At 74.3% G+C, this 54,765-nt stretch carries 53 protein-coding genes, 1 tRNA gene and 1 riboswitch (1 of these 55 cut by a window edge); of the genes, 17 read left to right on the top strand and 37 right to left on the bottom strand.

Features of this window, described 5'->3' with window-relative positions; translation table 11 throughout:
• Nucleotides 1-115: 115 nt before the first annotated feature.
• Nucleotides 116-658 (top strand): DUF4240 domain-containing protein, encoded by a 543-nt coding sequence (locus ACZ7JZ_RS12955; protein ID WP_470937178.1) that lies wholly within the window; start codon nt 116-118, stop codon nt 656-658.
• Between the two features lie 43 nt (nt 659-701).
• On the opposite strand, the gene ACZ7JZ_RS12960 is transcribed toward ACZ7JZ_RS12955, so the two are convergent.
• From ACZ7JZ_RS12960 to ACZ7JZ_RS12980, 5 genes are all read right to left on the bottom strand, one after another.
• Nucleotides 702-1,460 (bottom strand): DUF1775 domain-containing protein, encoded by a 759-nt coding sequence (locus ACZ7JZ_RS12960; RefSeq protein ID WP_470937181.1) that lies wholly within the window; start codon nt 1,458-1,460, stop codon nt 702-704.
• A 221-nt stretch (nt 1,461-1,681) separates the two neighbouring features.
• Entirely contained in the window at nt 1,682-2,086 is a 405-nt protein-coding gene (locus ACZ7JZ_RS12965; RefSeq protein WP_470937184.1) for a TOBE domain-containing protein, read from the bottom strand.
• Nucleotides 2,087-2,176: 90 nt separating this feature from the next.
• Nucleotides 2,177-2,740 carry a DJ-1/PfpI family protein gene (locus tag ACZ7JZ_RS12970; protein WP_470937187.1) on the bottom strand — a complete coding sequence of 188 codons (564 nt, stop codon included), beginning with the start codon at nt 2,738-2,740 and terminating at the stop codon, nt 2,177-2,179.
• 263 nt (nt 2,741-3,003) lie between these two features.
• Nucleotides 3,004-4,449: a glyceraldehyde-3-phosphate dehydrogenase gene (locus ACZ7JZ_RS12975; RefSeq protein WP_470937190.1), complete on the bottom strand. Its 1,446-nt coding sequence runs from the start codon at nt 4,447-4,449 to the stop codon at nt 3,004-3,006.
• Between the two features lie 176 nt (nt 4,450-4,625).
• Nucleotides 4,626-4,699: transfer RNA gene (locus ACZ7JZ_RS12980), tRNA-Pro, on the bottom strand.
• Nucleotides 4,700-4,825: 126 nt separating this feature from the next.
• Here ACZ7JZ_RS12980 and ACZ7JZ_RS12985 point away from each other — a divergent pair.
• A complete protein-coding gene (locus tag ACZ7JZ_RS12985; protein WP_470937193.1) occupies nt 4,826-5,521 on the top strand; it encodes a DUF6434 domain-containing protein in 696 nt (231 codons plus the stop codon).
• Here the strand turns inward: ACZ7JZ_RS12985 and ACZ7JZ_RS12990 are convergent.
• On the bottom strand, nt 5,518-5,883 hold the full coding sequence (locus tag ACZ7JZ_RS12990; protein WP_470937196.1) for an MmcQ/YjbR family DNA-binding protein: 366 nt from the start codon (nt 5,881-5,883) through the stop codon (nt 5,518-5,520). The genes ACZ7JZ_RS12985 and ACZ7JZ_RS12990 overlap by 4 nt on opposite strands.
• A 458-nt stretch (nt 5,884-6,341) precedes the next feature.
• On the opposite strand from ACZ7JZ_RS12990, the gene ACZ7JZ_RS12995 reads away from it, so the two are divergent.
• The 6 genes from ACZ7JZ_RS12995 (at nt 6,342) to ACZ7JZ_RS13020 (ending at nt 11,849) form a co-directional block, all read left to right on the top strand.
• A complete protein-coding gene (locus ACZ7JZ_RS12995) occupies nt 6,342-7,526 on the top strand; it encodes an ATP-binding protein (RefSeq protein ID WP_470937199.1) in 1,185 nt (394 codons plus the stop codon).
• Nucleotides 7,523-7,924 carry a roadblock/LC7 domain-containing protein gene (locus ACZ7JZ_RS13000; RefSeq protein WP_470937202.1) on the top strand — a complete coding sequence of 134 codons (402 nt, stop codon included), beginning with the start codon at nt 7,523-7,525 and terminating at the stop codon, nt 7,922-7,924. Before ACZ7JZ_RS12995 ends, ACZ7JZ_RS13000 begins: the two co-directional genes overlap by 4 nt.
• Entirely contained in the window at nt 7,921-8,298 is a 378-nt protein-coding gene (locus ACZ7JZ_RS13005; RefSeq protein ID WP_470937205.1) for a DUF742 domain-containing protein, read from the top strand. The genes ACZ7JZ_RS13000 and ACZ7JZ_RS13005 overlap by 4 nt, the downstream gene beginning before the upstream one ends.
• Nucleotides 8,273-8,875, top strand: a complete 603-nt coding sequence (locus tag ACZ7JZ_RS13010) for a GTP-binding protein (RefSeq protein ID WP_470937208.1) — start codon at nt 8,273-8,275, stop codon at nt 8,873-8,875. Before ACZ7JZ_RS13005 ends, ACZ7JZ_RS13010 begins: the two co-directional genes overlap by 26 nt.
• 5 nt (nt 8,876-8,880) lie before the next feature.
• Complete coding sequence (locus tag ACZ7JZ_RS13015) at nt 8,881-10,236, top strand: cytochrome P450 (protein WP_470937211.1); 1,356 nt, start codon at nt 8,881-8,883, stop codon at nt 10,234-10,236.
• A gap of 143 nt (nt 10,237-10,379) precedes the next feature.
• On the top strand, nt 10,380-11,849 hold the full coding sequence (locus ACZ7JZ_RS13020; RefSeq protein ID WP_470937214.1) for a tryptophan dimethylallyltransferase family protein: 1,470 nt from the start codon (nt 10,380-10,382) through the stop codon (nt 11,847-11,849).
• 64 nt (nt 11,850-11,913) lie between these two features.
• On the opposite strand, the gene ACZ7JZ_RS13025 is transcribed toward ACZ7JZ_RS13020, so the two are convergent.
• Entirely contained in the window at nt 11,914-13,215 is a 1,302-nt protein-coding gene (locus tag ACZ7JZ_RS13025) for a flavin-containing monooxygenase (protein ID WP_470937463.1), read from the bottom strand.
• A 224-nt stretch (nt 13,216-13,439) separates the two neighbouring features.
• Here ACZ7JZ_RS13025 and ACZ7JZ_RS13030 point away from each other — a divergent pair, with 224 nt between their 5' ends.
• Complete coding sequence (locus ACZ7JZ_RS13030) at nt 13,440-15,131, top strand: alpha/beta hydrolase (protein WP_470937217.1); 1,692 nt, start codon at nt 13,440-13,442, stop codon at nt 15,129-15,131.
• 41 nt (nt 15,132-15,172) lie between these two features.
• On the opposite strand, the gene ACZ7JZ_RS13035 is transcribed toward ACZ7JZ_RS13030, so the two are convergent.
• Nucleotides 15,173-15,562: an STAS domain-containing protein gene (locus ACZ7JZ_RS13035; protein ID WP_470937220.1), complete on the bottom strand. Its 390-nt coding sequence runs from the start codon at nt 15,560-15,562 to the stop codon at nt 15,173-15,175.
• Nucleotides 15,563-15,638: 76 nt separating this feature from the next.
• Here ACZ7JZ_RS13035 and ACZ7JZ_RS13040 point away from each other — a divergent pair, with 76 nt between their 5' ends.
• The gene (locus ACZ7JZ_RS13040; protein ID WP_470937223.1) at nt 15,639-16,550 is read left to right on the top strand and encodes an oxygenase MpaB family protein; all 912 of its coding nucleotides are present in this window, start codon (nt 15,639-15,641) and stop codon (nt 16,548-16,550) included.
• A gap of 28 nt (nt 16,551-16,578) precedes the next feature.
• On the opposite strand, the gene ACZ7JZ_RS13045 is transcribed toward ACZ7JZ_RS13040, so the two are convergent.
• From ACZ7JZ_RS13045 to ACZ7JZ_RS13070, 6 genes are all read right to left on the bottom strand, one after another.
• Nucleotides 16,579-16,989, bottom strand: coding sequence for a hypothetical protein (locus ACZ7JZ_RS13045; RefSeq protein ID WP_470937226.1), 411 nt, complete (start codon nt 16,987-16,989; stop codon nt 16,579-16,581).
• A complete protein-coding gene (locus ACZ7JZ_RS13050; protein WP_470937229.1) occupies nt 16,986-17,513 on the bottom strand; it encodes an ATP-binding protein in 528 nt (175 codons plus the stop codon). Before ACZ7JZ_RS13050 ends, ACZ7JZ_RS13045 begins: the two co-directional genes overlap by 4 nt.
• A gap of 118 nt (nt 17,514-17,631) precedes the next feature.
• Nucleotides 17,632-18,687 (bottom strand): NAD-dependent epimerase/dehydratase family protein, encoded by a 1,056-nt coding sequence (locus ACZ7JZ_RS13055; RefSeq protein WP_470937232.1) that lies wholly within the window; start codon nt 18,685-18,687, stop codon nt 17,632-17,634.
• 141 nt (nt 18,688-18,828) lie between these two features.
• Nucleotides 18,829-19,284: a hypothetical protein gene (locus tag ACZ7JZ_RS13060; protein ID WP_470937235.1), complete on the bottom strand. Its 456-nt coding sequence runs from the start codon at nt 19,282-19,284 to the stop codon at nt 18,829-18,831.
• A gap of 144 nt (nt 19,285-19,428) precedes the next feature.
• Entirely contained in the window at nt 19,429-20,094 is a 666-nt protein-coding gene (locus ACZ7JZ_RS13065) for a response regulator (protein WP_470937238.1), read from the bottom strand.
• Nucleotides 20,094-21,137, bottom strand: a complete 1,044-nt coding sequence (locus ACZ7JZ_RS13070) for a HAMP domain-containing sensor histidine kinase (RefSeq protein ID WP_470937466.1) — start codon at nt 21,135-21,137, stop codon at nt 20,094-20,096. Before ACZ7JZ_RS13070 ends, ACZ7JZ_RS13065 begins: the two co-directional genes overlap by 1 nt.
• Before the next feature lie 351 nt (nt 21,138-21,488).
• On the opposite strand from ACZ7JZ_RS13070, the gene ACZ7JZ_RS13075 reads away from it, so the two are divergent.
• Both ACZ7JZ_RS13075 and ACZ7JZ_RS13080 read left to right on the top strand, forming a co-directional pair.
• Nucleotides 21,489-21,959: a cation:proton antiporter regulatory subunit gene (locus tag ACZ7JZ_RS13075; protein ID WP_470937241.1), complete on the top strand. Its 471-nt coding sequence runs from the start codon at nt 21,489-21,491 to the stop codon at nt 21,957-21,959.
• A gap of 5 nt (nt 21,960-21,964) precedes the next feature.
• Complete coding sequence (locus ACZ7JZ_RS13080; RefSeq protein ID WP_470937469.1) at nt 21,965-23,254, top strand: cation:proton antiporter; 1,290 nt, start codon at nt 21,965-21,967, stop codon at nt 23,252-23,254.
• 114 nt (nt 23,255-23,368) lie between these two features.
• Here ACZ7JZ_RS13080 and ACZ7JZ_RS13085 read toward each other — a convergent pair whose 3' ends face one another.
• Nucleotides 23,369-24,352: a LuxR family transcriptional regulator gene (locus ACZ7JZ_RS13085; RefSeq protein ID WP_470937244.1), complete on the bottom strand. Its 984-nt coding sequence runs from the start codon at nt 24,350-24,352 to the stop codon at nt 23,369-23,371.
• 161 nt (nt 24,353-24,513) lie between these two features.
• Here ACZ7JZ_RS13085 and ACZ7JZ_RS13090 point away from each other — a divergent pair, with 161 nt between their 5' ends.
• The gene (locus ACZ7JZ_RS13090) at nt 24,514-25,926 is read left to right on the top strand and encodes an aminopeptidase P family protein (RefSeq protein WP_470937247.1); all 1,413 of its coding nucleotides are present in this window, start codon (nt 24,514-24,516) and stop codon (nt 25,924-25,926) included.
• Nucleotides 25,927-25,995: 69 nt separating this feature from the next.
• On the opposite strand, the gene ACZ7JZ_RS13095 is transcribed toward ACZ7JZ_RS13090, so the two are convergent.
• The 3 genes from ACZ7JZ_RS13095 to ACZ7JZ_RS13105 form a co-directional block, all read right to left on the bottom strand.
• Nucleotides 25,996-27,201 (bottom strand): MBL fold metallo-hydrolase, encoded by a 1,206-nt coding sequence (locus ACZ7JZ_RS13095; protein ID WP_470937250.1) that lies wholly within the window; start codon nt 27,199-27,201, stop codon nt 25,996-25,998.
• A gap of 258 nt (nt 27,202-27,459) precedes the next feature.
• Nucleotides 27,460-28,263 carry an SGNH/GDSL hydrolase family protein gene (locus tag ACZ7JZ_RS13100; RefSeq protein ID WP_470937253.1) on the bottom strand — a complete coding sequence of 268 codons (804 nt, stop codon included), beginning with the start codon at nt 28,261-28,263 and terminating at the stop codon, nt 27,460-27,462.
• 214 nt (nt 28,264-28,477) lie between these two features.
• Nucleotides 28,478-29,437: a LysM peptidoglycan-binding domain-containing M23 family metallopeptidase gene (locus ACZ7JZ_RS13105; RefSeq protein ID WP_470937256.1), complete on the bottom strand. Its 960-nt coding sequence runs from the start codon at nt 29,435-29,437 to the stop codon at nt 28,478-28,480.
• A 4-nt stretch (nt 29,438-29,441) separates the two neighbouring features.
• Nucleotides 29,442-29,618, bottom strand: a riboswitch (cyclic di-AMP (ydaO/yuaA leader).
• Nucleotides 29,619-29,933: 315 nt separating this feature from the next.
• Between ACZ7JZ_RS13105 and ACZ7JZ_RS13110 the strand changes: the two genes are divergently transcribed.
• Complete coding sequence (locus tag ACZ7JZ_RS13110) at nt 29,934-30,740, top strand: tyrosine-protein phosphatase (protein WP_470937259.1); 807 nt, start codon at nt 29,934-29,936, stop codon at nt 30,738-30,740.
• A gap of 75 nt (nt 30,741-30,815) precedes the next feature.
• Here ACZ7JZ_RS13110 and ACZ7JZ_RS13115 read toward each other — a convergent pair whose 3' ends face one another.
• The 16 genes from ACZ7JZ_RS13115 to ACZ7JZ_RS13190 all read right to left on the bottom strand — a co-directional run bounded on the left by ACZ7JZ_RS13115 (nt 30,816) and on the right by ACZ7JZ_RS13190 (nt 49,947).
• Complete coding sequence (locus ACZ7JZ_RS13115) at nt 30,816-32,243, bottom strand: aspartate aminotransferase family protein (RefSeq protein WP_470937262.1); 1,428 nt, start codon at nt 32,241-32,243, stop codon at nt 30,816-30,818.
• The gene (locus ACZ7JZ_RS13120) at nt 32,240-34,039 is read right to left on the bottom strand and encodes a 1-deoxy-D-xylulose-5-phosphate synthase (RefSeq protein WP_470937265.1); all 1,800 of its coding nucleotides are present in this window, start codon (nt 34,037-34,039) and stop codon (nt 32,240-32,242) included. The genes ACZ7JZ_RS13115 and ACZ7JZ_RS13120 overlap by 4 nt, the downstream gene beginning before the upstream one ends.
• Before the next feature lie 46 nt (nt 34,040-34,085).
• A complete protein-coding gene (gene hpnH, locus ACZ7JZ_RS13125; RefSeq protein ID WP_470937268.1) occupies nt 34,086-35,108 on the bottom strand; it encodes an adenosyl-hopene transferase HpnH in 1,023 nt (340 codons plus the stop codon).
• 5 nt (nt 35,109-35,113) lie between these two features.
• Nucleotides 35,114-35,818, bottom strand: a complete 705-nt coding sequence (locus tag ACZ7JZ_RS13130) for a phosphorylase family protein (RefSeq protein ID WP_470937271.1) — start codon at nt 35,816-35,818, stop codon at nt 35,114-35,116.
• Nucleotides 35,815-37,839, bottom strand: coding sequence for a squalene--hopene cyclase (gene shc / locus ACZ7JZ_RS13135; protein ID WP_470937274.1), 2,025 nt, complete (start codon nt 37,837-37,839; stop codon nt 35,815-35,817). The genes ACZ7JZ_RS13130 and shc overlap by 4 nt, the downstream gene beginning before the upstream one ends.
• A gap of 110 nt (nt 37,840-37,949) precedes the next feature.
• A complete protein-coding gene (locus ACZ7JZ_RS13140) occupies nt 37,950-39,044 on the bottom strand; it encodes a polyprenyl synthetase family protein (RefSeq protein ID WP_470937277.1) in 1,095 nt (364 codons plus the stop codon).
• Between the two features lie 89 nt (nt 39,045-39,133).
• Nucleotides 39,134-40,546: a hydroxysqualene dehydroxylase HpnE gene (hpnE, locus tag ACZ7JZ_RS13145; protein WP_470937280.1), complete on the bottom strand. Its 1,413-nt coding sequence runs from the start codon at nt 40,544-40,546 to the stop codon at nt 39,134-39,136.
• Between the two features lie 141 nt (nt 40,547-40,687).
• The gene (gene hpnD, locus ACZ7JZ_RS13150) at nt 40,688-41,638 is read right to left on the bottom strand and encodes a presqualene diphosphate synthase HpnD (protein WP_470937283.1); all 951 of its coding nucleotides are present in this window, start codon (nt 41,636-41,638) and stop codon (nt 40,688-40,690) included.
• A gap of 7 nt (nt 41,639-41,645) precedes the next feature.
• The gene (gene hpnC, locus ACZ7JZ_RS13155) at nt 41,646-42,557 is read right to left on the bottom strand and encodes a squalene synthase HpnC (RefSeq protein ID WP_470937286.1); all 912 of its coding nucleotides are present in this window, start codon (nt 42,555-42,557) and stop codon (nt 41,646-41,648) included.
• A 327-nt stretch (nt 42,558-42,884) separates the two neighbouring features.
• Complete coding sequence (locus tag ACZ7JZ_RS13160) at nt 42,885-43,682, bottom strand: ABC transporter ATP-binding protein (protein WP_470937289.1); 798 nt, start codon at nt 43,680-43,682, stop codon at nt 42,885-42,887.
• On the bottom strand, nt 43,675-44,604 hold the full coding sequence (locus ACZ7JZ_RS13165; RefSeq protein ID WP_470937292.1) for an ABC transporter permease: 930 nt from the start codon (nt 44,602-44,604) through the stop codon (nt 43,675-43,677). Before ACZ7JZ_RS13165 ends, ACZ7JZ_RS13160 begins: the two co-directional genes overlap by 8 nt.
• A gap of 107 nt (nt 44,605-44,711) precedes the next feature.
• The gene (locus tag ACZ7JZ_RS13170; RefSeq protein WP_470937472.1) at nt 44,712-45,584 is read right to left on the bottom strand and encodes a glycosyltransferase family 2 protein; all 873 of its coding nucleotides are present in this window, start codon (nt 45,582-45,584) and stop codon (nt 44,712-44,714) included.
• Between the two features lie 8 nt (nt 45,585-45,592).
• Complete coding sequence (locus ACZ7JZ_RS13175) at nt 45,593-46,372, bottom strand: CDP-alcohol phosphatidyltransferase family protein (protein ID WP_470937295.1); 780 nt, start codon at nt 46,370-46,372, stop codon at nt 45,593-45,595.
• Complete coding sequence (locus tag ACZ7JZ_RS13180) at nt 46,350-47,411, bottom strand: iron-containing alcohol dehydrogenase family protein (protein WP_470937298.1); 1,062 nt, start codon at nt 47,409-47,411, stop codon at nt 46,350-46,352. Before ACZ7JZ_RS13180 ends, ACZ7JZ_RS13175 begins: the two co-directional genes overlap by 23 nt.
• Nucleotides 47,399-48,151 carry a phosphocholine cytidylyltransferase family protein gene (locus ACZ7JZ_RS13185; RefSeq protein ID WP_470937301.1) on the bottom strand — a complete coding sequence of 251 codons (753 nt, stop codon included), beginning with the start codon at nt 48,149-48,151 and terminating at the stop codon, nt 47,399-47,401. The genes ACZ7JZ_RS13180 and ACZ7JZ_RS13185 overlap by 13 nt, the downstream gene beginning before the upstream one ends.
• Nucleotides 48,148-49,947, bottom strand: coding sequence for a DUF5941 domain-containing protein (locus tag ACZ7JZ_RS13190; RefSeq protein WP_470937475.1), 1,800 nt, complete (start codon nt 49,945-49,947; stop codon nt 48,148-48,150). Before ACZ7JZ_RS13190 ends, ACZ7JZ_RS13185 begins: the two co-directional genes overlap by 4 nt.
• A 561-nt stretch (nt 49,948-50,508) precedes the next feature.
• Between ACZ7JZ_RS13190 and ACZ7JZ_RS13195 the strand changes: the two genes are divergently transcribed.
• A complete protein-coding gene (locus ACZ7JZ_RS13195) occupies nt 50,509-51,726 on the top strand; it encodes a GNAT family N-acetyltransferase (RefSeq protein ID WP_470937478.1) in 1,218 nt (405 codons plus the stop codon).
• 151 nt (nt 51,727-51,877) lie between these two features.
• Complete coding sequence (idi, locus tag ACZ7JZ_RS13200) at nt 51,878-52,474, top strand: isopentenyl-diphosphate Delta-isomerase (protein WP_470937304.1); 597 nt, start codon at nt 51,878-51,880, stop codon at nt 52,472-52,474.
• 11 nt (nt 52,475-52,485) lie between these two features.
• On the opposite strand, the gene ACZ7JZ_RS13205 is transcribed toward idi, so the two are convergent.
• Together ACZ7JZ_RS13205 and ACZ7JZ_RS13210 are read right to left on the bottom strand one after the other, a co-directional pair.
• Complete coding sequence (locus ACZ7JZ_RS13205) at nt 52,486-52,947, bottom strand: ATP-binding protein (protein ID WP_470937481.1); 462 nt, start codon at nt 52,945-52,947, stop codon at nt 52,486-52,488.
• Nucleotides 52,948-53,092: 145 nt separating this feature from the next.
• Nucleotides 53,093-53,806: an HdeD family acid-resistance protein gene (locus tag ACZ7JZ_RS13210; RefSeq protein ID WP_470937307.1), complete on the bottom strand. Its 714-nt coding sequence runs from the start codon at nt 53,804-53,806 to the stop codon at nt 53,093-53,095.
• 76 nt (nt 53,807-53,882) lie between these two features.
• On the opposite strand from ACZ7JZ_RS13210, the gene ACZ7JZ_RS13215 reads away from it, so the two are divergent.
• Nucleotides 53,883-54,647: an enoyl-CoA hydratase/isomerase family protein gene (locus tag ACZ7JZ_RS13215; RefSeq protein WP_470937310.1), complete on the top strand. Its 765-nt coding sequence runs from the start codon at nt 53,883-53,885 to the stop codon at nt 54,645-54,647.
• 81 nt (nt 54,648-54,728) lie between these two features.
• On the opposite strand, the gene ACZ7JZ_RS13220 is transcribed toward ACZ7JZ_RS13215, so the two are convergent.
• Nucleotides 54,729-54,765, bottom strand: partial view of a DJ-1/PfpI family protein gene (locus ACZ7JZ_RS13220; RefSeq protein ID WP_470937313.1) — the final stretch only. Its footprint extends 599 nt past the window's final position; only the last 37 of its 636 coding nucleotides appear in the window; its start codon lies off the right edge, out of view; its stop codon occupies nt 54,729-54,731.

A 54,765-nucleotide genomic window follows, 5' to 3' on the forward strand; every position in this document is an offset into this window, starting at 1 on the left:
GCGCCCGTACCGCCCATTGCGTCCTTCCCTGCTGCCGTGTGCTCCGCATCAGGGGTCGGGCGGAACCGGCCGCTGGTTCCCGGGCGTTGTCAGAGCGCCGTGCCAGGCTGGGGCCATGGACAAGGAACGGTTCTGGAAGCTGATCGAGGAAGCGCGCGCCCAGGAGGCGGCGGGCGCGACGGCGGGCGAGGTCGCGCAGCGGGCCTCGGAGCTGCTCGCGGTGCTGCCGGTCGCGGACATAGCCGCGGCGCAGCAGACCCTGTGGGACCTGCTGGCGGACGCGTACCGCAGCCCGCTGTGGGCGGCGGCGCACCTCGTCAACGGGGGCTGTTCGGACGATGGTTTCGACTCCTTCCGCGGCTGGCTGCTGCTCCAGGGGCGGGAGGTGTTCGCCCGGGTGGTGGCCGACCCGGACGCGCTCGCCGGGCTCGCGGCGGTCCGGGAGGCGGCGCCGGACGGGCCGGAGTTGGGGTGCGAGGAGGCCCTCGCCCTGGTGGGGCGGGCGCACCGGGCCCGGACGGGCACCGGCCTGCCCGCCGGTTCGTTCAGCATCCGGTATCCGGCGCTCGACCCGGAGTGGGGTTTCGACTTCGACGACCGGGAGGAGATGGCCCGGCGGCTGCCCGCGCTGTCGGCGCTGTTCGCCGGGGCGGCCTGAGGGGCGCGGGCAGGCGCGCGGGCCCGGCGGGGGCCGGCGGGTCTCAGCGGGGGTCGGCCCGGCGGCGTACGGCGACCAGGGCGGCGGCCGCGGCGGCCAGCAGGGCGCCGACGATGACGGCCCAGGCCCAGCCCGGGAGGCCTTCCTCCGGCTGCTCCTGCGCCGCGGGCTTCGCGGGCGCGTCGGCCCTGGCCGGCGGGGTCGTCGGGGACCCGGGAGCCGGGGAGGCTGCGGGTGATTCCGACGGGGCCGGGGAGGCGGAGGGGGTGGCGGGCGCGAGCGGGGTGGCGCCGGGGGCCGCCGGTGCGAGCTTGAGGACGGGCGCCGGGTTGCCCTCGCCCGAGCCCGTGCCGATCCAGCGGTCCACGCGCCCGTCGCCGTAGGTCTGCAGGGTCTTGAAGGCCAGCTCCTCGGCCTGCGGCAACTGCCTTACGGTGATGGAATGTTCCGCCGCGGTGCCCACGGGCAGGGCGGGCCCCTTCACCGTGTAGCCCTGCGCGTCCGCGGTCAGCTTCCAGCCCTTGGGGCCGGATTCGAGGAGCACGTCGGCGGGGGCGATGCCCCGGGGCAGGACCACGCGTATCGCGGCGATCCCGGCGGTATCGGACTCGGACTCCGCCTCGAAGGACAGGGTCACGTTCTCGCCGAGCGCCCGGGCCCCCTCGGCATGGACCTCGACGTGCGCCGCGGCCGGACCCGCGGTGAACAGGACGGCTGCCGCGGCACCGGCCAGGAGGGCCGCGGCGCGGGTGGCGGCCCGGGGGCGGGTACCGGTCGGGGGGCGGGTGCAGGTGCGGGACATGGCAACTCCGGCGGGCTCGGGGCGAATGCGGGTCGGACACGTGCGCCGACCCGATCATCATCCGGTACGCCCGGCCCGCCGGGGGGAGTTCGGGCCACCGCGCCGGACCGCTCCGGCGCGGCTCAGGCAGGTCCCGGGCGGGCGAAGGGGCCGGGGCGGGTACCCGAAACGGCCGGGCGGGCCCGAAACCGGCCGGACGGGCCCTGGCGGGACCGCCGGGCTCAGGTCAGGTCGACGTGGACGTTGGTCGACTTGACCCGGGCGGTGGCCCGCATCCCGACCTCCAGGCCCAGTTCCTCCACGGCCTCGCGGGTGAGGAGCGAGACCAGCCGATGCGGGCCCGCCTGGATCTCCACCTGCGCGGCGATATCGCCGAGCTTGACGGCCGTGACGATCCCGGGGAAGGCGTTGCGCACCGACGTGCGCTCCGGCTCGTCCTCGTCCGGCCCGCCGGCCCCGCCCTGGGCGAGTTCGACGGCGAAGGCCGCCAGATCGCGCCCCTCGATGAGCCTGCGGCCCGACTCCTCCCGGGTCGTGGCGACCTTCCCCGCATCCGCCCAGCGGCGGGCGGTGTCGGGGCTGACGCCCAGGAGTCGTGCCGCTTGGCCGATCGTGTAGTGCTGCATGCGCGCCACCCTAGTCCGTGCCGCCCGCGCCGCCCCGGGCCCGCCCCGCCGCCGGCCCGAGCCGGGTGCGGGACCGGGCCCGCGGCCGGCTCAGGCCAGGGGCGCCTTGCTGCGCAGGACCCGCAGGAACTCCCGCATCCAGGCCGGGTGGTCGGGCCAGGCGCGGGCCGAGACCAGGGTCCCGTCGACGACCGTCTCGGCGTCCGTGAACGCGGCCCCGGCGGCCTGCATGTCCAGTCCGAGGGCGGGGTAGGCGGTGACCCGGCGGTCGGTGAGCGCCCCGACGGCGGCCGTCATCAGCGGCCCGTGGCAGATCTGCGCCACCGGCTTGTCGGAGTCCGCGAAGGCGGTCAGGATCCGGCGGACCTCGGGATCGTTGCGGAGGTACTCCGGGGCCCGGCCGCCCGGGATCACCAGGGCGGCGTACGCGTCGGGGTCCACCTCGGAGAAGGCGAGGTCGGCGGGCCAGGTGTAGCCCGGCTTCTCGGTGTAGGTGTCGTACCCGTCCTCGAAGTCGTGGACGACGAAGCGCAGCTTCTTGCGCGAGGGGGCCGCGATGTGGACCTCGTACCCCTCCTCGCGCAGCCGCTGGTACGGGTAGAGCACCTCGAGGGACTCCGCCGCGTCGCCGGTCACGATGAGGATCTTCGCCATGGGCTGCTCCCGGTGGGGCTTCGGTGGCCTGGGGACCCGGACACCGTGCCCGCGCGCCGCGGTTTTGCCAAGGGGGCCTGCGGCCCTTCGGCGGCGATCCGGCGGGGCCCGCGCGACGTGGGCCGGATCCGATCGCTCCGATCGCGGCCCGGGGCCGGGGCCCCTACCCCGCCGGGCACGGCCCCGGGCGCGCGGAAGGCCGCCCTCCGCGCGCCTGGGCTGCGGAGGACGGCCTTCAGGTGCCGTCGCGGGTGTCCGGGGGATCAGACGGCCGGGACCGGGAAGGTCGGGTACTCGACGCCGGACACGTGCTGGACCACACGGATGACCTGGCAGGAGTAGCCGAACTCGTTGTCGTACCAGAGGTACAGGATCGCGTTGTCGCCGTCGACCTTGGTCGCGCCGGCGTCCACGATCGAGGCGTGGCGCGAGCCGACGAAGTCCATGGAGACGGCGTCGGGCGCGGTGGTGAAGTCGATCTGGCGCTTCAGCGGGGAGTTCAGCGAGACGTCGCGCAGGTACTCCAGCACCTCGTCACGGGTGGTCTCGCGGCCCAGGCGCAGGCTCAGGATGGCGATCGAGACGTCCGGGACGGGGACGCGGATCGAGCTGCCGGTGATCGGGGCCTTGAGGTCCGGCAGCGCCTTGGCGACGGCGGAGGCGGCACCGGTCTCGGTGATGACCATGTTGAGCGGCGCGGAGCGGCCGCGGCGGTCGGCCTTGTGGTAGTTGTCGAGCAGGTTCTGGTCGTTCGTGAACGAGTGCACCGTCTCGACGTGGCCGCGCAGCACGCCGTACTCGTCGTCCATGGCCTTCAGCGGCGGGACGATGGCGTTGGTGGTGCAGGAGGCGCAGGACAGGACCCGCTCGTCCGGCTTGACGGTGTCGTGGTTGACGCCGTGGACGATGTTCGGGACGTCGCCCTTGCCCGGGGCGGTCAGGACGACCTTGTCGATGCCGGGGCGCAGGTGCTTGGACAGGCCCTCGCGGTCGCGCCACTTGCCGGTGTTGTCGATGAGGATGGCGTCCTTGATGCCGTACGCCGTGTAGTCGACCTCGGAGGGGTCGTTGGCGTAGATCACCTTGATCGCGTTGCCGTTGGCGACGATGGTGCTGTTCGCCTCGTCGACGGTGATCGTGCCCTGGAACTGGCCGTGGATCGAGTCGCGGCGCAGCAGGGACGCGCGCTTGACCAGGTCGGCCTCGCCGCCGCCGCGCACGACGATGGCGCGCAGGCGCAGGCCCTTGCCGGAGCCGGCCTTCTCGACGAGCAGGCGGGCGACCAGGCGGCCGATGCGGCCGAAGCCGTACAGGACGACGTCGCGGCCCTCGCTGCGCTCCAGCTTGTTCTCGCCCGTGGCGCCGGCGACTGCCTGCGCGGTGAACTCCTCGATCGAGAGTCCGCGGTCGTCCGCCTTGTAGGTGGCGGCGAGCATGCCGAGGTCGATCTGGGACGGGCCGAGGTCCAGCGCGGTCAGCGCCTGCAGGAACGGCATGGTCTCGGTGACCGACAGCTCCTCGCCGTCGATCTGCCGGGCGAAGCGGTGGGTCTTGAGGATGCTGACCACCGATTTGTTCACCAGGGAGCGGCTGTGCAGCAGGATGTTGACGTCCCGCTCGCGGTGCAGCTTCCCGATGATCGGGATCATCGACTCCGCGATCTCCTCGCGGGCATTCCAGTTGGTGAACGAGTCCTCGTTGACAGTCACAGGCTTTTATCTTTCGAGCTAGGCGGCGCTCATATGCTAACCCCACTGCTCGATGATCGTTCGGTGGGGGCTCCACGGCCAGTCGAGGACAGAGCGGATCGGGTCATTTCCGGACATACGAAAAAGGCCGCCTTCTCATTTCTGAGAAGACGGCCTCCGACGTGCGATGTGCACCGTCGGGACGACAGGATTTGAACCTGCGACCCCTTGACCCCCAGTCAAGTGCGCTACCAAGCTGCGCCACGTCCCGATGCTCGCTGACCTGGGGTTTCCCCTCGGCCGAACGCGCAGAGAAACCATACCGCACTTACCGGGGTGGTCGCGCACACCTTTTCCGCACCGCGGCGGTGTCCGACCCCGCGGCTACGCTCCCCCGGTGCCCGCACCCGAACCCCCGCCCCCGCCCGGCGCCTCCCCCGGCGACCGCCGCCCCTCCCCCGCCGACGGGACACGCCCCGCACTCGGCCCGTCACTGACCGGCGCCGAGCTGCTCCGCTGGTACTGGACCCTGGCCGAGCTGACCGGCCTGGCGCGCACGCTCGGCGTGTCCGCGGGCGGCGGCAAGGCGGCACTGACCGCGCGGCTGGCCGCCGCCCTCGACCCGCGGCAGGAGTCGCCCCTGCCCGCGCCGGCCCCCCGGACCCCCCGCACGCCCGCCGGGCGGCAGCTGACCGCGCCCGTGACCGGGGCCTCCGTGATCCCGGCGGGCCAGCGCTGCAGCCAGGTCCTGCGGGCCTGGTTCCTCGAGGAGCTCGGGCCCGGCTTCCGTTTCGACGGGTTCATGCGCGCGTACGTCGCCCAGAACCCGGGCCGGACCCTGGCCGAGGCCGCGCAGCACTGGCGGGACACCCGGGCGGAGGCGGCTCGCCCCCGGGAGATCGGTGCGCAGTTCGAACTGAACCGCTTCCTGCGCGCGTGGCACGCCGCCCACCCCTCGGGCGGCCGGGACGCCGCGCTCGCGGCCTGGCGCGCGCACCGCAGCCGCCCGCGCGGGCCCGGCGCCGCCCCGGCGGGCACCGCGGACCAGGCGGTCGGGGACCAGGCGGCCGGAGGCCAGGCGGCCCGAGGCTAGGCCGTCTGGTCCGGCTTGAGCTCCGGGTGGGCCTCGGCCAGGCGGCGCGGGGCGGCCTGGCGCCAGGAGTCGACCAGGATGGCGCGCAGCTCCGCCGCGTCCTCCAGGGCCGCGAGGCGTACGCGCAGCCATGCGTACCCGTCGTCGTGCCCCTCTTTCATGAAGAACTTGTCCGGTTCGGCCGCGATCAGCTCGGCGCGGTCCTCGCGGGGGCACTTCACACCCAGGGAGGCGTCGTCCCCGCCCAGGGCCGCGAAGACCTTCCCGGCCACCCGGAAGGTCGGCATCCCCCAGGAGAGCTTCTCGCTGCTGCCGGGCAGGGACAGGGCGATCGAGCGGACGTCCTCGGCGGTGGTGCCCATGCCGTCTCCTTCGGTCGTGCGGTGTCGGGACGACCGTAGCCCGGGGGTACGACAGCCGCCTGTTCCGCTTCCCCCTCCGGAAGGGGTGCCGGATGCCCGGCGGGCCGGACGGGGGCCGTCCGGCGGTGGCCGGATCCCGCCGGGGGCGGCCCGGCCGGGGTGCCGGTTCCGGCCGGGTTCCGGGCCGGGTTCCGCACGGGGACTGCGTTCTCGGCAGGTCAGACGTATTGGTACGTACCGAAGGATCTACGCCATCCTGACTATTGACTGACCGTCAGGGAATCGCACAGTGCTACGATCTGCCCGCAAGCGGGGCGAGCGGATGAGCGCACGACGGCACCTCCGGCTTCGGGGGCGGTCCGAACGGCGTCCCGGTGCGGGCGGCGCGGTGCAGTGCTCCGGTCCCCCGTATTGACGGGGGAACAGCAACTGGCCGCCGGTCGCCTGAAGAGAGTCTTATGACGCAATACGCACAGAACCCGGTGCTCTGGGCTCTGTTGGTCCTCGTGCTCGCCGCCATCGCCGTCGTCGTCCGCCAGCGCAGGACGGCCAGGGCCCTGAAGCGGGAGGTCGAGGGGCTGCGGAGCCACTACTCCGACTTGGAGGACCGCTACACCGAGTCGGTGGCGGAGGCCCGGGACCAGGCCGAGGAGGGCACGAAGACCGTCCTCAAGTCCGCCATGCGGACACTTCAGGGTCTCGCCGCCGAACAGCAGCTGATCATTTCGAACCTTCAGTCCAAGTACGGCGAAACCGCCATGCTCCAGGACCTGTTGGAGATCGACCACGCCAACTCCCAGTTCGGGCGGCGCGCGCAGTCCATCGCCGTGCTGTGCGACGGCTGGCTGGGGCGCCACCGCGACGTGGCCTCCGTGTACGACGTGGTGCGCAGCGCCCAGGGCCGCATCCGGCACTTCCGCCGGGTGGAGATCCTGTCGCGGGTGGACTTCGGCATCACCAGCCGCGCCGTCGAACCGGTCGCGCTCGCCCTCGCCGAGATCCTCGACAACGCCACCAGCTACTCCAGCCCGGACACCGTCGTCGAGATCAACACCCGTACGGTGCCCAAGGGCATCTGCATCGTCGTCGACGACGCCGGTGTCGGCATGAACGACGAGGAGCGGACCCGGGCCGAGAAGCTGCTGTCCGGCAAGCGCGCCTCGGGCGTGGGTGGACTCGGCAACCCGCCGCAGTTCGGCTTCGCCGTGATCGGCGTGCTGTGCGAGCGGTTCGGCTTCGAGGTGTCGGTGGACTCCTCCTCCCCGTACGGCGGAGTGCGCGCGGTGCTCCTGCTGCCGCACGACCTGCTCACCGACATGCCCGCGGGCAAGGCGCCCGCCCCCGCAGCGCCCCCGGTGGCCGCCGCGGTGCCCTCCGCCCGGCCGGGCGGACCCGAACCCGCCCCCGTCGTGGGCTCGTCCGCGGCCGGCGGGCTGCCGCTGCGCCGCCGCAAGCGGCCCATGGCGATCGTGCCGAGCAGCAGCCCCGCTCCGCGCACCCCGGGCCGCAGCGGGGCCGAGACGGCAGCGATCATGGACGCGTTCCAGCGCGGTACGGCCTCCGGCCGCACCGCGGACCCCGACTCCACGGCCCCGGCCGGCCCCGCCCCTGCCGCAAGCAGCGAAGGACATGAGGTTTCGTGAACGACGATCTGTCATGGATGCTCGACAGCGCCCTGGAGATTCCCGGGGCCCTGCACGCGGTCCTGATATCCGCCGACGGACTGCTGATGGCCCGCAGCAACGGCTACGACAAGGACAACGCGGACCGGGTGGCGGCGGCCATGAGCGGGGTGCAGTCGCTCAGCCGCTCCCTCGGGTTCTTCTGTGAGGACCCGCGGGCCCAGTGGCGCCAGACCCTGGTCGAGTTCGACGGCGGCTGGGTGTTCCTGATCTCCGCGGGCGAGGGCGCGTACCTCGGGGTGTCTGCCGCCCCGGACGTGGACATGGCCGACATCACCTTCCGGATGCAGCAGCTCGTCGGGCAGCTCGGCAAGGTGCTCACCACGCCGCCCCGCGAGAACCTCGGCGTCCGCTCATGACCGCCGCCGGGGAACTGGGGCCCGAGACCGCCGCTTTAGTCCGCCCGTACGTCATCACCAAGGGCCGCGGGCTGCCGGACGAGCAGCAGCTGTCCCTGATCACGCTGGTGACGGCGGCACCGGAGGAGGGGCGGCGGCCGGCCCGGCTGTCCCCCGAGGAGCAGTGGCTGCTGGACATCTGCTCCGCCGGGTACCTGACCGTGGCCGAGCTCGCCGGCCACACCAAACTGCCGCTGGGCGTGGTGAAGATAGTCCTCGCCTCGCTGGCCGAGGGCGGCTACCTGCTCACCCGGCCGCCGGTGGAGCGGGCCGCCCTCGCCGACAAGGAGATCCTCCAGGAGGTGCTCAATGGGCTCCGCGCAAAGTTTGGATGAGCGGGTCTACGTACGCGGCGGTGCGACGCAGATCCCCGTGAAGATCCTGGTCGTCGGACACTTCGCGGTGGGCAAGACCACGTTCATCGGCTCGATCTCCGAGATCGAGCCGCTGTCCACCGAAGAGGTCATGACCCGCGCCGCGGAGCACATCGACGACCTCAAGGGGGTCCGGAGCAAGACCACCACCACGGTGGCCATGGACTTCGGGCGCCTGACCATCAGCGAACGCATCGTGCTGTACCTGTTCGGGACCCCCGGCCAGACCAGGTTCGTGCAGATGTGGGAGGACCTCGCCCGCGGCGCACTCGGCGCGCTGGTCCTCATCGATCCCGAACGCCTCGCGGACTCCTTCGAGGTGATCGACCTGATCGAGCAGTACGGGCTGGACTACGCCATCGCCGTCAACCACTTCGACGGATCGCCGCTGCGGGACGAGGCGGCGCTGCGCGAGGCGCTGGACCTGCTCGGCGACACCCCCGTCATCACCTGCGACGCGCGCGACGAGAAGTCCTCCGCCGCCGCGCTCACCACCCTCGTCCGCTATTTGCTGGACCGTGCCCAACAGGAGCAGTAACCCGAATGGACCATCAGACCACCGCTCCGGTCCCCCCGCCGGGATGCCCCGCCCATGTCCCGGGCGGGCGCGTCCCGCTGTACGGAGCGGAGTTCGCGGCCGACCCGCAGGCGTACTACGCGTACCTGCGGCAGTTCGGACCGGCCGCACCGGTGGAGCTCGCCCCGGGCGTGGCCGCCACCCTGGTCACCGACTACCCGACCGCGCTGAACCTGCTCCAGGACAACGGGTCCTTCCGCAAGGACGCGCGGCGCTGGCGGGACTTCAACGAGGGCCTGGTGCCCCCGGACAGCCCGGTAGCACCCCTGCTCGCGTACCGCCCGAACTGCCTCTTCAGTGACGGCGCGGAGCATTTGAGGCTGCGTCAGGCGATTACGGACAGCATGGCGCGCGTGGACGTGCACCGGCTGAGCCGGAGCACCGAGCAGATCGCCGACTACCTCATCGCGCAGTTCGCCGCGCGGGGTTCGGCCGACCTGCTGGGCGACTACGCCAAGCAGCTGCCGCTGTTCGTCTTCAACCAGCTCTTCGGCTGCCCCGCCGACATCGGCGACCGGGTGCTGTTCGGGATCTCCGGGATGTTCGACGGCGTGAACGCCGAGAAGGCCACCGAGGTGCTGTTCCGGGCCGTCGGGGAGCTGATCGCGCTCAAGCGGGCCCGGCCCGGGGACGACGTCACCTCGTGGCTGATGCAGCACGAGGCGCGGCTCACGGACGAGGAGATGGTGCACCAGCTGTCGCTGCTCCTGGGGGCGGGGGCGGAGCCGCTGCGCAACCTGATCGGCAACACCCTGCACCGGCTGCTGACCGACGACCGGTACGCCGACGGCGGCGGGCTGATCGACGAGGCCCTCGACGACACGCTCTGGGACAACCCGCCCATGGCGAACTACGCGCCCCACTACCCGGCCTCCGACATGGAGTTCGCGGGGCAGCAGCTGCGGGCCGGGGACCTGATGCTGGTCAGCTTCGCCGCGGCCAACACCGGTCCCGCGCGGGCCGAATCGCGGCAGACCGGCACCAACCGCTCCCACCTGGCCTGGAGCGCGGGACCGCACGGCTGCCCGTCGAAGGAGCCGGCCCGGCAGATCACCGTCACCGCGATCGAGCGGCTGCTGAACCGGCTGCCGGACGTGGAGCTCGCCGTGCCCGAGGACAGCCTGGTCTGGCGGCCCGGCCCCTTCAACCGGGCGCTCGCCGCGCTCCCGGCCCGCTACACCCCGCTGCCGGGCTCGGCCGTACGGGCGGCCCAGCCGGCCGGCGCGGGCCACGTGGGGACTGCCGGGTCCGCCGCCGGGCCGGAGCCGACCGCCGAACGCGCCGGCCGCTGGAGCCAGTTCCTGAGGTGGCTCACGAAGTAGCCGCCCGCCGCGGGGATGCGGATGGGGGCGGGCCGGGACCGGGCCCGCCCCACGGCATTCCGCATCGGTTCCGCATACGGTTCCGCGCCACGGGGGAGTGATCACCGCAATGCCCGACTGACCTCTACGTCAAGGGAGTTCTTGTGGACCAGCTACCCGGGGAGACCGAACCGGGCTGGAGACCGGCCCGCACCACCGGCCCGCACCAGTCGCCGTCACCGTCGCAGTCGCTGTCGGCGTCTCCGTCACAGGACCCGCCGCAGCCGGCGGGCCCGCAGCCGTCCGGCCCGGCCCTGCGCAGGCCGGCGGCCCTCCGCGCCTTCCCGCCCGGGGTGCGGACGGCCCGGTCCGGACCCGCCGCGGTCTTCGCGGGCGCCCTCGCCGGGATACCCCGGCAGTCCGGCGACACCCTCGGCCGGTACACGGCAGGGCAGTTGATACGGCTGGGCGAGGTCTGCGGACTCGATCCGACCGAGGCCCGCACGTACGCCGCGGTCCTGCTGGCCGGACTGGGCCCGGCCGCCCGCAGGCCCCGGCGCCTGCCGCCGCCCTCGCGGACCTTCCTCTCCGACGACCACACACCGGTGGAGTACTCCCTCTCCTTCACCCCCGGTGCGGCCCCCTCCCTGCGGGTGCTGCTGGAGCCCGGCGCAGGCGCCGGCGGGCTCGCCGCCCGCGGCCGGGCCGGGCTCGACTTCGTCCGCCTCCTCGCCCGGCGCTGGGAGTTCTCCACCGGCACCCTCGACGAGCTCACCGACCTCTTCCTCCCCGCCGACCCGCGGGGCCCGTTCGCCCTGTGGTGCGCGCTGGAGCTGCGCCCCGGCGGCCCGCCGCGGGTGAAGGTGTACCTGAACCCGTCCGCCCGGGGTGCGGACCGCGGCAACCAGACGGTCCGCGAAGCCCTGCACAGGCTCGGCCACGGGCCGGCGTACGAGACCCTCCCGGTCGCCGCCGGGCACCCCTTCCTCGCCCTGGACCTCGGCGACTGGGCCGAACCGCGGGTGAAGGTCTACGTCCGGCACCCGGGCCTGTCCCCCGCGGAGGCCGGCGCCCTGTCCCGGACCGGCACCGCAGCCGGCTCCGAGGGCAGCGCAGGCTCCGTCACCGCCGAGACGGCCGAGACCGCCGAGTTCTTCCGTACCGCCGCCGGGTACCCGGCCCCCGGCCCGGACGGGTCCGGCGACCGGCCCCTCGACCGGCGGCCCGCGCTCACCTGCCACGCGCTGACGGACCCCGCGGCCGGCCGGCCCACCGGGTTCACCCTGCACATCCCCGTCCGGGACTACGCCCGCGACGACGGCGAGGTGCTCGGCCGGGCCCGGACCCTGCTGCACCGGCACGGCGCCGACCCGGCGCCGCTCGCCCGCGCCCTGTCCGCGGTCACCGCCCGCCGCCCCGAGGAGGGCGTGGGCCTGATCGCCTACCTGGCGCTGGCCCGGCAGGAGGGCTCCGCGCCGCGCGTGACGGCGTACGTCTCCTCGGAGGCCTACGGGGTCCGCGCGCCGGCCGGAGCGGGGCGGAGCCCGGCGGAGGCGGCCGGGAAACCCCCCGCCCCCGCGAAGCCCGCGCCCCGGCCGAAGGGCGCCGCCCGCCCGAAGGCCCCCGCCCGGTAACCCGGGACCGCGGCACCCCGGGGCCGCAGGGACCGCCGGCACCGCCGGCACCGCTCGGACCGGCCTACCCGCCGACCAGCTCCCGCAGTTCCCGCTGGTACGGGCCGACGTCCGCGCGGATGCCGGTCTCGCCCTCGGCCGTGCCGTACCGGGCCGCGGTCACCTCCAGCCGGGCGTCGATCTCCTGCCGCATCGCCTCCGCGGACGGCAGCGCGGCCGAGCCCCCGATGAGCGCGGCGATCCAGCGGGCCTGGCCCTCCACGAGCCGGGTGATCGCACCCATCGGGCGGACCAGCCCGGCGAAGTACAGGCCGGGCAGGTCCGGGGACACGACCCTCCGGTACAGCTCGACCGCCCCCCGGGTCCCCACCGGGCACCCGGGCGGCAGGAACGGGAAGTCCAGCCGGTAGCCGGTGCAGTAGACGATCGCGTCGGCCTCCTCGGAGCTGCCGTCGGTGAAGACGGCCCGCGCCCCGTCGAGGTGGTCGATCCCCGGCCGGGGGACGACCGCGCCGTGCCGGATCCGGCTGAGCAGCTCGTCGGAGACCGTCACGGGGGCGGAGAAGATCGGCTGGTCGGGTTCGGGCAGCCCGTAGTCGGAGAGCCGGCCGCGGGCCGCCCGGAGGGCCTCGTCCACGAACCCGATCTGCTCGGGCAGCGACATGGCGGTGAACCAGGGCTCCTCGGCGATCTGGTCGACCGACATGCCGTACAGCTGCTTGGGGACGATGTGGCGGCCGCGGCGCGCGGAGAGCACGGTGCGCCGGGCGTGCCGGGACAGGTCGGAGGCGATGTCCACGCCCGAGGGCCCGAGTCCGACCACGACCACGCGCTGCCCGGCGAACTCGGCGCCGTCGCGGTAGTCGAGGGAGTGCAGGATCCGGCCGCGGAAGGAGTCCGCTCCCGGCGGGGCGGCCTTGGGCATCGAGGGTACGGAGTTGTGTCCGGAGGCGACGACGACGTGCTCGAAGCGGCGTACCGTCAGTCGGCCGTCCGCGTGCCGGGTTTCCACCCGCCAGGGCTCCTCGGATCCGGCGTCGCGGCGTACGGAGACCACGTCCGTTCCGCACTCGACGTGCTCCCGCACCCCCGCCCAGTCGGCGAACGCGCTCAGGTAGGAGGCGAACTGCCCGTGCCGGGGGTAGTGCGGGAAGTCCTCCGGCATCGGGAAGCCCTCGAACTCCGTGAGCTTCTTCGCGGTGTTCAGGTGCAGGGAGAGGTACCCGGGACCCGGCTCTCCGGCGTCCGAGCGCCGCCAGATCCCGCCCACGCCGGCGGACCGCTCCAGGCAGGTGTACGGGATGCCGGCGGCCGACAGCGCGTGTGCGACCGCCAGTCCTGACAGCCCTGCACCGATCACGCACACGCTCAAGGTTCCTCCTGCACATCCGGACTCCGCGATTCTGAACCCTGTTCGACTTCCCCGCGGCCCCTGCCCGCATACCGGCCACGGGGGTCACGTGCGTCACACGGAACCGGACCGGAAGCGACCGAAAAGGCCCCCTCAAGGCCCGATATCCGATCTTTACCCCCTCTTCAACTGCTGCCATGCTGACCGCGTTTGATCAGCCGAAGGAGGTAATGGTCCCCTTGTCCCGCATACCTGCCCTGGCGACAGCGCTCACCACGGCGCTCGTCCTCGTCTCCGGCACCGCCGTCTCGGCCTCGGCCGCTCCCCCGTTACCGACGTCACCGACCGGAACCGGAGCGGCGGCCCCCGCGGGCTCCGCCGCCGAGGGCAGGGTGGACCCGGTGGACTGGAAGCCCTGCAATCCGGACCCGACCCGGCCCGACCCCAAGATCTACGACTGCGCCGTCTACCAGGTCCCCCTGGACTACGCGGAACCCCGCGGCGAGACCATCGGCATCGCCATGATGCGGCGGCGGGCCGGCGACCCGGCCAAGCGCATCGGCTCGCTCTTCCTCAACCCCGGCGGCCCCGGCGGCAGCGGCTACCTGTGGGCCACCACCGCCCGCTTCGAACCCCGCGTGCAGGAGCGCTTCGACCTCGTCGGCTTCGATCCGCGCGGCGTGGCCCGCAGCAACCCGCTGCGCTGCTTCACGACCAACGAGGAGGCGGAGGCCGTCTTCGGCCGCGCGACCCTCGTGCCCGTCACCCGCACCGAGGTCGACGACACCCTCGGCGCCGCCCGCGACTACACCGGCGCGTGCGCCCGCAACGCCGGTCCGCTGCTGCGGCACATGTCGACCATGAACGTGGTGCGCGACCTGGACCGGATGCGCCGGGCCGTCGGGGACTCCGCGCTCAGCTTCGCCGGCTTCTCGTACGGCACCCTGATCGGCGCCACCTACGCCAACATGTACCCCGGCCGGGTCCGCGCCCTCGTCCTCGACGGGAACGTCGACCCGAACCTGCGGCTGCACAACGGCGTCGAGTACGACCGCCAGCGCGCCACCGGCGGCTTCGAACTCGCCCTCGGCGAGTTCCTCACGCGCTGCAAGGCCGCCGGGGAGGCCCGCTGCGCCTTCGCCGGCGGCGACCCCCGCGCCAAGTTCGACGCGCTGCGCGAGCGGCTGCGCACCGGCCCGGTCACCCTGCCCGACGGCACGGCCGTCACCCTGAGCACCTTCACCGGGCAGGTCGCGAGCTCCCTGTACGCGCAGAGCCGGCTGGTCCCGCTGGCCCAGGCCCTCCAGGCCCTGCACCAGGTGGTCGCGGCCCGGCAGGGTGCGCGGACCGCCGGACCCGGCACGGCCCCGGCGGGCGCGGCGGCCCGACTCGCCGTACCCGCCCCGCACGCCCTGCGGGAGGCCCCGGCGGACTCCCCGTACACGGCGGACGACTCGTACTACGGCGTGAACTGCCAGGACAAGCCGTACCCGGCGAACCCGCGGGTCTTCGCGCACCTGGCGCGCAGCTGGGAGCGGCAGGCCCCGACCTTCGGCCGCTACCAGGCCTTCGATGCGCCGCCGTGCTCGACCTGGCCCGTGCCCGCCCGGGACGCGGAGCGGTACGAGGGGCCGTGGAACAAGCGGACCGCCAAGCCGGTGCTGGTCATCGGCAACACCTTCGACCCGGCCACGCAGTACCGGTTCTCGCAGAACATGGACCGCCAGCTCGCCGATTCGGTGCTGGTGACGGTGGACATGATCGAGCACTGCGCGGTGGGCCGCAGCAAGGCGCTCAACGCCGTGGTGACCGCGTACCTGGTGGACGGGACCGTCCCGAAGCCCGGACAGGTCCTGCGGCCGGACGCCGAGGCCTTCCCGGCCCCGGCGCCGGCTCCGGCCGCCCCGGCTGCGGCTGCCAGGGCCCGCTGACCGCGACTGACCCCGACCAGGGGCGGTGCGCGGTCCGGCGGTCAGCCGGGCAGCGCACCGTCCAGCGGGAACAGCGAGCGGGTGTCGGTGAGTTCGAGCAGGCGCAGCTGCTGGTGGCTCGGGCGTGCGAGCCGTACGGCGTGCCCGGACTCCGCGCCCCTGCGGCGGGCCTCCAGGAGGACGCCGAGGCCCGCGGAGTCGCAGAAGGAGGAGCGGCCCAGGTCGACGACGAGGTCGGCGCCCTCGGGGGTCCGCTCCAGGGCCGCGGCGAGTGCCGCGCGCAGCTCCCCGGCGTGGTCGCGGTCCATCTCGCCCCGGACGGGCAGCACACAGACCCGCCGGTAGCGGGGCCCGCCGCCCCCGCCCGTACCGCCCCGGCCGGTCCCTGTGCCGGCTGCGCTGGTCCCTCCGCTGGTCCCTTGGGCGTCCATGACGCACCTCCTCGTACCCGGGGCGCCTGCCCCCGGAGGGGTCCGCCAACCGTCCTGCCGGGCGCATACTGGCCGCATGGCAGTTCGTACGACGACTCCCGCGGCGGGGCTGCGGCGGCGCGCGGGCGACGCGGTCTTCCTGCGCGTGGCCGGGCCCGACGGCGCGGCCACCAGGCGGCGGATCCACACGACGCCGGGGGCGCGGTGGTTCCCGCCGGGCCGGCCGGTGCGGCAGGTGCACGGGGACGCGTCGATGTTCGTGGGCGGTCTGGCCGCGCTGCTGCTCCAGTCGCTGCACCCGGTCGCGATGGCGGCGGTGGCCGGCCACTCGGGCTACCGCGGCGACCCGTGGGGCCGCCTCCAGCGGACCAGCACCTTCCTCGCGGTCACCACCTTCGGTACGAGCGCGGACGCGGAGGCCGCGGTGGCTCAGGTCCGCGGGGTGCACGCGCGGATCCGGGGCAGGACCCCGGAGGGCGTGCCGTACAGAGCCGACGACCCCGAGCTGCTGTCCTGGGTGCACGCGGCCGAGGCGTACTGCTTCCTGGAGGCCCACCAGCGCTACGGCAGGCGGCCGTTGGACGCCGCGGGCCGGGACGCGTACCTCGCGGACGCGGCGCGGGTGGCCCGGGCCCTCGGCGCGGACCGGCCGCCGGAGAGCGAGCGCGAACTCGCCCTGCGCATGGCCGCGTTCCGGCCCTCGCTGCGGGTCACGCCCGCCTCCCGGGACACCGCGCGCTTCCTGCTGTCGGACCCGCCGCTGCCCGGTCCCGTCCGGATGCCGTACGCGCTCCTGGCCGCGGCCGCACTGGAGTTGCTGCCGCCGTGGGCCGGTCCGGCGGTGGCCGCCGCGGCCCCGGCCTCCGTCGCGCGGGTCCCGTCGCCGGCCGCGCGCCTCGGCGGGCACGCCGTGACCCGGGGCCTGCGCTGGATCCTTCCGCCCCCGCCGCCGCCCCCGCCCGGGTCGCTCAACACACCGACCGGGTAGCGCGGTTCGGGAGGGCCGGCGGCGGGGTTCAGCCCCGGGCGGTGCCCTCCCCGGCGCCGCCGTCGGGCGCCCCGCCGTCCGGGGGCCACAGCCCCTCGGGCCAGTCGTCGTCCGGGTCCGGTCCGGCCGGGTCGTCCTGTGCGAGGGCGAGGGCGAGCTGCTGGAGGATCTCCGCGGCGCTCTCCGGCGGATCCCCCTCGTCGTGGGCGTCGGCCAGCGCGTCGAAGGCCATGAGGAAGCCGTTGACCAGCGCGCTCAGGGACTCGGAGAGCTGTTCCAGTACCGCGCACCCCACCTCGGCGGGGGTGGCCCCGGCGGGTACGAGGAAGCGCGTGGGGATGGTCTCCCCCAGGAGGTCCGACACGAGGTCGTCCTCGGCTCCGGCCCTGGCCGCCGTGATCGCGGCGATGGCCCTCAGTTTGACCTCGGTGTCCCTCATCGGCGCCCCGCGTCCCGTTCTCGTCCGAATGCCTGACCGTGCCCGTTCCCGTAGACGTGCCCGCTCCGGTCCTCTTCGCGTGCTTCACGCTGTCCGTTCGCGTACGCGCGCACGCCCCGCCCGCCTGCGCCCGCGGGAGACGCGTTCCTCAGGCCGTCGCCGGTGTGCACGGCGACCACCGCCGTGATCGTCTTTCCGGCCGGCCCGGTCCGCACGGTCACCCGCTCGGCGATCCGGTGGACCACAACCCAGCCGAACCGGCCGGGCACCCCCGCCGGGGTCGGCCGGCTGTGCGGGAGGTCCTGCCGGGCGTCGGACACCTCGACCACGGCCCGCCCGGAGCCGCACGAGATGCGCAGGGCCGTGACCCCGCCCGCGTGCCGCCGCGCGTTGGAGACCAGCTCCGTGACCAGCAGGAGCACGTCGTCCGCCTCCTGCCCCGCGACGCCGCGGGCGGCCAGGACCGCCCGGGCGGAGGCGCGGGCCTGCGCACACGTGGGGCCGCTCTCCGCCGGTGACCGCATACACCGCCGCCTCCTCTCACCTGCAGCCGGGATTCCGCATCCCGTGCCCTGTCCCGTATCCCGCGTCCCGCACAGTGCGTCTGTCCCCGCCGCGGACCCCCGAAACCACTGCCGTACCTCAGGCGGCGGCCGCACCCCGCCCCGGGGCCGGGGTGCGGCGCGTGCGCAGCGGCGGCGTGGCCAGCCCCGTCCCCTCGCGCAGCCCGCGCAGCAGGGCGGCGACGGCCTCCTCGGCCGTGTGGCGCGGGCGCCAGCCGAGCTCCTGCCGGGCCCGGGAGGCGTCGAGCAGCGGCAGCCGCAGTACGGCGTCCAGCAGTCCCGGGTCGGCGGGTACGAGGTGCAGCCGCCACGCGGCGGCCGCTGCGGCCCGTACCGGCGCCGCGGGCAGCCGCAGGGGGCGCGCCTCCAGCAGCCGGGCCAGGGCGGCGGGGTCGATGACGGGGTCGGCGGCGAGGTTGAAGGGGCCGTGCACCGGCCGGAGCACCGCTGCGGCGTACGCCTCGGCCGCGTCCTCGGTGTGCACGGCCTGGAAGCGCAGCCCGGGGAGGTCGGGGACCAGCGGCAGCAGGCCGGGCCGCAGCAGCCGCACCGGCAGCAGCCGGCCGCCGAAGATCCTTCCCTGCTCGGGCGCGGAGGCCTCCTTGAACAGGAAGGCGGGGCGCATCCGCACCACCCGCATCCCGGGGTGGGCGTGCTGGAACCCGTCGAGGTAGCGCTCCAGGTACGCCTTCTCGCGGGTGTACGCGGCGCCCGGCCAGCCGTGCGTGGGCCAGGACTCGTCGACGGGCCGGCCGTCCTGCGGCCCCGGGGAGTACGCGCCCACGGACGAGGCGTGGACGAGGGCCCCTACGCCGGCCTCCGCGGCGGCCTCGAAGACCCGCACGGACCCGAGCACGTTGGTGCGCCAGGTCTCCACGGGATCGCGGGCCGGCTGGAACTGCCAGGCCAGGTGGACCACGGCCGCCGCGCCCTCGAAGTGCGCGGCGAGGCCGCCGTGGCCGGGTGCCACGTCGGCCCGGGCCCAGCGGACCCCGGGGGGCCGCCACTGCGGCAGCCGCCGGGCCAGCCCGAGGACCTCCGCGACGCCCTCCTCGCGGGCCAGGCGGGCCACCAGGCTGGTGCCGGTGTTCCCGGTGGCGCCGGTCACCACGACCTTCACGCCCGTTCGCCCCATGGTGCGCCTCCTCACGGGCGCCGCCCCCGCCCGCAGGCGCCGCCCCGCTCCTCCGGCGGCAGCCCGCCGGAGCCCCCCGCGCCTACCCCGCGGCCCCGGGCGTACGCAGGGCCCCGGGACCGGGGGCGGTGCCCGGGGCCGTCAGGGGGAGAGCCGCCGGTAGGAGGTCCGGGCGTGCAGGAGGCGGGCGGTCGCCGTGCCGAGGGCGGCTGCGGCGAGGAGGCAGGCGATGCGGGAGAGGTCGTAGGGGGCGGCCCAGGTGATCCGGCCCATGGGCGGGGTCGCGAAGGCGTTGAGGACCGCCCAGCACAGCACGGCGCTGCCCGGTGCGGCCGCGAGCCGGGCCCCGCCGCTGATGACGGCGACGACCAGGGAGAGCGCGACCAGGTCGGCGGTGGCGCCGCCGTCCTGGTGGCCGAGGAAGTTGAAGACGGTGACGACGAGCAGGGCCGCGGCCGCGATCAGGGCCCAGACGGAGGAGGTCGCGGCGGGTACGGGTACGGGCCGGCGGCGCCGGCCGGTCCGGACGGGGACCCATACGAGGGCTGCGGGCCGCCCCGCCCCGCGCGCCCGCCGGCCCTTCTCGAACGGTTCCATACCGCGCCTTACCCCCCCGTGCCGCACCTCGTTTCCGCACACTGTGCCCGACGCGGGCGCCGAGTGCACAAAGCCCGGGGTGCCGGGCGGCCGGATCCGCCTCCCCCGGGGCGGCCGGGTGCCGGCTGCCGGCCGTCTGAGGGCCTACGGCTCGATCAGGCCGGCGCGGATGGCGTACCGGGTGAGTTCGAGGCGGTCGCGCAGGCCGAGCTTCTGGAGGAGGTTGGCGCGGTGGCGCTCCACGGTCTTGGGGCTGATGACGAGGAGGTCGCCGATCTCCTTGGAGCTGTGCCCCTCGGCGACCAGCTTGAGGATCTCCTCCTCGCGCTCGGTGATGGCCCGCTCCGGCAGCGGGCCGCCGTTGCGGGCCCGGTCGAGGTAGCTGCGGATGAGGGCGGTCTCCGCGCCGGGGTAGATGAAGGGCTCGTCGCGCAGGGCGGCGCGGCAGGCCTCCACGAGGTCGCGGTCGGCGACGGATTTGAGGACGTATCCGGAGGCCCCGGCCCGCAGGGCCTCGAAGAAGTACTGCTCGTTGTCGTACATGGTGAGCATGAGGATCCGCAGGTCGGGGCGGATCCGGGCCAGTTCGCGGGCGGCCTGGAGGCCGGTCCGCCGGGGCATCGCGATGTCGAGGACCGCGAGGTCGGGCTCCTGGCTGCGGGCCAGGGCCACCGCCTCGGCCCCGTCGGCGGCCTCCGCGACCACCGTCAGGTCGGGCTCGGCGTCGAGGATGAGGCGCACGCCGCGGCGCACGAGGGTGTGGTCGTCGGCGAGCAGGATGCGCGCGGGCCCGGCCGGCGGCTGGGTCATCAGGTGGCCTCTGCGGTGTCGGTGGGGTCGGTGGGGTTTGTGGTGCGGACGGGACCGGTGGTGCCGGCGGTGGGGGGCGTACCGGCGTGGGGCGTGATGTCGAGCCGGACCTGCGTGCCGCCGTGCGGTCCGGCGCCGACGGTGAGCCCGGCGCCGATGAGCAGGGCGCGCTCGCGCATCCCCTGGATGCCGGCGCCCTCGGGGGCGCCGCCGAGCCCGTGGCCGTCGTCGCGGACCAGGAGGCCCGTACCCCCGCCGGGCAGGGGTCTGAGGTGGACCTCGACGCGGCCGGCCCCGGAGTGGCGGGCGGCGTTGGTCAGGCCCTCCTGCGCGACGCGGTAGACGACGAGCTCGGTGGCCGGGTCCAGCGGGGGCAGCCCGGGGGTGATGTGGGCGGTGACGCCCAGGCGCGGGGTGGTGAACTCGGCGGCCAGGGAGCGCACGGCGCTGTGCAGGCCGAGTTCCTCCAGGACCCCGGGGCGCAGCCGGCGGGCGATGCGGCGGATCTCGTCGAGCCCGTCGCGGGCGGCCTCCTGGGCCTGGAGCAGATCGGCGCGTACGGGCTCGGGGGCGCGGCCGGCGGCGTACTTGAGCTGGAGGAGTACGGCGGTGAGGGTCTGGCCGACCTCGTCGTGGAGTTCGCGGGCGATGCGCTGGCGCTCGCCCTCCAGGGCGGTGAGGACCCGGCCGCTGCTGGTGGCGCGCTCGGCTTCGAGGCGGTCCAGCATGGCGTTGAAGGTCTTCGTGAGGGCGGCGATCTCCCCGTCCCCGGTGACGGCGGGCCGGGTGCCGGGCTGGAGGAGGTCGGCGGTGGCCATGGCCCGGTTCAGCCGGGCCAGCGGGGCCAGCCCGATCCGCAGCAGGGCCGCGTTGACGACGAGCATCGCGGCCAGCCCGGCGAGCAGGACGAGCGCCTCGGCGAACAGGACGGGCGTGGAGACCGTGACCGGGCCGAGCAGCAGGGCCACCGCGACGAGGAGCACGCCGGCGTTCAGGAGGAAGATCCGCCAGTACAGCGAGAGGGAGAGCGACAAGGACCGCACGACCACCGACACCCGCCCTTCCGACCGGTCCCCCGCTTGCGCCCCCGCCTGCTGGTCCACCCGCTGCCCCGCCTGCCGCCCCGTCTGCCGGTCCACCCGCCGCCCACTCCGCTCCACCGCACCCGCCGGGGGCGCCACCGGCTCTGAGCTGCGCGGAAGCCGACTCCCCCACCCCATCCTGACCGGCTGCGAAGGCGGCTGTCCATCCGTGCCTGCACCCATATTTCACCCTGCCGGAAGGTGGCAGGATGAGCACGCCGCGCGGCTTCTCCTGCCCGAGACGCGACGTCCGCCGCCGCGGCACCACGTACGGAACGAACACGAGGGGGGACAGCTGTGCCTGCTCCACGGATGAGCACCACACCACTGCCCGGCATCGGGGTCCAGTACGACCTCACCACCCGCGAGCACCGCCACCTGTCGGTGATCGCGCACCGCGACGGCACGCGCACGGTGAACCTGTACCGGGCCGACGACCCCGATGCCTGCGCCCAGTCCCTGCACCTGACGGGTCCCGAGACGGCCTCGCTGATCGACGCGCTGATGCCCGCCCACCACAGCCCGAACCTGCTGCACACCACCGACCTCGGCCTGGTGGCCGAGCGCCTGGAGCTGTCGGCGCACTCGTACTGGAACGGCCGGGTGCTCGGCGAGACCCGGATGCGCACCGAGACCGGCGTGTCGGTCGTGGCCGTGCTGCGCCGCGCCGAGGCCCGGCCCTCGCCCGCCCCGGACTTCCGGCTCGCGGGCGGGGACACCCTCATCGTGATCGGCACCCGCGAGGGCGTCGACGCGGCCGCCGCGATACTCGGTCGGGAGTGACGCCTGTGCACTCCGCCCTCTTCCTCATCGAGTTCGGTGCGATCATCCTCGGCCTGGGCCTGCTCGGCCGGGTCGCCGGACGCCTGAAGTTCTCCCCCATCCCCCTCTACCTCCTGGCGGGCCTCGCCTTCGGTACGGGCGGCCTGCTCCCGCTGCCCGCCAGCGAGGAGTTCGTCGCGATCGGCGCCGAGATCGGCGTGATCCTGCTGCTGCTGATGCTGGGCCTGGAGTACACCGCCTCGGACCTGGTCTCCAACCTGAAGACCCAGTACCCGGCCGGGCTGGTCGACCTCGGCCTCAACGCGGTCCCCGGCGCGGTCGCCGCGCTGCTGATGGGCTGGGGCCCGGTGGCCGCCGTGGTCCTGGCGGGCGTCACCTGGATCTCCTCCTCGGGGGTGATCGCCAAGGTCATGGGCGACCTGGGCCGGGTCGGCAACCGCGAGACCCCGGTCATCCTGTCCATCCTGGTCCTCGAGGACCTGGCCATGGCGGTCTACCTGCCGATCATCACCGCGCTGCTGGCCGGGGTGAGCCTGGCCGCGGGCAGCGCGACCCTGGCCATCGCGCTCGGCGTCGCGGGCGCGGTGCTGTTCGTGGCGGTCCGCTTCGGCCGGCACATCTCCCGCTTCGTCTCCAGCGACGACCCGGAGAAGCTCCTCCTGGTGGTCCTCGGCCTGACCCTGCTGGTGGCGGGCATCGCCCAGCAGCTCCAGGTGTCCGCGGCCGTCGGCGCCTTCCTGGTCGGCATCGCCCTGTCGGGCGAGGTGGCCGAGGGCACGCACAGCCTGCTGAGCCCGCTGCGGGACCTGTTCGCCGCGGTGTTCTTCGTCTTCTTCGGCCTGCACACCGACCCGGCGAGCATCCCGCCCGTCCTGCTGCCCGCCCTCGCGCTGGCCGTGGTCACGGCCGGTACGAAGATCGCCACGGGCTACTGGGCGGCGAAGCGCGCCGGGGTCGGCGTCAAGGGCCGCTGGCGGGCGGGCGGCACGCTCGTGGCCCGCGGCGAGTTCTCCATCGTCATTGCCGGGCTCGCCGTCACCGCGGGCATCGAGCCCGACATGGGCCCGCTCGCGACCGCGTACGTGCTGATCCTCGTGGTCGTCGGCCCGCTCACCGCCCGCTACACCGAGCCAGTCGCCGCCTGGGTGTCCGCCCGCCGCGGCTCCCCGGGCCCGGCCCCGGCCGTCCCGGCCCGGCACGCCCACCCCGGGGAGCCCGCGGCCGGGACGGACGGGGCCGCGCCGGACCCGGCCGGCGGGGCGCAGCAGGCCCCGGAGCAGGCGGGCCGCTCCTGAGGCCCGTACCCCGGCAGCCGAGAATCCGCCCCCGGGCGGACGGCTCCCACCGTCCGCCCGGGGTAGGGCCCGCGGCTCCCCCGGCCGCTCACGGCCGCCCGGCCCCGCGCCCCCCTACAGCCAGCCGCTGCGCTGGGCCTGGAGGGCCATCTGGAAGCGGTTCTCGGCGCCGAGGCGGGCCATCAGGATCTGGAGCCGGCGGAAGAACGTCCGGCGGCTGATGCCCAGTTCACGGGCGATGACCTCGTCGCCCGCGCCGCCCGCGAGCAGCCTCAGCAGCCGCCGGTCGGCAGCGGGCAGGCCCGCCGGCCGGCCCGCCCCGCCGTGCAGCGGCAGCGCCGCCTGCCAGGTCTGCTCGAACAGCGCGACCAGCGCGGACAGCAGCCCGCACGGCTGCACCACCAGCATCGTGTTGTGCACGTCCGCCTCGCGGATCGACAGGGACACCATCGCGTACGCCTCGTCGATGACCACCAGCTTGACCGGCACCGCCGGGACCACCCGGGCCTGCTCCCCGGCCTCGATGCACGGCTCGATGGCCCCCTCCAGCTGTCCGGGCACCTCCAGCGAGGCCTTCGAGTAGACGACCCGCTGGACGACCCCGCGGGCGAGGGTGGCCAGCGCGTCGTCGGTGGCCCCGGGCAGCGGGAAGTACGGCGGCGAGTCCAGCTGCCGGATCTGCTCGCGGGCGCTGGCCCAGGCGTGGCGCATCCGGCGGCCGACGGCGTCCCCGGTCACCACCTCGACGAGGTCGTCGTTGTACGCCGCCAGGCGCTGGCGGCGGAAGGAGTCGAAGGCGCCGCCCACGGTGATCCGGGACTCCTCCAGCTCCGCGGCCCGGCGCCGGGCGAGGATCTCCAGCCCGGCGGCGGGCGGCACCGGCGCGACCACGTCCGCACCCTCCCCGGCCGCGCTGGCCAGCCCGGCGTCGACCAGCTCCCCGTACGCCCGCGCGAGGGCGGCCGGGTCCAGGCCGGCCGCCTCCCCGATCGCGGACAGCGGGGCGGGGGCCGATTCCAGGAGGGCCAGGTACACCCGGCCCGCCACGGGGTCGATCCCGAGCAGTCGCAGGGCCTCGCCCAGTCGCGCGTTCGCCATGCACCGCATTATCGGCGGCGTCCGGGCCCCGCCGCACCGCCCTGGTGGCCGATCGGTGCCACTGGCACGGAGGGACCACCGGGGCGCGGCGGCGGGCAGTACGGTCCGGGGGGCGCCGAGGCCCCTCGGCGGCCGCACCCGTCGGGAAGAAGGAGCACGCCGTGGCGAAGGCGCGCAAGAACGGCCTGTACTCGGAGATCTCCGGTGAGCTGTCCGCCCTCATGAGGACGGGCTGGGCCGACACCGAGCAGCACGACCTGCCCGAGGACGAGCAGGCCCCCTACGCGGCCCGCCGGCGCGCCGCGCTGTCCGCGCTGTTCCCGGGCGAGCGGCTGGTGGTCCCGTCCGGCGGCCTGAAGACCCGCTCGAACGACGACACGTACCCCTTCCGCCCGTACTCCGGGTACGTCCACCTGACCGGGGACCAGGCCCGCGACTGCGCGCTCGTGCTCGAACCGCGGGCGGACGGCGGCCACGACGCGTACTGCTACCAGCTGCCGCGCGACAGCCGGGACACCGACGAGTTCTGGGTGGGCTACACCGCCGAGCTGTGGATGGGCCGGCGCCGCTCCCTCGCCGAGTCGGAGCGGGTGCTCGGGCTGGCCTGCCGCGACGTGCGCACGGCCGCCGCCGACCTGGCCGCGGCGCCCGGGGCGCCCACCCGCATCGTGCGGGGCGTGGACCCGGCGCTGGAGGCGGCCGTCGCGACGGACGAGGAGCGGGACGCGGAGCTGGAGGAGGCCCTGAGCGGGCTGCGCCTGGTCAAGGACGCCTGGGAGATCGGCGAGCTGCGCAAGGCGGTGGACTCCACCGTGCGCGGGTTCACCGACTGCGTGGGCGAGCTGTCGCGGGCGGTCGCGACCTCCGAGCGCTGGGTCGAGGGCACGTTCTTCCGGCGCGCCCGGCTGGAGGGCAACTCCGTCGGCTACGGCTCGATCTGCGCCTCCGGCGAGCACGCCACGATCATGCACTGGACGGACAACGACGGCCCGGTGCGCCCCGGCGACCTGCTCCTGCTGGACGCCGGAGTGGAGACGCACACCCTCTACACGGCCGACGTCACCCGCACCCTGCCGGTCAACGGCACCTTCACGCCCGTCCAGCGCACCGTGTACGAGGCGGTGTACGAGGCCCAGGAGGCCGGGATGGCGGCCGTGAAGCCGGGGGCCGCGTACCGCGACTTCCACGAGGCGGCGCAGCGGTACCTCGCGGAGAAGCTGGTCGCATGGGGCTTCATCGAGGGCCCGGCGGAGCGCGCGTACGAGCTCGGCCTCCAGCGCCGCTTCACCATGGCGGGCACCGGGCACATGCTCGGCCTGGACGTCCACGACTGCGCCGAGGCGCGCAGCGGGGAGTACGTCGACGGGGTTCTGGAGCCGGGCATGGTCCTCACCGTCGAGCCCGGCCTGTACTTCCAGCCGGACGACCTCACGGTCCCGGAGGAGTGGCGCGGCATCGGCGTCCGCATCGAGGACGACCTGCTGGTGACCGCCGACGGCCACGAGAACCTCTCGGCCGGCCTGCCGCGCTCGGCGGACGAGGTCGAGTCCTGGATGGCCCGCGTCGCGGGCTGAGCGGCGGACCGGCGGGCACCTGCCAGGTGCCCGCCGGTCCGCCGGCGACCGGTCGGTGCCCGCCCGGCCTCAGCGCTCGCCCGCGAGGTCCAGTTCGCCCAAGCGGGTGCCGTCCGCCGGGCGGTCGACGGGCTGCGGGCGGCGCCAGGGGCGGGGGATGGGGTCGGAGACCGCGCGCCACCAGGGGTCGGCCGGGAGGGTGCCGGCCGGTTCGAAGGGCTCGCCGGGGCGGGGTACGGCCACCGCCTGGCCCGCCTCCTGGGCGGCGTCGCGGGTCCACTCGCCCGGCTCCGCCCAGGCGTGCGGGGCCAGGTTGAACGTGCCCCAGTGGATCGGCAGCAGGACCCCGTGCGGGGCCCCGCCCTGGAGGTCGAGGTGGGCCCGCACGCCCTCGGCCGGGGTCATGTGGATGTCCGGCCAGAACTCGCTGTACGCACCGATCTGGATCATCGTGGCGTCGAAGGGGCCGTGCTCGGCGCCGATCTCGCGGAAGCCGGGGAAGTAGCCCGTGTCCCCGCTGTGGTAGATCCGGTGCCGGTCGCCCGCGACGACCCAGGAGGCCCAGAGGGTGTGCTGCTGGTTGCGCAGGCCGCGGCCGCAGAAGTGGCGGGCCGGGGTCGCGGTCAGGGAGAGGCCGGCGATCTTGGCGGTCTCGTTCCAGTCCAGTTCGCGGATGCGGTCCGCGGAGACCCCCCAGCGCTCCAGGTGCGCGCCGACGCCGAGCGGTACGGCGAAGACCGTGTCCGTGCCGACGAGGGCGGTGATGGTGGGGAGGTCGAGGTGGTCGTAGTGGTCGTGGGAGATCACCACGGCGTCGACCGGGCCGAGCGCGGCCAGCGGGACCGGTGCGGCGTGCAGCCGCTTGGGGCCGGCGAAGGGGAAGGGCGAGCAGCGCTCCCCCCAGACGGGGTCGAAGAGCACCCGGCGGCCGTCGATCTCGGCGAGGACGCTGGAGTGGCCCATCCAGGTGAGGCGCAGGCCGGTGGCGGGCGGCCGGGAGATGTCCTTGAGCGTGGTGGGGTGGACCGGGATGGCCGCCCGGGGGGCCCGGCGGGCCCGCTCCTCGCGGCGGAAGTAGACCTTGGCGAATTCGAGCGTCGAGCCCGTGGGGCGGCGCCGGGCCCCGACCGGGTTCTGGAAGACCCCGTCCGCGAAGTTCGGGGAGCGGCGGATGCGCTCCATGCGGGCGCCCGAGGGGTCCGCGCCGAAGGAGGCGGGGCGCAGGGCGCGCAGTTCGGAGCGGAGATCTCTGGAGCCGGAGCCGGAGCCGGTCAAGGCGCCTCCTGGTGGGGTCGGGCGGGTGGGCGGGCGCCGGGCGGGCGGCCGGCGCCCCGGGGCCGGCAGGGCCGCGGTCCGCGGGGCTGCGGTCGCCGCCGGCACTGCACACAGGCACGATAGGCCCGCGCGGTCCCGGTGGGAGCGGTGCTCCCACCCCTCCCAACGCGTGTCCGGGCCCGGGGATTCCTGCGGGCCCGGCCGGGTGCCTCCCGCGGCCCGCTTCCGCGCGGCCCGTGGAGCCTTCCGCCCGCGGGCTTACAGGGGCAGCAGGTCGGGGCGCTTGGGTTCGACGTGGTCGCCGGAGGACTCCCCGCGCAGGCGCCGCCCGATCCACGGCACGAGGTACTCGCGGGCCCACTGGATGTTGTCCCGGGTGGCCTCCGCCGACCCCCTGGGCTGCTGCGGGGGCCAGGGCTGGTCCGGGTCCGCGGGCACCGGCAGGCCGAGCACCTGCGCGGCGCGCAGGGCGACGCGGGTGTGCCCCTCGGGCGACAGGTGCAGGCGGTCGTCGTCCCAGGCCCGGCGGTCCTGTACGGACCGCAGCGACCAGAGGTCGAGTACGGGGCAGTCGTAGCGGTCGGCGATGGCGCGCACGTGCGCGGAGTACGTGGCCACCTTGCCGCGCAGGTGCTTGAGCACCGGTACGCCGCGGGTGTCGAAGCCCGTGGTGATCATGACGGTGCCGACGGCGCCGGCGAGGTCGGCGACGGCCGCCTCGAAGCGCTCGGCCACGTCGTCGGGGTCGCTGCCGGGCCGGATGATGTCGTTGCCGCCCGCGCAGAAGCTGACCAGGTCGGGGGCGAGCTCCTTGGCGCGCGGGACCTGCTCCGAGACGATCTGGTCGAGGAGCCGGCCCCGGACGGCGAGGTTCGCGTACCGGAAGTCGTGCTCCTCGCGCCGGTCCGCGAGGAGTACGGCGAAGCGGTCGGCCCAGCCCACGAAGGCGTCGCCGGGACCGGGGTCGCCCACGCCCTCGGTGAAGCTGTCGCCGAGCGCCACGTACGAGCCGATGCGCGCGTCGGATCCGCTGAGTGCCTGAAGAGTCGATTCGCCTGCCACGGGAGCACATCTTTCACCGAAGGGTGTGACCTACGCGACCGTAGGCAGGGGTTGACGCAGGGTGATCTATACCACCCGGTCAGTTTCGGCCATGCCGGAATACGCCGCAGCCGGGCCGCGGGAACGGCTGCGGCCGGGGTCCGGGACCCTTCGGTTCCGGACCCCGGCCGGGGTCGCACTGCGCTGCGGGCGGCGGCTGCCGCCCGCGCTGCCGTCAGATGCCGACGCCGTTGCCGCGCAGGTAGGCGAGGGGGTCGATGTCCTGGCCGTAGGAGGGGCCGGTGCGGATCTCGAAGTGCAGGTGGGGCCCGGTGGAGTTGCCGGTGGAGCCCGACAGGCCGATGGTGGTGCCCGCGGAGACGCTCTGGCCCGCGGAGACGTTCAGCGAGGACAGGTGGGCGTACTGGGAGTAGCGGCCGTCCGTGTGGCGGATGACGACCTCGTTGCCGTACGCGCCGGCCCAGCCGGCCGAGACCACGGTGCCCGAGCTGACGGCGCGCACGCTGGTGCCCGTACCCACGGAGAAGTCCACTCCGGTGTGGTAGCCGCTGGACCACATGCCGCCGCCCTGGCGGTAGGGGGTGGTGACGGAGGCGGCCACGGGGGCGGAGAAGGCGGCGCCGGAGGGGGCCTGCGCGGCCTCGGGGGCGACGGCCTTCGGGGCCGCGGCCTTGGGGGCGGCCTCGGCGGCGCGCTCGGCGGAGCGGGAGGCGCGCGGGGCGGAGGAGCCCTTCTTCTCCGGGTTCTCCTGCGTACGGGCCTCGGAGCGCTTCTGGGAGGCCGCGGCGGCGGGGGCCTTGCCGCCGAGGGTCAGCTCCAGGCCGGGGTGGATCATCGAGGGGTCGGAGCCGACGGCGGCCCTGTTGTCCTCGTACAGCCGCTCCCAGCCGCCCGCGAGGTTCTCGCGCTCGGCGATCTTCGAGAGGTAGTCGCCCGCGACGACGGTGTAGACGGAAGGGGCGGCCTGGTCCGCCGCGGGGGCCGCGGCCTTCGCCGGGGCCGCCTTCGACGGGGCGGCCGAGACCGCGGCCGGCGCGGCGGACTGCTCCGCGGCCTGGGCGCCGGAGGCCCCGATCAGCGGCAGCGCCAGCGCGGCGCCGCCGGTGCCGGCCGCGACGAATCCGCGGGCGATCGTGCTGGACTTGGGACGGCGGTGCTTACCCTTTCCGGGCATGGCGCATTCCTCTCCGTCGCCTGCGAGGTGAGCTGTCGGGTTCGGACTGGAGATGTCCGGCCGCGCGAGCTGCGCCCGCGGGGCTTCACCCCGAGCCGTTCCGGATCGTTCTCCGGTACGGCGGCTTACCTGGTTCCCCCGCTCCTGCCGCACGTAATTGTTCGGATGCGGTTTCCGGGTGGCGGCAGGACTCGGCGTTCCACCCGGCTCGGCGGTGACCGTAATCCAGTGCGGCCGAGCGGAACAAGCCGTGAATTCACCACCGGATTCCGGGGGCTGAATGATCGCCGGAATTCCGGTCACTGTCCGTCTATTGCAGTCGTGTAACAGCCGTCGCCACAAGGGAATTAAGCATTCCGCCACCGCCACGCACGGTCACCGTATGATTCTGCTCACGAGCGCCGCTCACATCTGCCCGTCGGATGCGGCAACTTGACGCCAAGTAGCGCAATTCGGACAGATCACCCTCCACCTCGGCCGAACCGCAGGAGTCCGCGTGACCCAGCCCATACCCCCCGCCCCGCCCGCGGAGCCGGAGCTCACCGGAGTCCGCAACTTCCGTGACGTAGGCGGCCTTCCGACTAGGGACGGGCGTACGGTTCGTACCGGGCATCTGTTTCGAAGCGGACATCTCGCTCATGCCACCGAGGCGGACGCGGCCTTCCTGGCCTCCCTCGGGCTGCACACCGTCTTCGACTTCCGCAATGCGGCCGACCAGTCCCTCGAAGGGCCCGACGTGGAGCTCCCGGGCGTACGGAACGTGAACGTCCCGCTCTCCGACCCCGCCGACGGCCACGAGTTCTGGCAGATGGTCCGCAACGGCGACCTGGCCCAGCTCCAGCAGATCCTGGGCGAGGGCAGGGCCGCGGCCAGGATGTCCCGTTCGTACCGGCAGATCATCGTGGAGCGGGCTCCCGACCACAGCCGCGTCCTGCACGCCGTCGCCGAGGACAGCGTCCCCGTCCTGATGCACTGCGCCGCGGGCAAGGACCGGGCCGGCCTCTCCATCGCCGTCACCCTGCTCGCCCTCGGCGTCGAGCGCGACGCCATCACCGCGGACTACCTGGAGTCCAACGCCCCGCACCGGCGCTACCGGCTGCGGCGCGGCGCCGACACCGACGCCGAGCGCTCCCCCGAGGCGCTGGCCCTCCTGAGCCCCCTCTTCGAGGCGCGCGCCGCGTACCTGGACGCCGCCTTCGAGGCCGTCACGGAGACCTGGGGCAGCACCGGCGCCTACCTGTCCGAGGGGCTCGGCCTCGCGCCCGCCACCCTGGAGCGGCTGCGCGACCGGCTCCTGCACTGAGCGGACCGGCGCCGGCACCGGGCCCGGGCGGGCCGCGGACGGGCCGCCCCGTCCGCACGGCCCCCGCCCGGCGCCTCAGCGGTTCGCGACCGCCTGCCTGACGAGCGTCCGCCCGAAGTCCCACATCAGCCCGCCGCCCCCGTGGGCCTCGTCCATGACGGCCCGGAAGGCGGCCACGAACCGGTCGACGTCGGCCCCGTCCACGACGAGCGGCGGAATCAGCTTGATGACCTCCATGTGGTCCCCCGACACCTGGGTCAGGATCCGGTGCTTCTGGAGCAGCGGTACGACGACCATCTGCGCGAACAGCCCCTTGCGGGCCGCCTGGAGCACCTTCCACCGGCTGCGCAGCCCCAGCGAGGAGGGCCGCCCGAACTCGATGCCGATCATCAGCCCGCGCCCGCGGACCTCGTGCAGCAGCTCGTACTCGTCCACCATCGCCGCCAGCCGCGAGCGCAGCAGCTCCCCCGTCTCCCGGGAGCGCGCGACGAGCCGCTCGTCCTCCATCACGGACAGCACGGCCAGCCCGGCGGCCATGGCCTGGGCGTTGGAGCCGAAGCTCGCCGAGTGCACGAGCACCCGGTCCATCGAGGAGTACACCTTCTTGAAGATCCAGTCCCGGCCCAGGGTGGCGCCCACCGGCACGTACCCCCCGGACAGGGCCTTGGCCACGCACACCAGGTCGGGTTCCACGCCCGGTTCGTGCTGGTACGCGTAGAAGTCCCCGGTGCGGCCGAGCCCGGTCTGGACCTCGTCGGCGATCAGCAGGGCCCGGTGGCGGTGCAGCAGCTCCTGCGCCGCCTTCAGGTAGCCGGGGGGCGCCGCGTGCACGCCCTTGCCCTGGACCGGCTCCACGATGAGCGCCGCCACGTCCCCGCGGCGCAGCTCGCGCTCCAGCGCCCCCAGGTCCCCCAGCGGGACGGCGGTGTCCGGCAGCAGCGGGGCGAACCCGTCGCGGAAGCCGTCCTCCCCGTTGACCGACAGGGCGCCCGTGGTGAGCCCGTGGAAGGCGTGGGCGCAGTACAGGACCCGGGGGCGGCCGGTGGCGTACCGGGCGAATTTGAGTGCGGTCTCCACGGCCTCCGTGCCGCTGTTGCCGAAGAACACCCGGTCCAGGTGCGGGCTGTGCGCCAGGAGCCGTTCGGCGAGCAGTCCGGGCAGGGGCTGGCAGTCGAAGCGGGTCAGGTCGGCGAGCGAGAGGTCCAGGACCTCGTGCAGGGCCCTGCGGACCACCGGGTGGTGGCGCCCCACCCCCATCACCCCGAAGCCCGCGAGCATGTCGAGGTAGTCGTTGCCCTCGGCATCCCAGAAGTGGGCGCCCTCGGCCCGTACGTAGACCTTGTCGAAGCCGATGGTGTGGAGCATCCGCGGCAGCTGCGGATTGAGGTGGCGGCCGTGCAGCGCGTACCGCTCCTCGCCGCGCTCGGCGAGCAGCCGGCCCAGGTCGAATCCGCCGGGGGCGGCGGCCTCCGGGTGCTTGCCGGCCGGGGGCTCGTCGGTCATGTGCTCTTCTCCTCAACCTGGTCGGTGGTGCGGTCCTGCGGGCGGGCGCCCAGGGCCTCGCTGATGCCCCGGGCGATCGCCGCCGGGGTCAGTCCGATGTCCGCGAGCACCTCGGAGCGCTTCGCGTGGGCGAGGAAGCGCCCGGGGACCCCGAAGGTGCGCAGGGGCACGTCCACCCCGGCGTCCCGCAGCACCTGTCCCACCGCCCAGCCGGCCCCGCCGCTGCGGCTGCCGTCCTCGGCCACGGCCACGAGCCGGTAGCCGCGGGCCAGCGGCGCGAGCGCCGGGTCCAGGGGTTTGACCCAGCGGGGGTCGACGACCGTGCAGCCGGTGCCGCGCTCGGCGAGCAGGGCGGCGGCCTCCAGGCAGACGGGGGCGAGCGCGCCGACGGAGACGAGGAGCACGTCCGGCGGGGCGCCCGCCCCGGCCAGCACGTCCAGCCCGCCGATCCGCCCCAGCGCCGGTACCGGCTCCCCGGCCGCCTCCTTCGGGAAGCGCAGCACGGTCGGGGCGTCGGACACCGCCACCGCCTCCCGCAGCTGGGACCGCAGCTGCGCCGGGTCGCGCGGGGCGGCGATGCGCAGCCCGGGTACCGGCTGGAGCAGGGCCAGGTCCCACACGCCGTGGTGCGAGGGCCCGTCGGTGCCGGTGATCCCGGCCCGGTCGAGGACGAGGGTCATCCCGGCCCGGTGCAGGGCCGCGTCCATGAGGACCTGGTCGAGGGCCCGGTTCAGGAAGGTGGCGTAGACGGCGACGACGGGGTGCAGCCCGCCGAGGGCCAGGCCCGCCGCGGAGGTGACGGCGTGCTGCTCGGCGATGCCCACGTCCCAGACCCGGTCGGGGAAGCGGGCGGCGAAGCGGGTGAGCCCGACGGGGTGCAGCATGGCCGCGGTGACGGCGACCACGTCGGGCCGCTCCTGCCCGATCAGCTCCAGCTCCTCCCCGAAGACCTCGGTCCAGGAGGGGCCGGGGGGCGGGCCGAGCGGCTCCCCGGTGGCCGGGTCGACGACCCCGACGGTGTGGAAGCGGTCGGCCTCGTGGGCGAGGGCGGGCGGGCAGCCGCGGCCCTTCTCGGTGACGCAGTGGACGAGGACCGGGCCGCGGTGCGCGGCGGCCCGGCCCAGGGCCTCCTCCAGGGCCCCGGTGTCGTGCCCGTCGACGGGTCCGATCCAGCCGAGCCCCAGCTCCCCGAACGCGCCCCGGGCGGCGGGTGCCTCCCGGAGCGCGGCCAGCTGCCGGGCGAGCCCGCCCGCGGTGGGCAGGTACGAGCGGCCGTTGTCGTTGACGACGATGACGAGCGGGCGGTCCCGGGCGGCGGTGATGTTGTTCAGCGCCTCCCAGGCCATGCCTCCGGTGAGCGCGCCGTCGCCGGTGACGGCGACGACGTGCCCGGTGCCGCCCCGCAGGGCGCGGGCCTTGGCCAGGCCGTCGGCCCAGCCCAGGACCGTCGAGGCGTGGGAATTCTCGATCACGTCGTGCTCGGATTCCGCCCGTGAGGGATATCCCGAGAGTCCGCCTTTTCCGCGGAGTTTCGAGAAGTCCTGGCGGCCGGTCAGCAGTTTGTGCACATAGCTCTGGTGGCCGGTGTCCCACAGAATGCGGTCGGCCGGGGAGTGGAAGACCCGGTGGAGGGCGATGGTGAGTTCCACCACCCCGAGATTGGGCCCCAGGTGCCCTCCGGTTCGTGATACCGAGTGGATCAGGAATTCCCTGATCTCCGCGGCGAGTTCACCGAGGCGCGCGCCGGGGACCGCTTTGAGGTCGTGCGGTCCCCGGATGCCTTCCAGGATCGACATGCGGGTCCCCTCCTTGGCGCGGGTGGCTGCCGGTGCCGGGGCGGGATCAGTCGCGGTTGCCCGTGACCGTCTCCCGGGCCGCCCGGAGGGACTCCTTCAGCGAGCCCATGGTGGCGAGGACGGCCGTGGGCTCGTAGCCGCAGTGCGCCATGCAGTTCGCGCAGCGCGGGTCCTTCCCGCGGCCGTACTTGCTCCAGTCGGTGTCCTCGACGAGCTCGCGGTACGTGGGGACGTACCCGTCGCTCATGAGGTAGCAGGGGCGCTGCCAGCCGAACAGGGAGTAGTTGGGGATGGCCCAGGCGGTGCAGGGGAAGTCCGCCTTGCCCTCGAGGAAGTCCAGGAAGAGCGGGGAGTGGTTGAGCCGCCAGCGGCGGCGGTTGCCGCCCGCGAAGGCCTTCTTGAAGAGCTCGCGGGTCTGCTCCACGCCGAGGAAGTGCTCCTGGTCGGGCGCCTTCTCGTAGGCGTAGGCGGGCGAGATCATCATCTCGTCCACCTTCAGGTCGTCGTTGAGGTAGTTCAGGACCTCGATGACGGTCTGGGGGGTGTCGGTGTTGAAGAAGGTGGAGTTGGTGGTGACGCGGAAGCCGCGCCGCTTGGCCTCCTTGATGGCGGCCACCGCCTCGTCGAACACCCCCTCCTTGGCCACGGACTCGTCGTGGCGCTCGCGCAGCCCGTCGATGTGCACGGCGAAGGCGAAGTACGGGGAGGGCCGGAAGTTCTCGAGCTTCTTGCGCAGCAGCAGGGCGTTGGTGCACAGGAAGACGTACTTCTTGCGGGCGACGAGCTGGCGCACGATCTCGTGGATCTGCGGGTGCATGAGGGGTTCGCCGCCGGCGATGGAGACCATGGGCGCCCCGGACTCCAGGACGGCGCCCACGGCCTGGGCCACCGGCATGCGCTGCTTGAGCACCCCGGCCGGGTGCTGGATCTTGCCGCAGCCCTCGCATTTCAGGTTGCAGGCGTAGAGCGGTTCCAGCTCGACGATCAGCGGGAACTTCTCGCGCTTGCGGAGCTTCTGTTCGAAGAGATAGGTCCCGACCCTGATGGACTGTCGCAGCGGCATGGCCATCTGGCTCACCTCCTGGGGAGCAGCAAAGAACGGTGCCAGTCGAAGAATGCAGGCAGGACGGCACGAAGGACGCGGAACGCCGATATTCCACCGCGCACCGTGCCGATTCGGACGAGCTCATGGTCCGGAGCGTCCACGATCACCCGGACGGCCGCAACCGGGCGCCCGCCGGGGGCACCCGGGCCGCCGTCCCGGCTGCCGCCGGCGAGGGCGGCGGCCGTGCGCAGGGTGGCCGCCGACTCCATGTCCACGGCGACGGCCCCGGTCCCGCGCAGCCGGGCCCGCTCGGCCCCGCGTACGACGTGGTCGGAGCCGGCGAGGGGCCCGGTGTGGACCGTGCGGCCCGGGAAGGCCCGGGCCAGGGCCTGCGCCAGCGCCTCCGTGCCGGTGCACGGGGTGCTGCCGCGGTCGTCGCGGGTCTCCCCGGCCACCACCAGGTCGCCGGGGGCCATCCCGGGGAGGAGGCCCGCGCAGAAGCCGGTGGCGAGGACGGCGGCCGCCTGCAGGGGCGGCTCGGCGAGCGCGCGGGCCACGGCCCGCTCGGCGGCCCGGGGGCCCATGCCGGTGCGCAGGAGGGTCAGCCCGGCCGCGGCGGGCGGGCGGCCGCTGCGCAGGGCGGCGGCCTCGATCCCGAGGGCGCAGGCCACCAGCAGCGGCCGGTCGGCCCCGGCCGCGGCACCGGACGCCGGGCGGTCCCGGTCCCGGGTCACCGCGGCACCCCGTCCGGGGCGGGTTCCCGGGCCGCGGACCCGCCGCGGGCCGGGCCGGTGGCGCCCGTACCGCCGCCGAAGGGCTCGCCGTACAGGTAGCGGCCGAGGGCGGTGAGCGGGAACACCTGTCGGTACAGGTGGTAGTTGATCGAGAAGTCCCAGGGGAAGCCGGTGCCGGTGAAGTGCGGCTCGTCCCAGGAGCCGTCCGCGCGCTGGGTGCGGACGAGGTAGGCGATCCCGCGCTCGACGGCCCCGCCCTCGCGCTCCCCCGCCGCCAGCAGGGCGAGCAGGGCCCAGGCGGTCTGGGAGGCGGTGGACTCCCCGCGCCCGGCCCAGGCCTGCGGGTCCTGGTACGAGCGCTGGTCCTCGCCCCAGCCCCCGTCCTCGTTCTGTACGGACTCCAGCCAGCCCACGGCCTTGCGGACGGCCGGGTGGGCGGGGGCGATCCCGGCGGCGACGAGGGCGGGCACCACCGAGCCCGTCCCGTAGACGTAGTTGGTGCCCCAGCGCCCGAACCATGCGCCGCCCGGCTCCTGTTCGGCGAGCAGCCAGTCGATGCCGCGGCGGGTGCGCGGATCGGCGGCGCGGCCCTCGGCGGCGAGCATCTCGACCACGTGGGCGGTGACGTCGGCGGAGGGCGGGTCGACGACCTCGCCGAAGTCGCAGAAGGGCAGCCGGTTGGGCAGGGTGCTGGTGTTGTCCGCGTCGAAGGCGCCCCAGGCGCCGTTGCGGGACTGCATCCCGAGGGTCCAGGAGACCCCGCGGGCGATGGCGGCCTCCAGCCGCGGCCGGTCGGGGTGGCGGATCCGGCGCAGGGCGAGGACGACTTCGGCGGTGTCGTCGATGTCGGGGTAGGTGTCGTTGTGGAACTCGAAGGCCCAGCCGCCCGGTTCGAGCCCGGGGCGGCGCACGGCCCAGTCGCCGGTGCGGTCGATCTCCTCGGTGAGCATCCAGTCGGCGGCCTTCACCAGCGCCGGGTGGTCGGCGGGCAGTCCGGCGTCGGCCAGGGCGATGGCGGCCAGGCAGGTGTCCCATACGGGCGACTGGCAGGCCTCGATCATCCGGGAGCCGTCCTCGCGCCAGACGGCGAAGCGGTCCAGGGAGGCGAGTCCGGCCTTCATCACGGGGTGGCCGAGGTCGTAGCCGAGGAGGTGGAGGGCGATCACCGAGTACACGGCGGGGGGCTGGATCCCGCCCCAGCAGCCGTCGTTCTCCTGCCGTTCGACGATCCAGCGGGCGGCGGTGTTCACCGCGGTCCGGCGCAGGGCGCGGGGGGCGAGGCGGTGGTAGACGTGCAGGGCGCGGTCGAGGCGCTGGAAGAGCCCGTCCAGGCTGAGGGGGGACGCGAGGGGCTTGGCGGGGTTGGGGCGGCGGGCGTCGGTGTGCAGCTCGTCCAGGGCGAAGGGGGCGGGGCGCACCGGGCGCTTCGCGGAGACGATGGTCAGCGGGACGATGGTCTGGCGGGCCCAGCAGCCGAAGTCGTAGATGTTCAGGGGCACCCAGGGGGGCAGGAAGATCAGCTCGGGCGGTACCTCGGGGAGGTCCTCCCAGCGCCACCAGCCGAAGAGGGCGAGCCAGATCCGGGTGAAGACGCGGGCGGCGGCGATCCCGCCGCGGGCCCGCACCCAGGCGGAGGCGCGGGCCATGTGCGGGGCCTCGGGCGGGTCCCCGGCGAGCCGGAGGGCGACGTACGCCTCGATGGTGGCGGAGAGTTCGGGGGGGCCGCCGTGGAAGGTGGCCCAGGTGCCGTCCTCGCGCTGCTCCCGGCGGATGTGCTGGGCGGCGGCCCGGGTGGTGTGCTCGTCGCGGATCCCGAGGAACTGGCGCAGGAGGAGGTCCTCGGCGTCCATGGTGACGTTGGTCTCCAGGTCGCCCTTCCACCAGCCCGCCTCGTCCTGGCGGGCGAGCAGGTGGCGCACGGCGCGGGCGGCGGCGTCCGCCGCGGTGGGCTCCGGCGGTGTGCTCCCGGCCGATTCGGCGCCGGGGCCGGCCCCGGCGCTCCCGTCGGTCGTCGCTGTCATGGCTTCCCCTTCCTGCAGTGTCCTCTGCTGTGCTGGGGACTGACGTCGGCCGGCGCTCAAGAGCGGGCGGCGCCGGCCGGCGACGTCTCAAACTCATCTCCAGACGGAGATCATCGCTTGCGTACCACCACAAAGTCGGCAAGCGCGACGAGTTGCTCGCGAACGTGCTGCGGCATGTCGACCTCTTCGAGCGCCTGTACGGCGACCGCGTGTTGACGGCGGGCCTCCTCGGCGGTCCAGTCGCGGCCGCCGGCCTCCTCGATCAGGGCGGCGCGGGTCGCGAACTCCTCCTCGGAGAAGCTGTCGAAGTCGTTGCTCTTCGCGTCGGCCGCGAGCAGCTGGGCGAGCCGCTCCGAGGCCGGACCGCCCGCGGCGAGGGCGGCGACCACCGGCAGGGACTTCTTGCGCTGGCGCAGGTCGCTCCAGGTCTGCTTGCCGGTGGACTCCGGGTCTCCCCAGATGCCGAGGAGGTCGTCGACGGCCTGGAAGGCGAGGCCGAGGTGGTAGCCGTACTCCTCCAGCTTGTCGGCGGTGCGGTCGTCGGCGCCGCCGAGCACCGCGCCGATGGACACGGCGCAGGCGAGCAGGGCGCCGGTCTTGTTGCCCTCCATCTCCAGGCACTCCGCGACGGTGACGCTCTCGCGGTGCTCGTAGGAGATGTCCTGGGCCTGGCCGTCGATGAGCTTGCGGGTGGCGGTGGTCAGCCGGCGGGTGGCGCGCCCGGCCTCCACCGTGCCGATCTCCAGGAGGAGTTCGTTGGCCAGCGCGAACAGGGCGTCGCCGACGAGGATGGCCTGCGCGGGACCGTGGACCTTCCACACGGTGTCGCGGTGGCGGCGCTGCTCGTCGCCGTCCATCAGGTCGTCGTGCAGCAGCGAGAAGTTGTGGACGAGCTCCACGGCCACCGCCCCGGGGATGCCGGTCTCGGCGGGGGCGCCGGCGGCCTCGGCGGAGAGCAGGGCGAGCGCGGGGCGGACGGCCTTGCCGCCGTCGCCGTCGGCCGGGTTGCCCTGGGCGTCGATCCAGCCGAAGTGGTAGGCGGCGACGGTGTCCATGGGCGGTGCGAGCCGGTCGACGGCCGCGCGCAGGACGGGGGTCGACAGCGCCCGGCCCCGCTCCAGGAGGGCGAGCGTGTCCGCCTTCTCGGCGCCCGCGGCGCCGGTTGCGGTGTCCGCGTTGTCGACAGCCGGGTTCCCCGGGTTCACTGGCTCTCCTCTTGTTGCTGTGCTGCGTACCGTCGTGCTGCCCGGGCTGGTCGGGCTGTCCGGGCTGGTCGGGACTGTGGCGCTGATCGTCATGCCGGCCTCCTGCCGGGGGTCCCCGCGGCCGCGCCGCGGGGCTGGTTCTCTCGGGGCCGGCCGAGCGTGGCGAGCGCCGCCCGCGCCGCGGTCTGCCCGCTGCGGACGGCTCCTTCCATCGTGGCGGGCCAGCCGGTGGCGGTCCATGCCCCGGCGAGGAACAGGCCCGGCGCATGGGTGCGCGCCGCCGGGCGCAGCCGCCCGACGCCGGGGCTGGGGGCGAACGTGGCCGTCCGCTCCCGGGTCACGAAGAAGTCGCGCACCTGCGCGCCGCGGGCGGCGGGCAGCAGCCGCTCCAGCTCGGGCAGGTACTTGGCGCGCAGGGCGGCGACGGGCTCGTCGATATCGTCCTGGGCGGCGGACTGGGACAGGGCGAGGTACTGGCCCCCGCCGGTCAGCCCGGAGGTGCCGGTGCGGTCGAAGACCCACTGCACGGGGGAGCCGAGGGCCGCGAAGAACGGCTGCCGCAGCACCTTGCGGTCGTAGACCACGTGCACGTTGAGGATGGGCGCGGTCCCGATGTCGAGGAGCTTGTCGGGGTCGTCGAGGGCCCCGGGCGGCAGCAGCCCGTGCGCCTCGCGCTGGGGTACGGCGAGGACGACGGTGCCGGCGGCGAACCGCTCGGGCCCGGCGGCGGTCTCGGCGTCGACGTGCCAGCCGCCCTCGGGGGCGTGCGCGAGGGCGCCGACGCGGGCGCGGGTCACGGTGCGGACCCCGGCGGCGTCGAGGGCCCTGCGGGCGAGGGTGTCGTGGAGTTCGCCCAGGGGGACCGCGGCCCAGCCGATGTCGGCGGCGCCGGGCTCGGAGAGCAGCCCGGTCTTGAAGACCATCGCGGCCAGGCCCAGGGAGCACTGGTCGGCGGTGGCGTTCAGGGTGGCGACGCCGACGAGGTCCCACAGGGCCTCGACGGTACGGGCGGACTGGCCGTAGCGGCCGAGCCAGGTGGCGAAGTCCAGCCCGTCCAGGGCCGGGTCCTGCGGGTCGAGGGCGCGCAGCGCGAGGGCGGCGCGGCCGACGGCGGCACGCTCGGCGAGGGAGAGGTGGGGGTAGCGGGCCAGGGATCCGGCCAGGTGCAGGGGGACGGGCAGGGCGGTGCGCCGCAGCCGGCCGAGGCGGGCGCCGCCGGGGCGGGCGGCGTCGAGGACGGGGACGTCGAGGCGGTCCTGCACGGGGGCGAGGCCGGCTCCGCCGATCCGGTCGAGGAACCACCGGTAGGCGGTGCAGCAGCGCAGGTAGACGTGCTGGCCGTTGTCGACGGTGAGGTTGCCGCGCTGGAAGGAGAAGGCGAGGCCGCCCAGGCGCGGGCGTCCTTCCAGGAGGGTCACCGAGAGTCCGGCGTCGGCGAGTTCGAGGGCGGCGGTGGCTCCGGCGAGGCCGCCACCGACGACCACGGCGCGGTTCGCGGTCATGCGTCCTCCTGAACGGCCGGGCCGGTCCGCCGCGGTCGGGCGGCCGTCTCCTTCTGGGACGCGGCGGCCGGGTGCGGGGTTGCGCCCCGCTTCCGGCGGTTCGTCCGCTGCGCCGCGTGCACCGCGCTGTGCTGCCCCATGTCAGACCCGCCTCCCCGCCTGCCGGCGCGAGACGGTCCGGGCGTCGAGCCCGGAGAGGCCGCGGACGGCGACGTACGCCTTCTCGCGCACGGGCAGCGAGACGCGCCCGCGCAGGACCGCCTCCGGCTCGCGCTCGATGCGGTCGAGGAGGCGTCGGTAGATCCCGGCCATCGCGGCCACGCACGCGCCGCTGCGCCGGTCGAGCATCGGCAGCAGCCGGTACCCCTCGGCGAACAGGGCCCTGGCGCGCCGTACTTCGTGGTGGACGAGGCCCGCGAAGTCCGCGCCGGCCGGTGCGCGTCCGGAGGCCGCGTGCGCGGTCCAGTCCTCGGCGCAGCCGAATTTGGCGAGGTCCTCGGCGGGCAGGTACGTCCGGCCGTTGCCCGCATCCTCCCGGACGTCCCGGAGGATGTTGGTGAGCTGGAGCGCGAGCCCGAGCGTGTCGGCGTATTCGGGGGCGCGCGCCGCGTCCCGCGCGCCGGGTGCGGTGCCGAACACGCCGAGCGAGAGCCGTCCGATGGCCCCGGCGACGCACCGGCAGTACCCGGCCAGGTCGTCCCAGGTCTCGTAGGCCTCGCCGCGGACGTCCATGAGGACCCCGTCGATGAGCTCGTCGAGCCCTCCCAGCGGGATCGGGAAGCGGCCCGCGGCGTGCGCGAGCGCGACGGCCACCGGGTCGGTGTCGTCCTCCTCGACCGCGCCCTCGCGGATCCGGCCGAGCAGGGCGCGGGTCTCCTCCAGCCGGGTCAGCTTCGCCGGGTCCGGCAGGGTGCCGTCGCCGATGTCGTCGACGCGCCGCGAGAAGGCGTACAGGGCGGACATCGCCTGCCGCTTGTCGGCGGGCAGCAGCCGGATCCCGTAGGCGAAGTTGCGCGCCTGGGTGCCGGTGACGGCCTCGCAGTAGCTGTACGCGGCCTGTACGGGAGCGGACGCGTGCGGTTGGCCCTCCACTGTGGGGCTACCCCTCTCTCGGCGCGGAGCGCAGAACGGCGCCCACCCGGCGGAGCAGTCCGGTGCGGGTGGGCTTGGGAGGGCCGGGCGCCACGTTGAACCCGGCCTTGGCGATCGAGTCGAGCGCGGCGTGCCCGCCGCCCGCGAACCCCGCGAGCAGCAGCCGCAGCCGGCCGTGGACGCTGCCGACCAGCGGGGCGCCCTCGTCCAGCAGGACCCGGGCGCGCTCGGCCTCGAAGGCGATCAGGGCGCGCACCGAGGCGCCCGCGGACGGGGCCGCGAGGTCCGCCTCGGTGACGCGGAAGCGGCGCATGTCCTCGGCGGGCAGGTAGATGCGGTCGCGGCCGAGGTCCTCGGTCACGTCCTGGAGGTGCTCGACGATCTGGAGCGCGGTGCAGATGCGGTCGGAGAGGCGGATCCGCTCGGGGCTCGACGCCCCGGTGATCCCGAGGACGAGCCGGCCGACGGGGTTGGCGGAGTACTCGCAGTACTCCACGAGCTGCGCGTACGTCTCGTAGCGGCGGACCACCTGGTCGCGGCGGTTGGCCTCGATGAGCCCCAGGAAGGGCTCCGGGGTGAGCCCGTAGGACGCGGCCACCGGCTGGAGGGCGCGCAGCAGGGGGTGGCGGGGGCTGCCGCCGAAGACGCGGTGCAGGTCGGCCTCGAAGGCGTCGAGCATCGCGAGCCGGTCCCCGGCCCGCTCGGGGGCGAGGCCGAGGAGGCGGGCGTCGTGGCCGCCGGGGGCCAGGTCGCCGTCGCCGATGTCGTCGACCAGGCGGGCGTACCCGTAGACCGCGGTGAGGCCGGCCCGCCAGGCGCGGGGGACGAAGAAGGGGGCCACGGGGAAGTTCTCGTCGGCGGCCTTGCCGAGCGTGGCGCGCGCGTGGGCGTCCGCCGGGGTGCCGTGCGCCGGGGTCACCGACCGCCACCCGCTGCGGGGACGGCTCGGCCCTCTGGGGGCAGGAGGATTCCCGTAGCCATTGCCGTCACATCTCCCGTTCTACACTGCCGACCCAATACATCCCATTTCGGACACGCCGCCGGTCGGCCCCCGGGGGGCGGACCGCCGTCGGGGTGGCGAATCGTCCCGACTTGCCGCGGTTCGGCACCGCTACAGCTTACGTTGTACAACGCACACCGGCCCCACCGGGTGTCCGGGCCGTCACCGGATGTCGCGCCGCACAGCAGACCCCCGCCGCACCGGTGCGGCGGGGGTCCGGATCCGCAGGAGGCGGCAGGGGACGGCCTAGCGGCTCGTCTCCTTCTCGTACGCCTTCACGACCTCCTCGGTCGGGCCGTCCATGAGGAGCTCGCCCTTCTCCAGCCACAGGACGCGGTCGCAGGTGTCCCTGATCGACTTGTTGCTGTGGCTGACGAGGAAGACCGTGCCGGCCTCCTTGCGCAGCTCGCGGATGCGCTCCTCGGAGCGGATCTGGAAGCGGCGGTCACCGGTGGCCAGGGCCTCGTCGATCATCAGCACGTCGTGGTCCTTGGACGCGGCGATGGAGAAGCGCAGGCGGGCGGCCATGCCGGAGGAGTACGTGCGCATCGGCAGGGTGATGAAGTCGCCCTTCTCGTTGATACCCGAGAAGTCGACGATCGACTGGTACCGCGCCTTGATCTGCTCGCGGGACATGCCCATCGCCAGACCGCCGAGCATCACGTTGCGCTCGCCGGTGAGGTCGTTCATCAGCGCCGCGTTCACACCGAGCAGCGAGGGCTGCCCGTCGGTGTAGACCTTGCCGGACTCGCAGGGCAGCAGCCCCGCGATGGCCCGCAGCAGGGTGGACTTGCCGGAGCCGTTGGAGCCGATGAGGCCGATGGCCTCGCCGCGGTACGCCGTGAAGGACACGCCGCGCACGGCGTGCACCTTGCGGACCCCGCGGGTCTCCTCGGTCTTCTTGCGGCGGATTATCTTGCTGAGCGCCGCCGTGGCGCTGCCGCGCCCGCCGCCGCCGGTGTTGACGCGGTACACGATGTGCACGTCGTCGGCGATGACGGTGGGGACGCGGGCCCCGCTGGGGTCGTAGTGCGTATCAGCCACGGCCGTAGCGCTCCTCAGCCTTCCAGAAGTACACGAACCCGCCGAGGCCGATCACGACGGCCCAGCCGACGGCGAAGGCCCACACGTGCGGGGGCAGGAACGAGGAGTCGTACTTGTCGATCAGGGCGAACCGGATGAGGTCCATGTAGATGGCGGCCGGGTTCCACTGGAGCACGTCCGCGACCCACGCCGGCTGGTCCTTCAGGTACTCGCCGATGGAGAACATGACGCCGGAGGCGTACATCCACGTCCGCATGACGAAGGGCATCAGCTGGGCGAGGTCGGGGGTCTTCGCGCCCGCGCGCGCCATGATCATGGCGAGGCCGGTGTTGAAGACGAACTGCAGGCACAGCGCCGGGATCACCAGCAGCCAGGACAGCTTGGGGTAGTTGCCGAAGCCGACGGCGACCGCGAAGACCACGATCATCGAGTACAGCAGCTGCTGGAGCTGCTGGAGCGAGAACGAGATCGGCAGCGAGGCCCGCGGGAAGTGCAGGGCGCGCACCAGCCCGAGGTTCCCGGAGATGGCCCGGACGCCCGCCATCACCGAGCTCTGGGTGAAGGTGAAGACGAAGATGCCCATCACCAGGAAGGGGATGTACGTGGCCTGGTCCATGCCCCGGCCGGCCTCGAGGATCAGCCCGAAGATCAGGAAGTACACGAAGGCGTTGAGCAGGGGGGTCGCCACCTGCCAGATCTGGCCGAGCTTCGCCTGGCTGTACTGCGCCACCAGCTTGGCCGAGGAGAAGGCCAGGATGAAGTGGCGGCGGCCCCACAGCTGCCGTACGTACTCGGCGAGGCCGGGACGGGCGCCGCTGACCGACAGGCCGTACTTCGCGGCGAGCTCCGCCGCGGTCAGCCCCGCGTCGGGAGACGGCGGCTTGCTCGTGGCGAGGGCGCCGTCGTGGGTTGTGTCACTCACAAGTTGAAACTTTCGTCTTCAAGATGCGCAGCAGGGGCGGACGTCGGGTGCTGGGCCCCGGCCCGGGACCGTCCCGGAGTACGGACATGGTCCCAGAAGGGAGCTTGTCAGATGACAGGAGGTCGGCCCAGCCGGGTCAGGTGCCAGACCGTACGCCACTTCATGGGCCGCCGGGGTCCGCAGGGGCTGGTCCAGCCCTCGCGGAAACCGCCGAACCAGGCCTTGAGCGCGGGGCCCGAGGGCCTGCGCAGCAGGGTCAGCAGCAGCCAGACCCCCAGGTAGGCGGGGACCAGCGGGGCGGGCAGGTTGCGGCGGGCCAGCCAGACCCGGTTGCGGGCCACCATGCGGTGGTAGACCGCGTGCCGGGCCGGGGAGGTGGTCGGGTGGTGCAGGACCATGTCCGCCCGGTAGTCGATCTGCCAGCCCGCGTCCAGCGCGCGCCAGGCGAGGTCGGTCTCCTCGTGGGCGTAGAAGAACTCGTCCGGCAGGCCGCCGACCTGCTCGAACACCTTCGTGCGGACGGCGTTGGCGCCGCCGAGGAAGGTGGTCACGCGGGAGGAGCGCATCGGGTCCGAGGCCCGCAGCCGCGGTACGTGCCGGCGCTGGGTGACCCCGGTGTCGGGGTCGGCGATCCGGAAGCTGACGATGCCGAGCTCCGGGTCCTCGCTGAAGGCCCGGCGGCACAGCTCCGCGGTGTCGGTGCGGGGCAGCAGCCCGTCGTCGTCGAGGAAGAGCAGGGCGTCGACCCCGCTGCCGCCGGGACCGAAGGCCTCGATGCCGGCGTTGCGGCCGCCCGGGATGCCCAGGTTCTCGGGGAGGTCGACCGTACGGATGCCCGCGGGCAGCCCGGTGACCTTGACCCCCTGGCCGACCACGACCACCTCGACGGGCTCGCCGTCCTGGCGGGCCACCGAGTCGATCAGGGCGTGGAGCTCCTCGGGCCGGTTGCCCATGGTGATGATGACGGCGCCCAGCCGCATCGCCGTACTCACTTCAGCCTGCTGGAGACGAGTACGGACACCAGGTGCAGCACGGTCTGGAGCAGGGCGATGCCGGCGAGGACCGCCACGCCGACCCGGGACCAGTACAGGTCGCCGCGCATCTGGTCGGCGACCGCCAGGACCAGGATGAGCAGCGAGGCCTCGATGCCGAGGATCAGGCGGTGGAACTTGAGCGCGGCGGCGGCCCGCCGGGCCAGCGCCATGCCCGAGGAGCGCGGCTCGGCGGCCGACTCCTGCACCGGGGCCATCCCGGCCTGGTGCCGGGCCACGCCGACCAGGTCGGTCTCGGCCTTGATCAGGATCGCGCCGAGGGCGGCGAGGGTGCCGAGGAAGGCCCACAGCCAGTCGATGCGGCCCTCGCCCCAGAGGTCGGCCGCGCGCAGGCCGAAGCCGACGAGCACGGCCGCGTCGCACAGGTAGGCGCCGACCCGGTCGAGGTACACGCCGGAGAGCGAGTACTGCTTCTTCCAGCGGGCGACCTCGCCGTCGACGCAGTCGAGCAGCAGGTACAGCTGCACCATGACCACGCCGAGTACGGCGCCCCAGATGCCCGGCAGCAGCAGGGCGGGGGCGGCCAGCACTCCGGCCAGGGTCATCAGGTAGGTCAGCTGGTTGGGCGTGACCCTGGTGCCCACGAGGACGCGGGTGATGCGCAGGGAGATCTCGCGCATGTAGAGGCGGCCGCCCCAGTGCTCCCCGCTGCGCCGGTCCTTCACCCCGGCGGGGTGGACGACCGGTCGGAGCTCAGCTACGGATGGTCTGGGCATAGTCGGTGAAGGCGTCCCTGATGTCGGCTGCGGACAGGTTGAGGTGCTCCAGGACGGTGAACCGTCCCGGGCGGGTCTGGGGGGCGTACTCGACGGCCTGGACGAACTCGTCCACGCTGAAGCCGATCTCCTCGGGCAGCACGGGCAGGCCGTGGCGGCGCAGCACCTCCGCGAAGAGGCCGGCCTGCTCCTTGGCGCCGCGCAGGTGCATGGCGAAGGCCGCGCCGATGCCGACCTGCTCGCCGTGGAGCGCGGAGCGGCCCGGGTAGAGCAGGTCGAAGGCGTGGCTGATCTCGTGGCAGGCGCCGGAGGACGGGCGGCTGTCGCCGCTGATCGACATGGCGATGCCGGAGAGGACCAGGGCCTCGGAGAGCACGGTGAGGAACTCGTCGTCGCCGCAGCCGCCGGGGTGGCGCAGCACGGACTCGCCGGCGGTGCGGGCCATGGCGGCCGCGAGGCCGTCGACGGGCTCGCCGGTGATCTCGTGGGAGAGCTCCCAGTCGGCGATCGCGGAGATGTTGGAGATCGCGTCGCCGATGCCGGCGCGGATGAACCGCACCGGGGCGTCCTTGATCACGTCGAGGTCGATCACCATGGCGATCGGGGTGGGGACCCCGTAGGAGCCCCGGCCGTTGTCGTTGTCCAGGATGGACACCGGCGAGCAGATCCCGTCGTGGGAGAGGTTGGTGGCGACGGCCACCATGGGCAGCCCGACCCGCGCCGCGGCGTACTTCGCCACGTCGATGATCTTGCCGCCGCCCAGGCCGACCACGGCGTCGTAGCGGCGTCCCTTTATGTCGTCGGCGAGCTTGACCGCCGAGTCGATGGTGCCGTCGACGACCGGGTACCAGTCGGCGTGCGGCAGGACGGGCTCCAGCTTGGCGCGCAGCGCCTGGCCGGAGCCCCCGCTGATCGCGATGGCGAGCTTCCCGGAGGCCGAGATCCGCTGGTCGGCCAGGAGGCCGGCCAGGTCGTCCATGGCGCCCCGGGAGATGTCGACGACGACCGGCGACGGGATCAGCCGCGTCAGTACTGGCATGCGATCTTCCGGCCCTTGGCGAGGTCGTCGTGGTTGTCGATCTCGACCCACTGGACATCGCCGATGGGGGCCACGTCGATGGTGAAGCCGTTGTCGACGAGGTGCTGGTAGCCGTCCTCGTAGTAGAGGTCGGGGTCGCGCTCGAAGGTGGCCTTGAGGGCCTCGGCGAGGGGCTCGGCGGCCTCGGGCTCGATCAGGGTGACGCCGATGTACTCGCCGGTCGCGGTGGCCGGGTCCATCAGCTTGGTGATCTTCTGCACGCCGGCACCGTCGGCGGTGATGACCTTCATCTCCTCGTCGGCCAGGCTCTTGACCGTGTCGAGGGCCAGGATGATCTTCTGGCCGTTGCCGCGGGCGGCGAGCAGGGTCTTCTCCACGGAGACCGGGTGCACGGTGTCGCCGTTGGCGAGGATGACGCCGCGCTTGAGGACCTCGCGGGCGCACCACAGGGAGTAGGCGTTGTTCCACTCCTCGGCCTTGTCGTTGTCGATCAGGGTGATCGACAGTCCGTACTTGGCCTCCAGGGCCTCCTTGCGGGCGTACACGGCCTCCTTGCGGTAGCCGACGACGACGGCGACCTCGGTGAGGCCGACCTCGGCGAAGTTGCCCAGGGTCAGGTCGAGGACCGTGAGGCTCTCCTCCTGGCCCTCGGGGCCGACGGGCACGAGGGCCTTGGGAAGGGTGTCGGTGTAGGGACGCAGGCGGCGTCCGGCACCGGCAGCGAGTACAAGGCCGATCATGCTGGTTCTCCTTCGTCATGTACGGCGGGTGCTCCGGAGGAGACCCAGAAGCGGATGCTCTCGGAGAGCACCACGAGTGCCACGCCCGCGGCCAGGGCCGTGAGCGCGACGGGGAGGTCTGCGCGTGCGAGGACGGCGGACAGGGCCACGGTCGCCAGGACCCGGCCCTCGTGGCCGCCGGTGGTCCGCACCAGCCAGTGCGGGGGCGCGCCGGTGCCGCCGCGGATGCGGTACACCGTGTCGTAGTGATGGTAGGCGACCGCCGCCACCAGGCCGAATGCCGCCGGGAGGGCGCCGGGTACCTCGGCCTTGGCGGCCAGGATCAGGACGGTGCCGTACTCCGCGGCCCGGAAGAGCGGCGGCAGGAGCCAGTCCAGGACCCCCTTGAGGGGGTGGGCGACGGCGGAGCCGGCGGCCAGGACGTAGAGGCCGGCGAAGACCAGGAGCAGGGGGTCGCCGTACGGCAGTGCGTACGCGGCGGTGAGCAGGGCCGCGGCGGCGCCCGCGCCGCTCGCGATGAACGCGGGGGCGGTGTACGTCGGGATCCGGCGCAGGCCCGCGGCCACCAGCTCGCCGAGCGGGCCGGTGTCGGTCAGGTCGGCGAGGGCCTGCGCGGCCCGGTCGGTGCGCTTCGCCTTGCGCGTCACGGAGCGCAGGACCCGGCCGGCCGTGGTGTAGAGGGCGCCGAAGGCGCAGCCGATCAGGAGGGCGTAGAAGGTGATCCGCGGGGTGGTCGCGGCCGTCAGGACCGCGATCATCGCCCAGCGCTCGCCGATCGGCAGGATGATCATCCTGCGGACCCAGACCGTCCAGCCGACGCTGTCCAGCTTGTCGGAGAGGGCGGCGGTGGGGCTGGTGTTCGCGGTGGCGTCGTGGTTGGCCTCGTTGAAGGAGAAGTCCACGACGTGCCGGCAGGTCATCAGCACCATGGAGCCGAGGGCGAGGGCCCAGACGTCGTCTCCGTTGCGGGCCGCGCCGAGGGCGAGGCCGGCGTAGAAGGCGTACTCCTTGGCTCGGTCGAAGGTGGCGTCGAGCCAGGCGCCCATCGTGGAGTACTGGAGCGAGTAGCGGGCGAGCTGCCCGTCGGTGCAGTCCAGGACGAAGGAGACGATGAGCAGGACGCCGGCGGCGACGTAGCCCGCGCGGTCGCCGGTGGCCGCGCAGCCGGCCGCGATCAGCGCGGTGAGCAGCGAGGCGGTGGTGACCTGGTTGGGGGTCAGCCCGCGGTTGGCGCACCAGCGCGCGATGTAGCGCGAGTACGGGCTGATGAAGAAGGTGGTGAAGAACCCGTCGCGGGACTTCACGGCGGTCCGCAGGCGCACCGCCTCCCCGTCCACGGCGGCGACGGCGGCCTCGGCGGCCGGCCGGTCCTCGGGGACCGCGGGCACCCGGGCGACCAGGCTGCCCAGGTCGGGCCGCTGGACCGGGGTCCCGTCGGCCTCCAGCGCGGCGGCGAGCCGGTCGGGCAGGGCCGCGGCCGCGTCGGCGACGAGGAAGGGGTCGGACGCGGTGGCGGCGGCGGTCAGCCGGGCCCGCAGCGGGCCCTCCACGGCGAGGGCGCCGGGGACGGCGCAGGCCTCGAAGCGGGGGTCGGTCAGGGCGAGCCGGAGCGCGTGGGTGTGGCCGACGAACCGGCTGTCCACGAGCGCGACCCGCTCCGCGTCGGGTACGGACGCCAGGACGTGTCCGGCGTCCCAGGGTGCGGGGGCGTGCCGCACCTGGAAGCCCAGTGAGCGCAGTTCGCCTTCGAGCGGCGATCCGGGTACCGGCGGACCGGTGAGGATGGCGGTCGGCAGACGAACCCACTCCTTACAGCGAACGCGTGCGGCCGGGCGCCCTCGGGGGGCGGCGGCATGTCGGCAGAGGCTATCGGATGCCGCGAAGGGGGTGTTCATCACCCGTTCACGCCCCGATCAGCAGATGATCGCGGGCCCTCCCCCGGTCCGGGGCCGTGATCATCATGGTCGATCGGCCCCGCCGTCCACAAACCGCCGGGTGCTAGGGTGTTCGCTGAGACGTTCGGTTGATTGCGGCGGCCCTGCTGGTGCGCCGCGGATGCGAGGAGGAGGTGGGTTGATGACCGTCGTGAGCACCGCTGCCACGTGCGGCGGACACAGGTCCATCCCCACGCTCCGGGCATCCGGCCGCGTCTGACGCGCGCTTCCTCTCCACTGCGCGCCGATCAGGCCGCCGGCCGTGCCCTCCCACTCCAAGGGTTCACGTTGACCGACCAGCAGCACTCACACCCGTCCCACCCCTCCGACGCCCCTTCGGCGTCCTCCCCCTCCCCCTCCTCCGGCGGCGCTCCCGGTGCGGCCTCCGCCGCCTGGGAGGCCTTCCTCACCCTCCACCGCGGCCTGCCGCGCCAGGGACCGGGCTCCGACGCGACCACCCGCCGCCTGCTCTCCCTCGCCGGCCCGCTCCCCGAGCGGCCCCGGGTCCTCGACCTGGGCTGCGGTCCCGGCCGCAGCGCCCTGCTCCTCGCCGCCGAGGCGGGGGCCGAGGTGACGGCCGTCGACCTGCACGAGGGCTTCCTCGACGAGCTCCGCGCGGCCGCCGCCGAGCGCGGGCTCGCCGACCGCGTCCACCCGGTGCGGGCGGACATGGGCGACCTGGACTTCCCCGACGGCTCCTTCGACCTGGTCTGGGCCGAGAGCTCGGTGTACTGCATCGGGTTCGACACCGCGCTGCGGGACTGGCGCCGGCTGCTCGCCCCCGGCGGCACCCTGGTGCTGACCGAGTGCGTGTGGACCGCGCCGGAGCCCTCCGCTCCGGTGCGGGAGTTCTGGGAGCGGCACTACGCCCTGCGCACCGACGCGCAGAACACCGCCGCCGCCGAGTCGGCCGGCTACCGCGTCCTCGGCACCTACCGGCAGCCCGAGGCCGACTGGGACGAGTACTACGGCCCGCTCGGCGCCCGCGCCGCGGCGGCCGACCCGGCGGTCCCCGGCATGGCGGAGGCCGTGGCGGGGGCCCGCGAGGAGATCGCCGTACGCCGGGAGCACGGAGCCGAGTACGGCTACAGCGGGTACGTCCTGCGGCCCGCGGAGCCCGTGCGGGCCGCAGGGGCGCCCGGCTGGGCGGTGCGCGAGGAGCGGCCGGCCGACCGGGAGGCCGTCTTCGCCGTGCACGCGGCGGCCTTCCCGACCGCCGCCGAGGCGGAGCTGGTGGAGGCCCTGCGCGCCGATCCGGCCTGGGTGCCGGCCTACTCGTACGTGGCCGAGGCCCCGGACGGGTCGGTGGCGGCGCACGCGCTGATCACCCGCTGCCGGATCGGCGGGGCGCCCGCCCTGGCCCTGGCCCCGGTGGCGACGGCCCCGCAGCACCAGGGCACGGGGGCGGGCAGCGCCGTGATCCGTGCGGTGCTGGAGGCCGTCCGGCAGGCCGGCGAACCGCTCGTCCTGGTGCTCGGGCATCCCGGGTACTACCCGAGGTTCGGCTTCGAGCGGGCCTCCCGGTACGGGATCGCACTGCCCTTCGAGGTTCCGGACGAGGCCCACATGGTGCTGCGGCTCGACGGTTCCGCGCCGGTTCCGGCGGGCATGATCGAGTACCCGCCGCCGTTCGGGATCTGAGCGGCGCGGCAGGTCCGCGCCGCCCCGGCCGATCCGTCGGTCCCCGCCGCATAGCACGCGGCGGGGGCCGGACAGGCACAGACCGGCGAAGTGCGGACAAGCCGCTTTTGTGCGGCAGACTGAAGGCCGTAGACCGAAGCGAAGGATGGTTATGCCGATCACACCAGCCACCGCCGCCACCAGTGCGTCGAGCGGCACCGCCGAGGAACCGATCATGCTCGAACTGGTCGACGAGGCGGGCAAGACCATCGGCACCGCGGAGAAGCTCTCCGCCCACCAGGCGCCCGGGCAGCTGCACCGGGCGTTCTCCGTGTTCCTCTTCGACGAGGCGGGTCGGCTGCTGCTCCAGCAGCGGGCGCTGGGGAAGTACCACTCCCCCGGGGTCTGGTCGAACACCTGCTGCGGGCACCCGTACCCGGGCGAGTCCCCGTTCGCCGCGGCGGCCCGCCGGACGTACGAGGAGCTGGGCCTGTCGCCCTCGCTGCTCGCGGAGGCGGGGACGGTCCGCTACAACCACCCCGACCCGGCCTCGGGTCTCGTGGAGCAGGAGTACAACCACCTGTTCGTGGGACTCGCGCAGGCGCCGGTGCTGCCCGACCCGGACGAGGTCGGCGACACCGTCTTCGTCACGGCGGACGAGCTGGCGAAGCGGCACGCGGCCGATCCGTTCTCGGCCTGGTTCATGACGGTGCTCGACGCGGCGCGGCCCGCGATCCGCGAGCTCACCGGGGACGCCGCGGGCTGGTAGCCGTACGGCGGCTACGCGGCCCGCCCGGTCAGCGGCAGGGCCGCCCAGATCACCTTGCCGCCGCCCGCGGTGTGCTCCACGTCGCAGACCCCGCCCGCGAGGGCGGTGATCTCCCGGACCAGCAGCAGGCCCCTGCCGCCGGTCTGGCCGAAATCGGCCTCCAGGGCCTTGGGGCGGTACGGGTGGTCGTCCTCGACGGCCACCCGTACCCATTGCGGGCCGATCGCGATCTCGATGGCGACCTGCGGGGAGAGCAGGGCCGCGTGCCGTACGGAGTTGGTGACCAGCTCCGAGACGATCAGCAGGACCGAGTACGCGGTGTCGCCGTCGGGCACGCCCTGGCGGCGGAGCAGGTCCCGGACGGCCCGGCGGGACTGCGGAACGGATTCTTCAACTGCGGGGGCCGTGAACCGCCACACTCCGTCGTAGGCTGGTCCGGCCGCGGGTTGTTCGCTCGGGGGCGGCGCGTCCATGTCCCGGCCCCCGTCTTCACGCTCGATCGTCTCCACAGGTCAAGGGTGGGGAAACCCCAGGTATCCCCTGGGTACCTGACCAGAAATCGGCGCTATTCGGACACCTTTTGACCGCTGGCTTATGACAGCGTCAGTTGTGCGACTGCTACTGATCCGCGCGGCGACCCTTACCGTACTCCCCGGTCACGCCCGCCCCGCCGGCCACGTCGGTCGACCCGACCACCTCGCCCGGCACCACCGTCCCGCCCGCTCCGCCCGGCCCGCCTGCCTCCTCGTCGTCGTCGAGCAGCCCGAGGATCTTGCGCGCGCCCATCCCCAGGGCGAACAGGCTCAGCCCGTCGAAGAGCAGCGCGAGCGAGAAGAACCCGCCGATCACGTACTGGCTGCTGCCGGGCCAGCCGGCCAGCACGAGCAGGCCCAGCAGCACCCCGAAGGCGCCCTGCACCAGGGCCAGCCACAGGTTCGGCCCGCGCACCACCAGCGCGCCCGCCAGCCGGAACACTCCGCCGGTCAGGAAGAGCAGGGCGGCGAACATGGTCAGGGCCTCGGCACTGGCCTCGGGCCTGCGCAGGATCACGAACCCGGCGGCCAGGTTGATCGCGGCGACGATCACCGCGAGCCAGAAGTAGCTGCTCTTGCGGGACTGCACCGCCTGCACCAGGCCGACCGCTCCGCCGATCAGCAGCAGCCAGCCGAACAGGAACATGGAGGTGAGGGTGGCGACCCCCGTGTAGACCAGGCCCACCAGCCCGGCCAGGACGAGGATCACGCCGAGCGCCGCGAGCAGGGCGAATCCCCTGTTCAGCTTCTTCTTGTCCTTCAGCTGCTGCTGCTCGGCTTCGGTGCGGTCGGCGGCCATGCGGGCTCCTTCTCCAGCGCCCCCCTCCCGGACTCCCTTGATCATAAGTTCGGACGGCCGGGATAGCATCCGGCGCATGGACGCGCAGCTGCTGCACACCGTGGCCGACGGGGTCGCCACGGTCGTCATCTCCCACCCCGCCAAGCGGAACGCCATGACCGCGCCGATGTGGCGGGAGCTGCCGCGGCTGCTCGACGCGCTGGCCGCCGACCGGCGGGTACGGGCCCTGGTGCTGACCGGCGCCGGGGAGACCTTCTGCGCCGGGGCCGACATCTCCTCGCTGCGCGACCCCGCGGCCTCCGGGGACCCGCAGGCCCTCGCCGTGGCCGCGGAGGAGGCGCTCGCCGCCTTCCCCTGGCCCACCCTGGCGGCGGTCCGCGGCCACTGCGTGGGTGGCGGCTGCCAGCTCGCCGCCGCCTGCGACCTGCGGTTCGCGGAGGAGGGGGCCTCCTTCGGGGTCACCCCCGCGCGGCTGGGCATCGTCTACCCGGCCTCCTCCACCCGGCGGCTGGCCTCGCTCGTGGGACCGGCCGCGGCCAAGTACCTCCTGTTCTCCGCCGAGTTGGTCGACAGCGACCGCGCCCTGCGCACCGGCCTGGTGGACGAGGTGCTGCCGGCCGGGCAACTCGCCAAGCGCGTGGCCGAGTTCACCGCGGTCCTGGCCTCCCGCTCCCGGCTGACCCAGGCCGCGGCCAAGGAGTTCGCCGACGGGCGCACCGGCCGCGAGGCCCACTGGGCACAGCAGGCCCGTGGCAGCGGGGACACGGCGGAGGGCGTGGCCGCCTTCCTGGAGCGCCGCACCCCCGCCTTCACCTGGCCGGAGGAGCCGGCGGAGGGCTGAGCCCGCCCCCTCGGGCCGCCTCCCCGGGCTGCCCCCTCGGGCGGTTCCGTCCCCTTCCGCCCCGGCCCGGCCCCGTCCGCCCTACTCGAAGGCGAAGCGGCTGCTCGCGCGCCACTCC

The sequence above is a fragment of the Streptomyces sp. NPDC038213 genome, assembly GCF_055600495.1.

Bases quoted from the DNA above. Each gene is read 5' to 3' on its own strand.
- ACZ7JZ_RS13060 (WP_470937235.1), bottom strand. From the start codon at position 19,284: ATGGAACCGTTCGAGAAGGGCCGGCGGGCGCGCGGGGCGGGGCGGCCC.
- ACZ7JZ_RS12995 (WP_470937199.1), top strand. From the start codon at position 6,342: ATGACGCAATACGCACAGAACCCGGTGCTCTGGGCTCTGTTGGTCCTC.
- ACZ7JZ_RS13085 (WP_470937244.1), bottom strand. From the start codon at position 24,352: ATGGCGAACGCGCGACTGGGCGAGGCCCTGCGACTGCTCGGGATCGAC.
- ACZ7JZ_RS13205 (WP_470937481.1), bottom strand. From the start codon at position 52,947: ATGGACGCGCCGCCCCCGAGCGAACAACCCGCGGCCGGACCAGCCTAC.
- ACZ7JZ_RS13185 (WP_470937301.1), bottom strand. From the start codon at position 48,151: ATGATCGGCCTTGTACTCGCTGCCGGTGCCGGACGCCGCCTGCGTCCC.
- shc (WP_470937274.1), bottom strand. From the start codon at position 37,839: ATGACAGCGACGACCGACGGGAGCGCCGGGGCCGGCCCCGGCGCCGAA.
- ACZ7JZ_RS13050 (WP_470937229.1), bottom strand. From the start codon at position 17,513: ATGCGGTCACCGGCGGAGAGCGGCCCCACGTGTGCGCAGGCCCGCGCC.
- ACZ7JZ_RS13045 (WP_470937226.1), bottom strand. From the start codon at position 16,989: ATGAGGGACACCGAGGTCAAACTGAGGGCCATCGCCGCGATCACGGCG.
- ACZ7JZ_RS13065 (WP_470937238.1), bottom strand. From the start codon at position 20,094: ATGACCCAGCCGCCGGCCGGGCCCGCGCGCATCCTGCTCGCCGACGAC.
- ACZ7JZ_RS13180 (WP_470937298.1), bottom strand. From the start codon at position 47,411: ATGCCAGTACTGACGCGGCTGATCCCGTCGCCGGTCGTCGTCGACATC.
- ACZ7JZ_RS12965 (WP_470937184.1), bottom strand. From the start codon at position 2,086: ATGCAGCACTACACGATCGGCCAAGCGGCACGACTCCTGGGCGTCAGC.
- ACZ7JZ_RS13035 (WP_470937220.1), bottom strand. From the start codon at position 15,562: ATGGACGCCCAAGGGACCAGCGGAGGGACCAGCGCAGCCGGCACAGGG.
- ACZ7JZ_RS13075 (WP_470937241.1), top strand. From the start codon at position 21,489: ATGAGCACCACACCACTGCCCGGCATCGGGGTCCAGTACGACCTCACC.
- ACZ7JZ_RS12955 (WP_470937178.1), top strand. From the start codon at position 116: ATGGACAAGGAACGGTTCTGGAAGCTGATCGAGGAAGCGCGCGCCCAG.
- idi (WP_470937304.1), top strand. From the start codon at position 51,878: ATGCCGATCACACCAGCCACCGCCGCCACCAGTGCGTCGAGCGGCACC.
- ACZ7JZ_RS13040 (WP_470937223.1), top strand. From the start codon at position 15,639: ATGGCAGTTCGTACGACGACTCCCGCGGCGGGGCTGCGGCGGCGCGCG.
- ACZ7JZ_RS13055 (WP_470937232.1), bottom strand. From the start codon at position 18,687: ATGGGGCGAACGGGCGTGAAGGTCGTGGTGACCGGCGCCACCGGGAAC.
- ACZ7JZ_RS13215 (WP_470937310.1), top strand. From the start codon at position 53,883: ATGGACGCGCAGCTGCTGCACACCGTGGCCGACGGGGTCGCCACGGTC.
- ACZ7JZ_RS13010 (WP_470937208.1), top strand. From the start codon at position 8,273: ATGGGCTCCGCGCAAAGTTTGGATGAGCGGGTCTACGTACGCGGCGGT.
- ACZ7JZ_RS12960 (WP_470937181.1), bottom strand. From the start codon at position 1,460: ATGTCCCGCACCTGCACCCGCCCCCCGACCGGTACCCGCCCCCGGGCC.
- ACZ7JZ_RS13120 (WP_470937265.1), bottom strand. From the start codon at position 34,039: ATGTCGATCCTGGAAGGCATCCGGGGACCGCACGACCTCAAAGCGGTC.
- ACZ7JZ_RS13210 (WP_470937307.1), bottom strand. From the start codon at position 53,806: ATGGCCGCCGACCGCACCGAAGCCGAGCAGCAGCAGCTGAAGGACAAG.
- hpnH (WP_470937268.1), bottom strand. From the start codon at position 35,108: ATGGCCATGCCGCTGCGACAGTCCATCAGGGTCGGGACCTATCTCTTC.
- ACZ7JZ_RS13170 (WP_470937472.1), bottom strand. From the start codon at position 45,584: ATGCGGCTGGGCGCCGTCATCATCACCATGGGCAACCGGCCCGAGGAG.
- ACZ7JZ_RS13005 (WP_470937205.1), top strand. From the start codon at position 7,921: ATGACCGCCGCCGGGGAACTGGGGCCCGAGACCGCCGCTTTAGTCCGC.
- ACZ7JZ_RS12970 (WP_470937187.1), bottom strand. From the start codon at position 2,740: ATGGCGAAGATCCTCATCGTGACCGGCGACGCGGCGGAGTCCCTCGAG.
- hpnE (WP_470937280.1), bottom strand. From the start codon at position 40,546: ATGACCGCGAACCGCGCCGTGGTCGTCGGTGGCGGCCTCGCCGGAGCC.
- ACZ7JZ_RS13015 (WP_470937211.1), top strand. From the start codon at position 8,881: ATGGACCATCAGACCACCGCTCCGGTCCCCCCGCCGGGATGCCCCGCC.
- ACZ7JZ_RS13105 (WP_470937256.1), bottom strand. From the start codon at position 29,437: ATGCCCGGAAAGGGTAAGCACCGCCGTCCCAAGTCCAGCACGATCGCC.
- ACZ7JZ_RS13175 (WP_470937295.1), bottom strand. From the start codon at position 46,372: ATGCCCAGACCATCCGTAGCTGAGCTCCGACCGGTCGTCCACCCCGCC.
- ACZ7JZ_RS12990 (WP_470937196.1), bottom strand. From the start codon at position 5,883: ATGGGCACCACCGCCGAGGACGTCCGCTCGATCGCCCTGTCCCTGCCC.
- ACZ7JZ_RS13115 (WP_470937262.1), bottom strand. From the start codon at position 32,243: ATGACCGACGAGCCCCCGGCCGGCAAGCACCCGGAGGCCGCCGCCCCC.